Genomic DNA, 54,315 nt, shown 5'->3' with positions numbered 1-54,315 from the left:
AAGCGCCCGCACCCGTTCTCCGTCCAACAGCGTCAACTCGAATGAGCGGCGGGCCACCGGCGAGCCGGGATCGGCGATAAGGTGACCGGTCTCTTCACGGCATTCGCGCCGGGCCGCGTCCGCCAGGCTTTCGCCGGCTTCGAGTTCGCCGCCCGGCGTGAACCAGTATTCGGCCCGGTCCGCCGGCTGATAGGGAAAGAGCAGCACCCTGCCCGCCGGGTCCAGCATCAGCAGCCGCGCCGCCTGCCGGACGCGCAGCGTCATTGCTTGATCAGCCAATCCACGTAGCGATCCACGCCCTGCTCGACGTCAAACAGCTCGGCGCCGTAACCGGCGCTGCGCAGTTTGCCGATGTCGGCCTGGGTGAAACTCTGATATTTGCCCTTGAGCGCGTCTGGGAAGTCCACGTATTCGACGATGCCCTGAGCCGCCATCTCGTCCAGGCTCAGCGCCGGCTGGCCGTCATGGCGGCGGCAGGCGTTGACGGTGGCCACGGCCACGTCGTTGAACGGCTGCGAGCGGCCGGAACCCAGGTTGAAGATGCCGCTCTTTTCCGGGTGGTCCAGGAAATACAGATTGATCTTGGCCACATCCTCCACCGACACGAAGTCGCGGCTTTGCATGCCGTTGCCCCAGCCGTCCCAGCCGCCGAACAGCTTGACCTTGCCGTGTTCGCGATACTGATTGAAGTGGTGGAAGGCCACCGAGGCCATCCGGCCCTTGTGCTGCTCGCGCGGGCCGTAGACGTTGAAATAGCGGAAGCCCACCGCCTGCGCGCTCAGGCCTTCCTTCATGCGTTGGCGCAGCACTTGGTCGAACAGGAATTTGGAATAGCCGTAGACATTGAGCGGGCCTTCGTACTGGCGCTCTTCCTTGAACACGGTGCCCTTGCCGTAGGTGGCGGCGCTGGAGGCGTAGAGGAACTGAATCTCCTCGTGCTGACAGTAGTCGAACAGGGCCAGCGTGTACTGATAGTTGTTATCCATCATGTACTTGCCGTCGTGGTTCATGGTGTCGGAACACGCGCCCTGGTGCAGGATGGCGGACAGTTCGCCCTCGAACTCGCCTTCCAGCAGCAAGGCCAGGAAGTCGTGCTTGTCCATATAGTGGGCGATTTCGCAATCCACCAGATTGCGGAACTTGTCGCCGCTGGACAGATTGTCCACGGCGATGATGTCGGTGACGCCGCGCTCGTTCAGCGCCTTGACCAGGTTGGAACCGATAAAACCGGCGGCGCCGGTGACGACGATAGTCATGTTTTGCCTTTCCGCCGCCGGCCATCGCCGACGGCGCGAGAATATTGCTGCGCGTTTAAAAACCGGCGCCGGGCTCGGCCAGATAGGCCTTCTCGTCCGGCGTGTCCGTCCGGCCCAGCGCGGCGTTGCGATGCGGGAAGCGTCCGAAGCGGACGATCACGTCCCGGTGGCGGTGCGCGTAATCGATAAAACTCGCCATGGCCGCGTCCTCGGCCATGGTTTCAAACAAGCGCACGGCTTCGTCCTGATCCGCCAGCGACTCGCTGTGCTCGAACGGCAGATAGACGAAGGTGCGGGCGATATGCGGCAGTTGCCGGTCCAGGCCGCGCGTCACCATCTCGCGCGCCAGCGCCAGCGCCTGGCCGTCGGTGGCGAAGGCCTCGGCCGAGCCGCGGAACAGATTGCGCGGGAATTGATCGGTCAGAATCAGCCAGGCCAGACCGCGGCGAGCGTCGCCGGCCTCCGCCGGCAGTTCCCCGGCGCGCGCCTGTCGCCACGCGTCCAGGAAGCGTTCGCGGATAATGCCGTCGAACACTTCATCCTTCTTGAACCAGGCGCTGCGCGGCACCGACAGGAAACTGTCGTCGCCGCCGCCAAACCAGAACGCCAAGATGGCATCGGTATAGTGCTTCATGTGTTCTCCTTCAGGATCCAGCCTGACTGGACGGGATCACACGGCGAAAAGTTCGCGCTGGCTGCACACCGCGGTGCCCAGCTTGCCCACCACCACGCCGGCGGCGGCGTTGGCGAGACTCATCGCCACCGGAAGCGGCTGGCCGGCGGCCAGCCCCAGGCCTAGCGTGCCGATCACGGTGTCGCCGGCGCCGGACACGTCGTAGACTTCGCGCGCGAAGGTGGGCTGATGCACCACGCCCTCGTCGCGGAACAAGGTCATGCCCTCCTCGCTGCGCGTCACCAGCAAGGCGTCCAGCGCCAAGTCCGCGCGCAAGGCCTGCGCCTTGGCGGTCAGCTCGCTCTCCGACGCCCAGCGGCCGGCCACCTGGCGGAACTCGCTGCGATTGGGCGTCAACAGCGTGGCGCCGGCGTATTTGCTGTAGTCGTCGCCCTTAGGATCGATCAACACCGGCTTGCCGGCCTGGCGCGCCAGTTCGATCATCTTGCTGACGTGGGTCAGCCCGCCCTTGCCGTAATCGGACAGGATCACCACGTCGTGCTCGGCCAGGATCTGCTGATACTCTTCCAGCTTGCCGGCCAGGATCTCATGGCTGGGCGCGTCCTCGAAGTCGAGGCGGATCAGCTGTTGCTGCCGCGCCACCACGCGCAACTTGATGGTGGTGGCGATGCTGGGGTCGCGCTTCAGCGAGGTGGCGATGCCGTCCGCGGCCAGCAGGCGCTCCAGCGCCGAGGCGGCTTCGTCGTCGCCCACCACCGACAGCAAGGTGGCCTTGCCGCCCAGGCCGGCGATATTGCGCGCCACGTTGGCGGCGCCGCCGGCGCGCTCTTCAATGCGCTCGATCTTGGCCACCGGCACCGGCGCTTCCGGCGAAATGCGGGTGGCGTCGCCGAACCAATAACGGTCCAGCATCACATCGCCCACCACCAGGACTTTCGCTTGCGCCAGTTCGGCGGCCAGTTTGGAGCTGTCCAGCCCCAGGTCTTGCATCAGGCCCATGATTATCCTCAGCGGCCGATCGCGAAGTAATCGAAGCCCTGCTCGCGCATCCAGGCCGGATCGTACATATTGCGGCCGTCGAACACTAAGGGCTGCTTCAGCGCTTGCTTGACCGCGCTCAGGTCCGGCGCGCGGAACATCTTCCATTCGGTGACGATCAGCAAGGCGTCGGCCTGCCGCAACGCCGCCATCATGTCGTCGGCGAAGCTCAGGCCGGCGATGTCGCCCATCACCCGCTGCGCTTCATGGACGGCCACCGGATCGAAGGCCACCACTTCCGCGCCGCGGCGGCTCAGTTCTTCCGCGATCACGCGGCTGGGCGCTTCGCGCATATCGTCGGTGTTGGGCTTGAAGGCCAGGCCCCACATCGCGAAGCGGCGGCCGGACAGATCTTGGCCGAAACGCGCCAGCACCTTGTCCACCAGGCGCAGCTTTTGCAGATCGTTGGCCTCTTCCACCGCGCTCAACACGCGCAAGTCATGGCCGTTTTCCTTGGCGGTCTGCACCAGGGCCTTGACGTCCTTGGGGAAGCAGGAGCCGCCGTAGCCCACGCCCGGATACAGGAAGTGATAGCCGATGCGCGGATCCGAGCCCATGCCCAACCGCACTTGCTCGATGTCGGCGCCCAGGCTCTCGGCCAGATTGGCCAATTCGTTCATGAAGGAGATGCGCGTCGCCAGCATGGCGTTGGCCGCGTACTTGGTCAGTTCGGCGGAGCGCACGTCCATCAGCAGCACGCGCTCGTGATTGCGCTGGAACGGCGCGTACAGCCGGCGCATCATCGCGGCCGCGCGCTCGTCGTCTACGCCGATCACCACGCGGTCCGGACGCATGAAGTCGTCGATGGCCGCGCCTTCCTTCAGGAATTCCGGGTTGGACACCACGCTGAATTCCAACGCCTCGCCGCGCTCGGCCAGGGTTTCCGCCACCGCCGCCTTGACCAGGTCGGCGGTGCCCACCGGCACCGTGGACTTGTCGACGATGACCTTGTAGTCCGTCATGTGGCGGCCGATATTGCGCGCGGCGGCCAGCACGTATTGCAGGTCGGCGGAGCCGTCCTCGTCCGGCGGGGTGCCGACGGCGATGAACTGCACGTCGCCGAAGGCCACAGACTCGGCGATGTCAGTGGTGAAGCTGAGCCGGCCGGCGGCGACGTTGCGCCGCACCATGTCTTCCAGACCGGGTTCGAAAATCGGAATGCCGCCCTGTTTCAGGATGGCGATCTTATTGGGATCCACATCCAGGCAGCACACGTGATAGCCGGTTTCCGCCAGACACGTGCCGGTCACCAGACCGACATACCCCGTACCGATAACTGTGATTTTCATATTTTATTGAGCCTGATAGTGCTGAATGTCTTGATTGATCGCGCGCAACACGGCCAGCGGGTCGGCGGCGCGGGTGATGGGCCGGCCTATCACCAGATAATCGGAGCCTGCGGCCAGCGCGGTCGTCGGCGTCATCACCCGGCGCTGATCGTCGGCTACGCTGTCCGCCAGGCGGATGCCCGGCGTCACCAGTTTGAATTCGCGGCCCAGCGCGGCTTTCAGTTCGCCGGCTTCCTGGGCCGAACACACCACGCCGTCCAGCCCGCAGTCGCGGGTCAGCGCGGCCAGCCGCAGCACATGCTCTTGCGGCGAAGCGGCGATGCCGATTTCGGCCAGATCCGCCGCTTCCATGCTGGTCAGCACCGTCACCGCGATCAAGAGCGGACGCTGGCTGTACGGCGCCAGCGCCTCGCGCGCGGCCTCCATCATCCGGCGGCCGCCGGAGGCGTGCACATTGACCATCCAGACGCCGGCTTCCGCCGCCGCCTTGCAAGCATGGGCCACGGTATTGGGAATATCGTGGAACTTCAAATCCAGAAACACCTGAAACCCTCTGGCCACCAGACTCTCCACCAGGCTGCGGCCGGAGGAGGTGAACAGCTCCTTGCCCACCTTGAGGCGACACTCGCTCGGGTCCAGGCGGCTGGCGAAGCGCAAGGCGCTGTCCGCGTCGGCAAAGTCCAGGGCCACGACGACGGGCGAAGTCGGCTGCGCCGCGTCGGCTGCGATCAAAGGATTCATGCTTGCTCCATTCTTGCCGCCGACGCTCGCCGACGGCCGGTATTCAAATCAGCGCAGCCGCTCTCTGGCGGCTGCACAACTATCCCTACGCCCAAGCCGCTGACAACACCTCGCGGAGAAGCAGAGGCAAGGCGCGCAGACGTAAGCAGTACATCTAGGCGTTTTGTTCAGCGGCGCTGCTGCTTACTGCGATTCCGTCCGGTTGGCGGTGAAGCCCTCCCACTCGCCGCAGGCCGGGCAATGCCAGAAGAAGGCGCGCGAGCGGAAGTTGCAGCATTTGCAACGGTGCACGCTCAGGCGCTGCGCGTGCTTGAGCACCAAGGCGCGCGCCACTTCCGCGTCCATCCGCCCTTCCGGGCTCAATTCGTCCATCTGCGCCTCGATCAAGCGGTAGACGCCGGACAGGCTGGGACGGGCGTGCACGCCCTCGCGCGCCACTTCCAGCGCTTTTTCCTCGCCCTCGTAAGTGGCGATCTTCTGGTACAGCAGATCGGTCAGTTCCAGCTGCGGGAATGTCTTCTGATAGCCGCGCAGCAAGGCGATGCCTTCCAGCGGCTTGTCCAGCCGCTCATAGGCGTCGAACAGCCGCTCGGCGGCCATCGACAAGTATTCGTAATTCTGCTTTTCAATGTTCTGCCAGGCCGCGATCGCCGCCTCCACATGACCGCCGGCGAACTCGATATCTCCGAGGATCAAGCTGGCGCGCACGCACTTGCGGTTGGCCGTGAACGCTTCTTCCACATAGTGGCGCGCTTGTTCGCTATTGGATTTGTACAACTCGCCCTGGGCCAGTTCGCAATAGAACTGCGCCACCTCGTGCTGGAAGGAATGCGCGTCGCTGCGCAATTCCTTGGCGGTGGCGATGGCCTTGTGCCAATCGCGGTCCTGCTGGTAGATGTCCAGCAGCTGACGCCGCGCGGCCAGGCCCATATTGCCGTCCTGCAGCTTGATCAGAATCTCTTCCGCCCGGTCCACCAGACCCGCTTTACGGAAATCCTGGGCCAATTCGAAGCGCACCGCGTCGCGGTGCTCGGCCGGCAGATCCGGCGCGTCCAGCATGCGCTGATGCAACCGGATGGCGCGGTCGTTCTCCCCGCGCTTGCGGTAGAGCTTGCCCAAGGTGTGCTGCAACTCCAGCGCCGACCCTTGCTGGCGCGCCACTTCGGCCAGGGCCGAGGCGGCGATATCGGTCTTGTCCTCCACCAGCGCGTCCAGGCCGCGGAAAAATCCGGTCGGCACCGCCTTCGCCTGTTTCAGCACCGTGCGCATGTCCACGCGCGCGGCAAACCAACCCAGGCCGAAAAAGGCCGGAAACAATAGCAACCACCACAAATCCAGTTCCAACAGCAATCCTTTCCGGACAAACAACAACAGCCGCTCCCGGGCGGCATCATCAAGAACGACGGATTCCATCGCGGCGGCGCCTAGGCGCGGCGCCGGCTCGCTCCGCCGCTCGCGCTAGGCTCAATCGGCGATCGCGTCGCTGGGGTCGCTGATCACCTTGCTGGCGGGGGGACGGTTGCGCAATTCTTTTTTCAATTGGGACAGCTCTTTCCGGCTGCGCAGATAATAGCCGAGCGTGGCGAGCAGACCGACCAGCGCGCCAACCACGAAAAACAGCAGCAGAAACACAATCAGCGGCGCGGACCAGGACTGGCCGAAGAACAATTTGAATTCAACCGCATGGCTGTTTTGCACGGTGACCGCGATCAGGAATACCAACAGGGCCAATTCAACGATACGAAGCAGGTAACGCATGATCTCGCTCGATTTGTTTGCCGGAGTGCAAGTTTAAACGATAGCCCGGCGCAACCCAAGCTGGAATTTCAGCCGCGCAAAGAAAAAGCGCCGCAAAAAGCGGCGCTTCGGATTCGCTAGACAGGGCTTGAACGCCTAGGCTTCGCTCTGCTCCAACAGGGACAGATCGACGCGTTCGCGCAATTCTTTACCCGCCTTGAAATGCGGCACATATTTCTCAGGAACCGAGACGCTGGTGCCCGACTTGGGGTTGCGGCCAATCCGCGGCGGACGGTAGTTCAAATCGAAACTGCCGAAACCGCGGATTTCAATCCGGTTTCCCTGCGCCAGGTTATTGGCCATCGCATCCAAAATGGTTTTGACGGCCAACTCAGCGTCTTTGTAGACCAACTGAGAATTGCGCTCGGCGAGTCGTTCCGACAGCCTAGCGATCAGCTCAGATTTGGTCATGTCTCAATTACTCGTTAGAGCCGGACAGTTTTGCCTTCAGCAAGGCACCCAGATTGGTGGTGCCAGCGGAAGCGCTGTCAACGGACAGGCTCTTCAGAGCAACGTTGTCTTCCTGAGCGTCTTTAGCCTTGATGGACAGGCTGATGTTGCGGGACTTGCGGTCCACGGCAATGATCACGGCTTCCACTTCTTCGCCGTCCTTCAGAACGGAGCGAGCGTCTTCCACGCGGTCGCGGGACAGTTCGGAAGCGCGCAGGTAGCCTTCAACATCGGTGTCCAGAGTCACGACGGCGCCTTTGGCGTCAACGGACTTCACGGTGCCCTTAACCAGAGCGCCCTTGTCGTTCATCGCAACGAAGTTGTTGAACGGATCGCCTTCCATCTGCTTGATGCCCAGGGAAATGCGCTCTTTCTCAACGTCGATGGACAGAACAACGGCTTCAACCTCGTCGCCCTTCTTGAACTTGCGCACGGCTTCTTCGCCAGCTTCGTTCCAGGACAGGTCGGACAGGTGAACCAGGCCGTCGATGCCGCCCGGCAGGCCAACGAACACGCCGAAGTCGGTGATGGACTTGATCGCGCCCTTCAGCTTGTCGCCTTTGTGGAAGTTGTCGGCAAACTCGTTCCACGGGTTGGCCAGGCACTGCTTCATGCCCAGGGAGATGCGACGACGGTCTTCGTCGATTTCCAGGATCATCACTTCCACTTCGTCGCCAACCTGAACAACCTTGGACGGGTGTACGTTCTTGTTGGTCCAGTCCATTTCGGACACGTGCACCAGGCCTTCGATGCCCTGTTCGATTTCCACGAACGCGCCGTAGTCGGTCAGGTTGGTCACCTTGCCGAACAGACGGGTGCCGGACGGGTAGCGGCGGGACAGGCCCACCCACGGATCTTCGCCCAGTTGCTTCAGACCCAGGGATACGCGGTTCTTCTCTTGGTCGAACTTCAGTACCTTGGCTTCCACTTCGTCGCCCACGGCCAGAACTTCGGACGGGTGCTTCACGCGGCGCCATGCCAGGTCGGTGATGTGCAGCAGACCATCGATGCCGCCCAGGTCAACGAACGCACCGTAGTCGGTGATGTTCTTGACGATACCCTTGATGATGGCGCCCTCTTTCAGGGTTTCCAGCAGAGCTTTGCGCTCTTCGCCCAGGGTTTCTTCCAGCACGGAACGACGGGACACAACAACGTTGTTGCGCTTGCGATCCAGCTTGATGACCTTGAATTCGATCTGTTTGTTTTCGTACGGGGTGGTGTCTTTCACCGGACGCACGTCAACCAGGGAACCCGGCAGGAAGGCGCGGATGCCGTTGACCATAACGGTCAGGCCGCCTTTGACTTTGCCGCTGATCAGACCGGACAGGATCTTGCCGGTTTCCAGAGCCTCTTCCAGCTCCACCCAAGCGGCCAGGCGCTTGGCTTTTTCGCGGGACAGCTTGGTTTCGCCAAAGCCGTTTTCCAGCGCGTCGATGGCGACGGTAACGAAGTCGCCGATGGCCACTTCGACCACGCCTTGGTCGTTCTTGAATTCTTCAGCCGGAATCAGGGACTCGGACTTGAGGCCTGCGTTCACGGTTACAAAGTTGGAATCAACTGCCACCACTTCGGCAGTGATCACCTCGCCCACGCGCATGTCGTGAAGGGTCAGGCTTTCCTCAAACAGCTGAGCGAAGTTTTCCATGGAGAGGGTAGTCATCAAGCGTACTCTCGGTGCGCGCCTTGCGGCGTGCGGGGTTAGGGTTGCACAACGGGTTTATTGCCTTGCAGCATTTTCACCCGACAAAAAAATCATAGGCCGGAGACCTGTCTTTCCTCGAACCAACGTAGAACCTGTGCGACCGCCTGGTCGATGGTCAGCTCCGTGGTGTCGAGCAAAAAGGCGTCCGGCTCCTGGCGCAGCGGCGCTACCGGCCGGGCGGCATCGCGCGCGTCCCGATCGATAATGTCCTGCAGAATCCGTGGGAGATTAGCAGAATCTCCCTTGCCGATCAACTGCTTATAGCGGCGCTCGGCGCGTTCCTCGGCGCTGGCGGTCAAAAACACCTTCAAGGCGGCGGCGGGAAACACCACCGAACCCATGTCGCGGCCGTCCGTCACCAGGCCCGGCAACTGGCAGAAATCGCGTTGGCGCTGCAACAGCGCGGCGCGCACCGCCGGCAGCGCGCCCACCTTGGACGCGCCGATGCCGATTTCCTCGCTGCGTATCGCCGCGCTGGCGTCGTTGCTCTCCAGCCACACCGCCCCGTCGGCGAACTCCACCGGCAAGCCGGAGGCGGCCGCGGCCAGGCCCGGCTCGTCGTCCCAGCCTATATTGTGACGCTGCGCGAACAGCGCCAGCAGCCGGTAGAGCGAGCCCGAATCCAGATAATGAAAACCCAGCCGCGCGGCGACCAGGGCGGCGACGGTGCCCTTGCCCGAGGCGGACGGGCCGTCGATGGCGATGACAGGTGCGGTCATGTACAGACGATGTCCTTGCAGAAATTCGCGCCGGCCGCCGCGACGGGCAACCGGCCAAACCGTCGATTTTATCTCAAAGCCGCGGGCCGGCGCAGCAAGATTCTACGACGCGCGCCGCGCCGACGCGCCGCCACGCGGGTTTGCGCAAAGACCTTCCTGGCGGTTACATTGTCCGACGGGCGCCGCGTCGCCCTTCGCCAACCCCAAGAACACAAGATCCCGAACCGCCATGGAACAACTGCATCTCGCCCCCGTCCTCCGCCTGTCCGGCGCCATCAAGCTCCCCGGCTCGAAAAGCATCTCCAACCGCACCCTGCTGCTGGCCGCGCTGGGCAGCGGCAGCACCCTGGTGCGCGATCTGCTGGATTCGGACGACATCCGCCACATGCTGGCGGCGCTGAAGCTGCTGGGCGTGGAGATCGAACAGATAGGCGACAGCCGCGACTTCCGCGTGCAGGGCGTGGGCGGCGAATTTCCGGTTAAAAGCGCAGATCTATTCCTCGGCAACGCCGGCACCGCCTTCCGCCCGCTGACCGCCGCGCTGGCGCTGATGCAGGGCGACTACCAACTCAGCGGCGTGCCGCGCATGCACGAACGGCCGATCGGCGATCTGGTGGACGCGCTGCGCGTGGCCGGCGCCAAGATTCAGTACCAAGGCCAGCCCGGCTACCCGCCGCTGACCATCGCGCCGGCGCAACTGGAGGCCGGCCGGGTCATCCCGGTCAAGGGCAATGTGTCCAGCCAGTTCCTCACCGCCTTGCTGATGGCGCTGCCGCTGACCGGCGAAACCGCGGTCATCGAAGTCAGCGGCGAGCTGATCTCCAAGCCCTATATCGAAATCACCCTCAACCTGATGGCGCGCTTCGGCGTGCGGGTTGAGCGCGACGGCTGGCGCCGCTTCACCATCCCCGGCGGCCAGACTTATATTTCCCCGGGAGAGGTTCACGTGGAAGGCGACGCCTCCAGCGCGTCCTATTTCCTCGCCGCCGGCGCGCTGGCGGGCGGCCCGGTGCGGGTGGAAGGCGTGGGCGCGGACAGCATTCAGGGCGACGTCAAGTTCGCCGACGCGCTGCGCCTGATGGGCGCCGAAGTCAGCATGGGGCCCAATTGGATAGAAGCCCGCGCCAGCCTCCCGCTCAAGGCGATAGACGCCGACTTCAACCACATCCCGGACGCGGCGATGACCTTGGCGGTGGCGGCGCTGGCCGCCGACGGCACCAGCACGCTGCGCAATATCGAAAGCTGGCGCGTCAAGGAAACCGACCGCCTGAGCGCGATGGCCGCCGAGCTGCGCAAGGTCGGCGCCGTGGTGGAAGAAGGCCAGGACTACATCCGCATCACCCCGCCGCCGGCCTTGACGCCGAACGCCGAGATCGACACCTACGACGACCACCGCATGGCGATGTGCTTCTCCCTGATTTCGCTGCTGGGCGCCCCGGTCACCATCAACGACCCCAAATGCGTGGCCAAGACCTTCCCCGATTACTTCGACGCGCTGGCCGCGCTGAGCGCTCAGGCGTAAACCCCGCGGCGCCCTGATCCAGCCCCGCCCCGGCGGGGCTTTGTTTTGCCCGCCGCTTGCGCCCCGCCCGCCGATAAAACACAATATATGGATCACAAAAACAGAAAGACGCTAAATAATGGAAAACTTCTTCGCCCTACGCCGCCAATTCATGCAGCAGTTCGACATCCCCAGCCCGGCTCAGCCGCAATGGCAGCCGCAGCAGCTGGCGATGTGGGAGACCATGTTGGGCGAAGAGCTGGCGGAATTCCAGCAAGCGCTGGCCGACTACAAGCGCCAGGACGGCGATGAAGCGGAACGCGCGCGCCGGATGGCGGAGCTGCTGGCCGAGGGCGTGGACGTGCTCAATGTGCTCAGCGGCCTGCTGATGTCGCAAGGCCTGCCGCTGGAAGAGATGACGCGGGAGATCCACGCCGCCAATATGCGCAAATGCGTGGACGGCAAGATTGTGCGCCGCGAGGACGGCAAGGTGCTGAAGCCGGCCGGCTGGCGGCCGGCCGACAAGGAAGGAGTGATACGCCGGGCGCTGGAGTCCTGAGAACCTGTTTACGTCCTGCTGCGCGTCGTGAAACGTGACGCGGCGAGTACCGCTTCGAAATACTCATGCACCACGTGTACATTCCGCTTTCTCAGCCGCAACGCCTTGTCTCATCTTAGCTCGCGAGATCGTAAACAAGTTCTGAGAGCCCGATAAAGCCCGCCGCGCGTCGGCGGCAACGGCGCTCAGTGATCCCGCCGCGCGAACAGCCGGGCGATGCCGTGGTAATGCGGCTGGCCATGGCCGACATCCAGCGCATACTCCTCTTGATAGGCCAGCAGGCTCAGCGCCGAGAACTGACGGCGCAGCTCTCCCGGCTGGTAGTAATGCTTGACGTAGGAGGCCGTCTCGCTGGCCACCCGGCCCAGGGCGTCGCACCCCGGATCGTCGACCGTGAACACCGATACGAACAGATGGCCGCCCGGCTCCAGCGCGGCGGCCATCTGGCGCGCCAGCGCCTCGCCCTCGTCCGCACCCAAGTGATCCAGCGAAGTATTCGCGACGATCAGCCGGAAACGCCCCGGCTCCAGCTCCAGGCCGGCCAGATCCGCCACCCTGCCACTCACGTTCAGCCTGCGCTCGTCCGCCGCCTCGCCCAGACTCGCGATCGCCTCCGCCGAACCGTCCACCGCCGTCATCGCGAAGCCCCGCTGAGCCAGAAACAAGGCGTTGCGACCCTGGCCGCAGCCCAGATCCAGGCCGGCTCCGTCGCCCGCCACATGATATTTTTCCAGATACTGGACCAAGGACGGGGACGGCTTGTCCCCGTAGAAGGACGTGCTCGAACGATACACGCCGTCGAAACCCGCTGCTGTCATGATGATGCCCCCGTCTCGGCTGCCCGCCTACGGCCTACCCCGGCCCGGGTGCGTCCCAGGATACCTGTACGATAAGCCACCTACCCTTTTGGACAGCATAGACGATGTCCCCAGCAAGAACATCCTTATCGATTTAGCTATTCATCAAATCATTTGCGGCAGCGCGTGCAAGGACTGCGCCGGCAGCATTTCCAGCAACAGCCAGATCGCGGTTCCCGCCAACATCGCCGCCATGCCGCAATTGAAAACCCTCAACCGGCGCGGCGACGCCAGGAAGCGGCGCGCGGCCACGCCGGACCCCGCCCACAGCGCGATGCACGGCAGGCCGATGACGAAAGTCAGCGCCGCGAACAGCAGGCCGGCATGCCAGGCGTTCATCTTGGCCGGCAGAAACACCATCGCGATATTGAAACCCATCAGCCACACCTTGGGATTCAACCAGTTGAACAGCACCCCGCCCCAAAACCCCATAGGCGCGCCGCCGGATTCGCCCGCGGCCGGCGCCGAGCGCGCCATGCCCCAAGACAGCCACAGCAGATACAGGCAGCCGGCCATGGCCAGGTAAATCTGCACCGAAGCGATGACGGCGACCAGGCTTCCCAGAAACACCGTCAACAGGCCCACCTGCACCGACAGGCCCAGCGACATGCCCAGCAAGGCCGGCACCGTGCGGGAAAAACCGTGATTGACCCCGGACGAGGCCAATACCAGATTGTTCGGCCCCGGCGTGATCGACATCACCAACAGATAAGTCACCAACGCAACAAAGTTCATTACCGCTCCAAACCATAGCCAGCGGCCGGACAATCCGGACGCGACATGTTTTCAATGCTGGCCATGATAACGCCGCCGCAACATCGAATACAGATTCAGAAAAATTGAATTGGAACCATAACAGTTTTACAATTTCAAAACTGTTATGGTCGTTTTTGCGGAAAATTGTACCGATGGCGACCCCCACATCTGTCAGCGAGGCCCCCAGCATGAGCGACGAACCCCTCTATCAGCAGTTGGTCAACGAATGGATCACCCTGATCCAGACCGGCGTGGTGCAGCCCGGAGAACGGCTGCCCTCGGTGCGCAAGGCCTGCGAAATGCACAAGGTCAGCCCGTCCACCATCCTGATGACTTACCGCACGCTGGAGGACCGCGGCCTGATCGAGGCTCGGCCGCAATCCGGCTTCTACGTCAAATCCGCCGCCACCCTGCCGCTGCCGCGCATGCGCCGGCAAAGCGCCGCCCACCACGCCGGCGAGGTGGTGGACCAGATCGAAGCGGTGATGACGGCGCAGACGCGGGAGGATTTCATCGACCTGTCCTTGGCCAGCCCGCGCGGCAGCGACTTCTACCCCACCACCCGCTTCAAGCACATCATGGGGCGGCTGCTACGCCAGCACCCGGAGCTGACCACCGATTACCCGTTTCCGCCCGGCTCGGAACGGCTACGCCGCCAGATCGCCCAGCGCGCGGTCAGCTGGGGCTGCGTGCTGGCCGCCGAGGACCTGGTGATCACCAACGGCTGCACCGAGGCGCTGCAACTGGCCTTGCGCGCCTGCTGCAAGCCGGGCGACACCGTGGGCCTGGAATCGCCCACTTATTTCGCGCTGCTGCCCACGCTGAAGAACCTGGGCCTGAGCGTGATCGAAATTCCCACTCATCCGGCCAACGGCCTGTCGCTGGACGCGCTGGAACTCTTGCTGTCGGAGAAAAGGCTGAACGCCATCGTGGCCATGCCCACCGTGCACAATCCGCTGGGCTGCACCATGCCAGCCGAGGCCAAGCAAAGGCTGGCGGCCCTGGTCAACGAACACCAGGTGCCGCTGATCGAGGACGTGCCGCACGCCGATCTGCACTACGACGGCGCCACCCCGGACGCGGTCAAGGCCTATGACCGCGACGGCTGGGTGCTGCTGTGCTCCAGCTACAGCAAGACCTTGGCGCCGGGTTTTCGCATCGGCTGGATCGCGCCCGGGCGCTTCTTGCGGGAAGTGACGCGGCTGAAGTTCGCCAGCTCGCTGGCCCAGCCGCGCTTATTGGAGGAAACGCTGGCGGAATATCTGGAAACCGGCGGCTACGACCACCACCTGCGGCTGATCCGCCGCCACTTCATGAGCCAGATGGAAAGGCTGCGCGGCACCGTCGCCAGCTGCTTCCCGGCTCAGACGCGGGCCACCTCGCCGTCCGGCGGCTGCCTGCTGTGGGTGGAGCTGCCCAGCGGCGTGGACACCATGGCATTGTTCCAGACAGCGCTGGCCGAACGCATCACCATCGCGCCCGGCACGCTGTACTCGGCCAAGGGGCGCTACCGCAATTGCGTGCGGCTGTCCTGCTGCTATCCGTGGAACCCGGCGTACGAACGCGCCTTGCGGCGCGTGGGGGAACTGGCGGGAGAAATGGCCGACTGAATCAGGCCGGACGGCCGCTACGCGGCGGCTGGGCGCGCACCGCGGCGCGCGAAGAGGACGGCGCGGACGACGGCGCCACCGCCGGCGCGTGCTGCGGCGCGGACGCCGGCGGCGTAGCCTGCGACGGCAACGGACCACCCGGCTCGCGGCCGGCCGGTTCGCGCGCGAACTGAGTATCGTCCGCCTTGCCCGGCGACAGCCAGCGCACCGCGGACAGATCGCCGTCCACCTTGGCCTTGGCCACGTCCTTGCAGGTCAGACACACCGGCACGCCCTTGCGCGCCTTCAAAGCCTGGTCCACCCGCGCGCCGAACACCACCGCGGACTTTTGCTTCTGCCAGGCCAGCAGCGTTTCGGCCAGCATCGGGAAGGAAGGATCGTCCTGCTTGTAGTGATTGCGGTAAGCGGTCAGCCACAGTTCGCCGGCGGCGTCCTGGTTCAGCAACACGGTCTGATAAGCCACCGTGACCGCGTCGCCGCGGCCCACAGTCTTGGACAGCAGCAAGGCGTCGTCGTTTTTCATGCGCACGCAGCCATGGCTGCGGAAACCGGGCACCGAGCCGGGCGCGTTGGTGCCGTGAAAGCCCAGGCCCAGCTTGGCCTCGCCGAAACGAATGAAGACCGGCCCCAGCGGGTTCTTGGGCCCCGGCGGCACCACGGTCTGCACTTCCTTGCCGCTGCGGCGCATTTCTTCCTGGATGGAGCGCGGCACATGCCAGGCCGGCGCCTTGTAAATGCCGGTAATGTCGAAGCTGCCGATCGGCGTCTGGGTCAGCATCTTGCCCACCGCCACCGGATAGATCTTGGACAGCCTGCCGTCCTGGTACTGGAACAGCCGCGCCTGCGGCAGGTTCAGCACCAAGTGCAGGCCCGCGGGGTTGACCTGCACATCAGGCTCGGGAATCACCGCCGCGCCGACAAACGGCGCCACGCCAAGCCCAAGCCAACCCAACAGCCCAACACATCGCTTCAACATACCGCACCATATCTAAAATCACTATTGTTCGATTCTAACAGAAAGCGTGGGAAAGCAAGATTCTGACTATTACCAAGCCCCTGCCGCCTCCGGGCCGTCGCTAATATTGTCGGTTTTACGCCAGCATAGCCGGCTTGAGCTCAAAACGCAGGCCAATGCGCCAAAACCCAGGCCGCCGCGTACAGGCCCAGACCGAAACTGGCGTGCGCCGCCAGGCTGCGCCGGCGCGACAGCCATGGCCGCGGCGTTTTCGACGCGAAGAAACCCGCGCCCATCGCCGGCTGCATCAGCAGGAAAGGCGCCGCCGCGCTGGCGAGGCCGAACAAGAGCGCGGGCCCCGGCGTCGGCGCGCGCCACCAAAGCTCGCCGCACGCGGCCAGCAACAACAGCGCGAAGACGACGCCAATCAAATAATGCGCCAGCCAGCCCAGCGCCCGCTCGCCGCGCGCCGGCTCGGCGCGGGCGATGCTTGCGTGGCGGAAGCGGCCGCGCCGCCAATGCGCCATCCAGCGCCCCACCAGCGCGTAATCCAACGACGGCGTGCCAAAGCTCCGCCGCAGCCAGTACGCCCACGCATCCATCACCGCCGTGGCGCCTACGCCCACCAGCGCGCCGCGCGCCAACCATTCCGTCACCGCCTCCATGCCCTCTCCCCATCAACCATTCAATGCCCACGCCGCGCCCGACGCGACGCCGGCGCTGACAAACGCTGGCCAATAGATTATCATTAAATAGATTGATTGAATGATATTTTGAAGGCCATCCATGACCAGCACTCCCCTGCCCGCTCCGGAACGCTTCGCCGACCTGGCCGACCTGGCCCGCACGCTGAGCCACGCCCACCGACTGTTGCTGCTGGAACACATCGCCCAAAGCGAGCGCCCGGTTGAGCGGCTGGCCGAGCTGGCCGGCCTGTCCATCGCCAACGCCTCGCAACACCTGCAACACCTGAAGCGCGCCGGACTGGTCCTATCGCGCCGCGACGGCAAGCGCGTGATGTACCGGCTGGGCGACGGCCCCATTCTGGCCGTGCTGGACGCGCTGCGCCGTCAGGCCGAGCACCGCCGCGCCGCCGTCCGCGCGCTGCTGGACGACGCCGCCGCCCGGCCCGAGACGCTGGACGGCGTCACGCTGGACGAGCTGCTGCGCCGCTTGGGCGACGGCGACCTCATCCTGCTGGACGTGCGGCCGGCGGACGAGTACGCCGCTGGCCATCTGCCCGGCGCGCTCAACCTGCCGCCGGAGCGGTTGGAACACGGCCTGGAACAGCTCAGCGCCGGCGCCGAAATCATCGCCTATTGCCGCGGCCCCTTCTGCGTGCTGTCCACCCAGGCGGTGGCCGCCTTGCGCGCCCGCGGCCTGAACGCCAGGCGGCTGGACAGCGGCTTCCCGCAATGGAAGGCGGCCGGGCTGGAGGTCGAAACCGGCGCGCCGGCCGGCGCGGACAAAAAACCCCTGCGCGTTGCCGGATAATTTGAGAAAATCGCCGCTTTCCGTTTGATTTTCCAAGCAACACCATGACGCACAAACAGACTATCGCCCAGGTCGAGTCGCTGGACCACGAAGGCCGGGGAGTCGCCCACGTCGATGGCAAGACCATCTTCATCGACGGCGCGCTGCCTTATGAAACCGTGGTCTACAGCGCCTATCGCAAGAAGTCTTCCTACGAGAACGCCAACACCAGCCAGGTGCTGAAGGAAAGCTTTCTGCGCACGCAGCCGCGCTGTCCGCATTACGGCACCTGCGGCGGCTGTTCGATGCAGCATGTGGAGTTCTCCGCCCAAGTGGCGGTCAAGCAAAGGGTGCTGGAAGACAATCTGGCCCGCATCGGCCGGGTCAAGCCGCAACAGGTGCTGACGCCCATCGCCGGCCCGGCCTGGCACTACCGCCACCGCGCGCGGATGTCGGCGCGGCTGGTGGAGAAAAAGGGCGGCGTGCTGGTGGGCTTCCACGAGAAGCGCTCCACCTACATCACCGATATGAGCGAGTGCCACATCCTGCCGCGCCATATCTCGGACCTGATCGTGCCGCTGCGCGAGATGATCTACAAGCTGTCGATCAACAACCGCATGCCCCAGGTGGAGCTGGCGGTGGGCGACAGGGTGGACATCCTGGTGTTCCGCAATATGGAAGCCATCAACGACGCCGACCACGCGCTGCTGCGCGCCTTCTCCGACGCCCACGGCAGCAAGGAGCGGCCCTTGCAGATGTGGCTGCAGCCCAAGGGCCCGGACACCTGTTATCCGGTCTACCCGCTGGACGCGCCCAAGCTGACTTACAGCCTGCCGGAATACCGCGTGGAGATGCCCTACTACCCCACCGAGTTCACTCAGGTGAACCCCGAGATCAACGCGGTCATGGTGGCGCGCGCGCTGAAATTCCTGGACCCGCAGCCGGGCGAGCGCATCGCCGACATGTTCTGCGGCATCGGCAACTTCACCCTGCCCATCGCCCGCTCCGGCGCCGAGGTGCACGGCATGGAAGGCAGCCAGCCCCTGGTCAAGCGCGCGGTGGAAAACGCCACCCACAACGGCCTGCAGGACAAGGTCAGCTATGAGATGGCCAATCTGTTCGAAGTCACCGAGGAGTCCTTCGCCGCGCTCGGCCGCTTCGACAAGATGCTGGTGGACCCGCCGCGCGACGGCGCGGTGCAGCTGCTGAAGGCCATCACCGAGGACACCGCGCCCAAACGCATCGTCTACGTGTCCTGTAATCCGGCCACGCTGGCGCGCGACGCCAATGTGCTGGTGCACACCAAGGGCTACACGCTGAAGGCGGCCGGCATCATCAATATGTTCCCGCACACCGCCCATGTGGAATCCGTGGCCTGGTTCGAAAAAACCGGCCCGTGCAAGAGCCGCAGCGAAATCGCCGCGATCGAAGCCGCCGAGGAAGCCGAACGCGAAGCGGTGAAAGCGGCGCAACGCGCCGAGGCGGCGGCGGAAGCCGCCAAGAAGGAGCAGGAGCTGGCTGAAAAGGCCGCGGCCAAGCAGGCCCGCCGCGATTATTATTTCGCCGAACAAGCCCGCCGCGAAGCGGAACAGCAAGCGCAATAGTCCCGCATGCGACAAGCCTCCGGCCATGGCCGGGGGCTTTATTTTTGAGCCGGCCGCGCAGCTTGTTTGATCAAACCGGCTGGTTTGCGACAGCGGATAAGCGCACAGTGGCGGGCGAATGCGTTTTACATGGAAGCGGCAATCGCTTCATGTCAAAATTCGCCGTTCGCCAACCAACAACACAAGCACACACAGCGGGCGCGCCCGCCAACATCGCCGCTCCTGCCTGAAGGACGGCCCATCAAGGCAATAGATATGCACATACTTCAATTCGTCTTCGGACTGCTGGTTGTCTTCCTGCTGACCCAAGTGGTGGCGCGCGACCGCAAGAACATCAAGATCCGCTACGTGCTGCAACTGATCGTGGTGGAGATGGCGCTGGCCTACTTCCTGCTGCACTCCAGCTACGGCCTGACCCTGGTGGGCGGCGTGGCCGGCGTGTTCGACAAACTGATGAGCTACGCCGGCGAAGGCACCAACTTCGTGTTCGGCGGCCTGCTCAATCAGGGCGAGTTCAGCTTCTTCCTCAAGGTGCTGATGCCCATCGTCTACATCTCGGTGCTGATCGGCATCCTGCAGCACATCCGCGTGCTGCCCTGGGTGATACGCGGCATCGGCTGGGTGCTGGCCAAGATCAGCGGCATGGGCAAGATCGAGTCCTTCAACGCCGTCGGCTCCATGATCGTGGGCCAGTCCGAGAACTTCATCGCCTACAAGAACATCATCGGCAGCTTCTCGGAAAAGCGCATGTACACGCTGGCCGCCACCGCCATGTCCACGGTGTCCATGTCCATCGTCGGCTCCTATATGCAGATCATCCAGCCGCGTTTCGTGGTCACCGCGCTGATTCTCAATCTGTTCAGCACCTTCGTCATCCTGTCGCTGATCAACCCCTACGACGCCAGCCGCGACGACGATGAACTGATCAGCGCCGAAGCCGCCCACCGCATGTCCTTCTTCGAAATGCTGGGCGACTACATCATGGCCGGCTTCAAGATCGCCGTGATCGTCGGCGCGATGCTGATCGGCTTCATCGCGCTGATCACCACCGTCAACCACCTCTTCGACGCCGTCTTCGGCGTGAACTTCCAGTACGTGCTGGGCTATGTGTTCTATCCCTTCGCCTGGCTGATGGGCATTCCGGCCGCCGACATCATGCCGGCCAGCAGCATCATGGCCACCAAATTGGTGACCAATGAGTTCGTGGCGATGATGGAATTGAAAAAGCTCACCGCCCAGCTGTCGGAATACACCATAGGCGTGATCTCCATCTTTCTGGTGTCCTTCGCCAACTTCAGCTCCATCGGCATCATCGCCGGCGCGGTCAAGGGCCTGGACGAGGAGCGCGGCAATATGGTGTCCCGCTTCGGCCTGAAGTTGGTGTACGGTTCCACCCTGGTTAGCATTCTGTCGGCGCTGATCGGCGGCCTGGTGCTCTAAACCGGCCCCTCCTCCGCCAACAGGCCCGGTCTATGCCGGGCCTGTTTCATTTCCCGCCTCAAGCCACCTTGTCTAGGAAAATCAGCTTGATCGGCTCAGCCAGCAATTCATCGAAGCGCTTTTCGAAGGCCCGGAAGTAAGGCGCGGCCAAATGCTCGTCCAGCGCGGCGCGGCTGACGAAGGCTTCCCGCATGTAAAAGCTGCCCGGCTCGTCCGTGAGTTCGAACAGGGTGTAATCGAGGTTGCCCGCCTCGCGGCGAGTGGGCTCGACCAAGGCGGTCAGCGCAACGCGAAGCGCTTCGCGCTGGCCGGGCTTGGCCTTGAGCACGGCGATGCTGATCAGGGGTAATGTCGTCATGATGCGGTTCTCCGTTCTTGGGATGATGATGCGGCGGCGGCGCGCTGGCCTACGCCTCAAACCGTCAGTATGAAGACGCCGCGCAAGGCCAAACAGACCGGCCGCGCGCAGACTCTTTCAATCCGGGTTTGAAAACGCCGCGCCACCCGGTGCCGGGCAATAAAAAAACCCGGCGCCAGCCGGGTTTTCCATCCAGTGCTTCCCGCCCTCACACCTTGGGCCAGGCGATGGGCCGATAATCCGGCAATCCATCCTTGAACGGCGGAATCCGCTCGCCCTCCATCAAGGGACGCACATAGTCGAGGAAGGCCGGCGTCACGCTGAAGCCGTCGGCGCCGATGAACTCCGGCGGCAGCCGCTTCTCCTGATCGCCCACCACCGCCAACGGCACCTCCACCACGTCCCAGCAATAGGGATGGTTCTGGATGCGCTTGATGCCGGCCATCACGCCGCTCTTGCCGGCCAGCAGCCACTCCACCGCCCGCTCGCCCATGATGTAGGCCTGACGCACATCCATGCTGGACCCCAGATGGCCGCCGGCGCGCTGCAGATAATCCACCTGCGCCACGTGCGCGGAAATGCCGCGCTCGCGCAGCAGCAGCTGGGCGATCCAGTGGCCGGCGCCGCCCAGTTGCTCATGGCCGTAGACTTCGGATTTCTTGGCCTCGGCGACGAAGCGGCCGTCGGCGTCGGTAATGCCCTCCGCCACCGCGATCGCGCACTGGCCGAAGCGCGCCAGCCTGTCGTCCACCGCGGCGAGGAAACGCTCGGCGTCGAAAGCCACTTCCGGCAGCAGCAGCAAATGCGGCGCTTCGCGCTCATTGCGCGCCGCCGCGGCGCAGGCCGCCGCCAGCCAGCCGGTATGGCGGCCCATGGTTTCCATGATGAAGACCCGGCCCCAGCCCATGCTGGTCATGTCCAGCCCCACCTCGCGCATCGCGCTGGCCAGGAATTTGGCGGAGGAGCCGTAGCCGGGGCTGTTGTCGGTGCCCACCAGATCGTTGTCTATGGTCTTGGGAACGCCCACCACCTTGAGCGGGTAGCCCATGTGGCGCTCGAACTCCGCCAGACGCTCGGCGCAGCCCAGCGAGCCGTTGCCGCCGTTGACCAGCAGATAATGGATGTCGTGCCGGGCCAACACTTCGCGCAGCCGCCGCCAGTCGTCGCCGGCCTCGGCGAAGCTCCCTATCATGCGCCGGCTGACGCCGAAGCTGCCGCCGGGCATGAAGGCCAGTTGGGCGATGGCCTCGTCCGATACCGCGTCGGTATTGCACAAGCGGTCCTCCAGCAGGCCGGCCAGACCGTCGAAAGCGCCGTACATCGACAGGCCGCGCTGGCGCGCGGTTTCTATCGCGCCCTGCGCGGAAGCGTTCAACACCGCAGTCGGACCGCCCGACTGCAAATATACGGCACGGGGTTTGGACATCATCGCCACCTGGAGAAATGGAGAATCAAACGGCGCGGCGCGCGGCCGGGCCGGGAATACCACAAACATACCACTGGCCGGAAAGCCGCCTCAAGCCGGACGGCGCCGCCATTCCCCATTTCCTTGACCGGCGGCAAATCCGCGCGCAAGTTGCCGCCGCGCTACAGGCGGCCTTGGCCCTCCTAATCCCAGCGCGGGCTGAACTCCGGATCGGCCAGCCGCTCGCCGCGCTCCAGGCCGGCGATGGCGTCCATATCGGCCTCGCTCAAACTCAGCGTCTCCGCCTGCAGATTGGCGGCCAGATTGGCGCGCCGGGTAGACGACGGAATCACGGCCAGCCCCTGGCGCAACAACCAGGCCAAGGCCAGCTGCGCCGGGCTGGCCCGATGCCGAGCGGCGATTTCGCGCAATAGCGGCTCGTCCACCACCTTGCCGTAAGCCAGCGGCATATAGGCGGTGACCGGCACCCCCTGCTCTCGGCAGAAATCCAGCAGTTTGCGGTTTTGCAGGAAAGGATGCACTTCCACCTGCTGGCTGGCGATCTCCCCCGGCCCCACCGCGGCCAGCGCCCGGCGCAGATGGGCGATGGTGAAATTGGACACGCCTATCCGCCGCGTCAACCCTTGTTGCTTGGCCAGGGCCAGCGCTTCCATATATTCCGCCACCGGCAGCGCGTCGCCGGGCGACGGCCAATGGATCAGCGTCATGTCCACCTGCTCCACGCCCAGCAAGTCCAGGCTGCGGCGCAGGCTGTCCGCCAGCCGCTCGCGTCCCAGGTTCTCGGTCCAGATCTTGGTGGTCAGAAACACCTGCTCGCGCGGCAAGCCGCTCTGGCGCAGCGCCTGCCCCACCTCGGCCTCGTTGCCGTAAATCTGCGCGGTGTCGATGTGGCGGTAGCCCAGCTCCAACCCGGTCAATACCGAATCCACCACTTGTTGCCCTTCCAGACGGAAGGTGCCCAAACCTATTTTTGGCATATCCATGATGAAACGTCCTTTCAATTGCGCGCCCTATGGCGCTTTATTTCCATTGTCCTGCTCCGGCGGTCAAGCCGCCTGCGAACACATTGCCGGCGTCCGCGCCGCGCGGCGGTCCAGCGCGCCGGACCAGGTGGTCAGGGCCAAGGCGGCCAACACCACCAGCGCGCCTATCCACGGCGTGGCCAGCAGTCCCAGCTCCGCCACCACCCAGCCGCCGGCCCAGGCGCCGCCGGCGATGCCCACATTGAAGGCGGCAATGTTCAGGCCGGAAGCCACGTTCACCGCCTGCGGCGCGTCGCGTTCCGCCTGCCGCACCACATAGAGCTGCAGGCCGGCCACATTGCCGAAAGCCACCGCGCCCCAGGCCAGCACCGTGACCAGCACCCACGCCGGCGACGGCGCGGTGAAGCTCAGCGCCAGCAGCACCAGCGCCAGCAAGGCGAAGATGATCTGCAAGGCGCGCACCGGCCCCTTGCGGTCCGCCAGCCGGCCGCCCCAGATATTGCCCGCCGCCACCGACACGCCGTACACCAGCATCACCAGCCCCACCCGCGACGGCGCGAAACCGCTGACCTGCTCCAGAATGGGCGCCAGATAGGTGAAGGCGATGAAAGAACCGCCGTAGCCCAAGGCCGTCATCGCGTACACCAGCAATAGCCGCGGCCGTTTCAGCACCGCCAGCTGCGCGGCCAGCGAGGCCGGCGGCGGTTGGGGAATGTCCTTGGGCACCAGCAGCAGGCTGCCGATGAAGGCCAGCACCCCCAGCATGGACACCACCAGAAAAGTGGCTTGCCAACCCAGGGTCTGGCCGATGAAGGTGCCCAGCGGCACCCCGCTCACCAGCGCCACCGTCAGGCCGCTGAACATCAGCGCGATGGCGCTGGCCGCCTTGTCCTTGCTCACCAGGCCGGTGGCGATGGTGGAGCCGATGGAAAAGAACACCCCGTGCGCCAGGCCGGTCAGCACCCGCGCCGCCATCAGCGCCTGGTAGCCCGGCGCCTGCCAGGCCACCAGATTGCCCAGGGTGAACAAGGCCATCAGCCCCAGCAGCAAGGGCTTGCGCGGCACGCGGCCGGTCAGCACGGTCAACAGCGGCGCGCCCACCGCCACGCCCAAGGCGTAAAGACTGACCAATAGGCCGGCGGACGGCAGCGACACTCCCAGGCTGGAAGCGATGGTGGGAATCAGGCCCACGATGACGAATTCGGTGGTGCCAATGGCGAAGGCGCTCAAGGTCAGCGCCCATAAGGCAAGCGGCATGGTGTTCTCCCAAAGAAAAGCCGAGTCGGGCCCGCCGCGGCGGGCAAACGAATAAGGCCGCATTCTCCACGCTTGCCAGCCGCGGAAAAATCCGCTTCACTGACAAAAACTTTTGCTCAGGAATCAACAATGCTACCCATGGAAGCGCTGATTGCGTTTGTCTCAGTCATAGACGCCGGCTCCTTCTCCGCCGCCGCGGAGCGTCTGGGCCAAACCCCGTCCGGCATCAGCCGCAGCGTCAGCCGGCTGGAAAAACAGCTGGGCGTGGCGCTGATCACCCGCACCACCCGCCGGCTGGACCTGACCGCGGAAGGCCGCTGGCTGCTGGAACGCGCGCGCCGCATCCTGGCCGAGCTGCAGGACACCGAGGCTCAGTTGGCCGCCAGCCTGGCCCAGCCCAGCGGCCTGCTGCGCGTCAACGCCGCCACCCCCATCCTCACCCGGCTGATCGCGCCGCTGGCCGCCGGCTTTCTGGAACGCTACCCGCAGGTGCGCCTGGAGTTGACGGGCGCGGAAGGCATCGTCGATCTGATAGAAGAGCGGGCCGACGTCGCCATTCGCGTCGGCATGGGCGCGCTGGCGGACTCCAGCCTCAGCGCCCGCCGCCTGGGCGACAGCCGCATCCGCCTGGTGGCCTCGCCGGACTATCTGAGCCGCCGCGGCGCGCCGGACAGCGCCGACGCGCTGGCGCGGCACCGGCTGCTGGGCTTCACCGCGCCGGAAACCCTCAATCAATGGCCGCTGCGCCACCGCGGCGGCAACGGGCTGGCCATCCAGCCCGCGCTGACCGCCTCCAGCGGCGAAACCCTGTTGCACCTGGCCTTGCACGGCGCCGGCATTGCCTGTCTCAACGACCTGCTCACCGCCGAAGATCTGCAAAGCGGCCGCTTGTTGCCGGTGCTGGACGCCGTCAGCCTGCCGTGGAGCCAGACTATCTGGGCGGTGTTCTACAAACAGGGCGCGCTGGCGCCGCGCGTCGGCGCCTGGGTGGACTATCTGGCCGCGGAGCTGGGCCAGAGGCTGGGACAGCCGACGACGATGGAAAAAAATCAGCGTCCTTCATGAAGTTCAGGAACTGAATTAATTTTTCACTTACAAAAACAATAAGATAGATCCCTTACGGCGGCCGCCGCCCGCTTGCGCCATGACCACCCTGCCCCCCAAGCTCATCGTCGCCATCGACGGCGTCGCCATGGAGTACATCGCCGTCGGCGCCGCCGCGCCGCCCATCGTGCTGATCAACGACGCCGGCACGCCGATGGAGGGCTGGTACAAAGTGCTGCCGGCGCTGGAAACGCTCAGCGGCGTGTTCGCCTACAACCGCTGCGGCATAGGCAACAGCGGCAACGCCCGCGAGGCGCAGACCGGCGCCGCGATGATGGAAACCCTGCGCGCGCTGTTGTTCAAGGCGGACCTGGCCCCGCCCTATGTGCTGGTGGCCCACGCCTTGGGCGGCCTGATCGCCAATCTGTTCGCCCGCAGCTACGCCGGCGAAGTGGCCGCCGTGGTGCTGCTGGACGCCGCCGCGCCGGAAGACATCAGCGCGCTGGACGCGCGGCAAGGCCGGCTGGGCCAGTTGCTGCGCCGGGCGCTGGACCTGGCTCAGGACCGGGACACCCTGAACGAGACCGGCCACCTGCGCCGCAGCGCGGAACAGATCGCCGAAGCGCCGCCCTTCCCCGACATCCCTCTGTTTGTGATCAGCGGCGGCGCGCCGGGCTTGTCCTGGCTCACCTCCAAGGCGGTGCTGGACGCGCGCGCCGAGGGCCAGCGCCGGCTGGCGGCGCTGTCGCCGCGCGGCCGCCACGTCATCGCCGCCCGCAGCGGCCATTTTCCGCAATTCTCGGAACCGGAACGGGTCGTCTCCGCGGTGCGCGACGCGCTGACGGCTATCGCCTCTAGCTAAACGCCCGCCCCATGATGGCGTTGGCCGACAAGCCCCGACGCCTCACAAGCGCTTGAAGTAATAGGCGGTGGGATGCAGGCGTCCGTCCGGACGGGCGGCGTAATCCGGGATCTCCCCGCTCTTGCTCCAGCCCAGTTTGCGGTAGACCTCCTCCGCGCCGGAACCGGCCTCGGTGTCCAGCACCAGCAGGCGGATGCCCTGTTTGTGTGCATGATCTTCCAGCGCCGCCATCAATTGGCGCGCCACGCCGCGGCCGCGGCGGGCGGAATGCACCAAGAGCTTCTGCACCTCGGCGCGGTGGCGGCCGTTGCCGCGCTGGCAAGGCGCCAGTTGCACGCAGCCCAGCAGCTCCTCGCCCTCTTCCGCCAGCCATAATTGCAGGCCGGCGCCCAGCAGCGCGTCCACCTGCGCCCAGTAAGCGGCGGCCTCGGCCTCAGGCAAGGGCGCGAGGAAGCCCACCGACGCGCCGCCGGTCACGCAGTCGGCCAATAAGGCGCTCAGGCGCGAGTAATCCCGGGCCGCCAGCGCCGGCGTCATTCTGATCGTGCTCATCTTTTTTCCCCCTTGAACGCCGCGCGCGGACCGCGGCCACAAGCCGGGACAAGCAGTTTTCATGCCGGAGCGCGGCGCGGCAAACCTGCTAGTCTGGAACAAACCCTATCGGACGCTGCCATGGTTTGGTCCCCGATGCGCCTGGCGCTGATCTGCTGCGCCGTTCTCGCCCCGCCCTGCCTCGCCGCCGCGCCGCCGCCGGCGCGGGAGGTGGTGCTGGCCAGCGGGGAGTGGCCGCCCTATCTATCCGCCAAGCTGCCGCAGCAGGGCTATGCCTCCCACATTGTCAGCGAAGCCTTCCGCCTGGCCGGGATCACGGTGCGCTACCGGCATTTCCCCTGGGCCCGGGCCGAGGCCATGGTGCGCGGCGGCGAGATCGCGGGATCGGTGGTGTGGTCGATCACGCCGGAGCGCGAGCGATTCGCGCTGTTCAGCCTGCCGGTGGTGGTGGATGAGGAGGTGGCGTTTCACTTGGCCAAACGCCCGCTTTCTCCGACGGAGATGCCGGATTTGTACGGCTTGCGCATGGCCACGCCCAACGGTTCCAAACTGGGGGTATGGGGCGAGGCGGTACGCGCCGGCCATATTCGCAACGACAGCACTCAGGACATAGAAAGCGGCATGCGGCAGTTGCTGGCGGAGCGCATCGATTTTTTCCCTCTGGTCAAATCGGTGGGGCAATCCTTGCTGCGCCGGCGCTTCACGCCGGAGCAGCGCGCCGCCATCGTCTACGCGCCCAAGGTGTGGGAACGCAACGAGTACCGCCTGATGCTGAGCCGGGCGCAGCCGCAAAGCCAGTGGCTGCTGGACCGCTTCAACGAAGGCCTCGTCCGGCTTAAAAACAGCGCCCAATACCGGCGGATGGAGCGGGATTTCGAGGATGGGGCTTACGATCAGCCTGTCTCTACGGCAAAACCTTGAAGCCTCCCGGCTTACATGCGCTGGAAGAGATGGGCATAGCTGCGGCTGACTTCCAGCGGTTCCGGATAGCCGCGCAATTGCAGCATGAGGCCGCGCTGGCCGTCGTCGCGCTTGATCTGTTCGATGGCGTCCACCCGCACCAGGGTGGAGCGGTGGATCTGCCAGAATTCGTCCGGGTCCAGCGCCTGCAACAGCTCTTTGATCGGCATGCGGATCAAGGCTTCGCAGCCGACGGTCTGCACCCGGGTGTATTTTTCGTCGGATTGAAAAAACAGCACTTCGCCGGTGCTGATCATGCGCAGGCTATTGCCCACCGAGGCCTTGATCCAGCGCAGATAGTCCGGACGCGCCAGTTGACGGCTCAGCTGCTGCAAGGAGGCCTGCCAGTGCGTCGGCAGCGCCAGCTGCCGCTGCTCCCAGCGCTGGCGCGTGCGCAACAGCCGCTCGTCCTCCACCGGCTTGAGCAGATAATCCACCGCGCCTTCTTCAAAGGCCTTGATCGCGTATTGGTCGTAAGCGGTGACGAACACCACCGGGCACAGGCCGTCTATCTCCATCGCCGCGGCGATGCCGTTCTGCACCGGCATGGTGATGTCCAGAAAAGCCAGGTCCGGCCTATGCTCGCGGACCAACTCCACCGCCTCCGCGCCGTCGCGGGCCTCGGCCACTATCCTCAACTCCGGCCACACCCGTTGCAGGGCCATGCGCAGTTGCTCGCGCATCAGGCGCTCGTCATCGGCGATCACCGCGCTCAATTTGCTCATTAACGCTGTCCTCTTTACAAGCGGGCCGCTCACACCAAGGCGAACGGCAGGCCTATGGTGGCGCGGGTGCCGCCTGTCGGCAACACCTCCAGCAACAGCTGCGCGCGCTCGCCGTGCAACATGGCCAGACGCTCGCGGATATTGCTCAGGCCCAGGCCCTGCCCCGGCTGCTCCGGGAAGCCGACGCCGCTGTCGCTGACCGCCACCCTAAGCTCGCCGGCCAGCACCTTGGCGTCGATGAGGATCTCGCCGCCTTCGGCCTTGGGCTCCAGGCCGTGTTTGATCGCGTTTTCCACCAGGGTTTGCAGCATCATCACCGGAAAGCGCGCGTCCAGCAGCGACTCCGGCACCTCCAGCCGCACCCGCAGCCGGTCTTCCATCCGCAGCTGCATGATGTCCAGATAGGCGCGCGACAATTCCAGCTGCTGGCCCAGGCTGGTTTCCGCCGGGGACTCCCGCCACTCCGGCAGCGAGGAGCGCAGATAGCGGATCAGCGCCTTTTGCATCAGCAAGGCGCGCTCCGGCGCGGTTTCCATCAACTGGCACACCGAGGACAGGGTATTGAACAGGAAGTGCGGCTCGATCTGCGCCTGCAGCGCTCCCATCCGCGCTTCCGCCAGCTGGCGTTGCAGCGCCTCCACCTCGGCCAGCTCCTCCGCCTGCCGGCTGCGCACCACCGCCGCGTCGGCGCGCTGCTCCGCCCGGCGCTTGCCTCTGGCCACGATCTTGACGATGCAGACGGTCACGCCCAGGAAGAAGGCCAGCGCGGGAATCCCGATGATGCCGCCCAGGATCAGGCCCAGAAAGCAGATCAGCAGCAGCCGGCCCCAGCCGACGGCGGCCAGCCAGTCGAAAAACAGCCACCAGTAGATGGAAGCCTTGTGGCTGACGAGTTCAATGCCCGCCAGCGCCTCCGCATGTTTTTGCCTATCCATGATACGCCCCCCGGTCTTGCTTCATTTCTTCCTCGGTCCCCTGCGTCAGCGCCGCCGGCCTCGACGGCTTCGGCGCGACGCAGGCCTTGACCAGGAAGGACATCAGTATCAAAAAAACCACGGCGCCGCTCAAGGCCAGCACGCCGCTCAAAATCAAGGCCAGCAGCGAGACCAAGGCCAGCCGCCCCCAGCCGAGGCCGGCCAGCCAGTCTACATAAAGCCGCCAGTAAATGGCGATTTTGTGCTTGACGCCGTTCAGTCCGTCCAGGGCTTCCGCGTGTTTTTCCCGATCCATGTTCAGCTCCTTGCAATGCGTTGTGGTTGACGCTGCTCACTGTAACCAGCGCCAAATGCGGCCGACAGCGGCTTGCGACGAAACGCGCAAGGCGATGGATGAAGTGGCGAAACACGCGACGAACGGGCGGCGTTTTTAACGCCGCCCTTCGCGTTACAAGCCCAGTTCCCGTTCCAGCGCCCCCATCTCCCGCCGCCATTCACGCTGCAATTGCGGCTTCTGATGCTTGAGCTTGCGCGCCAGATCCGCGCTCAGCAAGGCCTCCAGTTGATACAGGCGCTCCAGCTGCCGCTCCGCGCCCTTGGGAACGGACGCGTCGCCGGACGCCGTCGGCTGATCGGCCACGGGCGCGACGGCCTGCGGGGTGAACAGCTGGGCGTAGGCGCCGGCGGCGTCCGGCCACTCGCGCAGCCGGCCCTCGCTGACCACCCAGAAGCGGTTGCACGATTGCTCGATCAACTCGCGGTCGTGCGACACCAGCAGGAAGCCGCCGGCAAAGTCCGCCAGCGCCTCCGCCAGTTCCCGCTTGCCGTCCAGATCCAGGTGGTTGGTCGGCTCGTCCAGCCACAGCAGATGGTAGCTGGCCAGCGACAGCGCCAGGAACAGCAGCCGCGCGCGCTCTCCGCCGCTGAGAGTGGCCACGGTCTGTCCGTGGCGCGCATAGGCGAAACCGGCGGAAATCAGCGCCTGCCGCCGCTCCGCCTCGCTCAGCGGCGCGAAGGGGTACAGCGCATCCGACAGCGCGGCCGCGTCGTCCAGCCGGCGCAGCGACTGATCGTAATACGCGACGCGCGCCGCCGGGTGCGGCCGCCAGCCCGCGCCGGCCTCGCCTTGCAGCCAGTCCTGCCAGCACTGGCGCAACAAGGAGGACTTGCCCGCGCCGTTGGCGCCCAGCAAGGCCACTTTGTCGCCGCTGCGCAGGCTCAGCTCGTCGGCCTCGAACAAGGCCGGCAAGCCGGGCGCGGCGCTCACCTGCAAGCCCTCGAAAGCCTGCAAGCGGTCCGCCGCCAGCGCTTGGCCTTGCAGCCGCAAGCGCCACGGACTGCCGCGGCTGACGAAGGCTTGCTCCTCCTTCAGCCGGTCCACCCGCTTCTGCATGGACTTGGCCTTGCGCACCAGCTTTTCGTTGTCGTGCTCGCGGCCCCAGATCGCCAGCCGCTTGCTGCTGGCGTTCAGGCGGTCTATCTCCTTCTGCTCGCCGGCGCGGCGCGCGCGCGCGGCGTCGTCCGCCTCCGCCAGCGCGGCCCGCGCCTGGCTGCACGGCAGTTCGAAGCGGTACAGGCGCTGGTCCCGCAGAATCCAGCTGTGCGAAGTCACCGCGTCCAATAGCCGCGCGTCGTGGGACACCAGGATGAAACCGCCCTGCCAGCGGCGCAGAAAGTCTTCCAGCCACAGCAGCGACGGCAGGTCCAGATGGTTGCTGGGCTCGTCCAGCAGCAGCAGATTGGGCTGGCGCAGCACCGCGCGCCCCAGCAGCAGCCGGGTGTGCTGACCGCCGCTGAGACTGGCCGCCGGGGTGTCGGCCGCGGCCGACAATTCCAGTTCGTCCAGCAGGCTGTCCACCCGCCAGTGCTGCTCCGGCTGACGGTCCACCGCCTCCAGCAGCGCCGAGCGCGCGCTTAAGCCCGCCAGCCTCGCCGGCAGGTGTTGCTCTACGTATTGCAGCCGGCACAGGCCGGCGTATTGCACCGCGCCGGCATTGGCTTCGCGCTGGCCGGCCAGCACGTCCAGCAAGCTGCTCTTGCCGCAGCCGTTATGGCCCAACAGGCCGATGCGGTCGCCCAGTTTTACGGTAAAGGAAAGGTCCTGGAACAGCGGGCCGTGGCCGGCGTCCAGTTGCAGGGATTGCGCGGAAATCAGGGTTGTCATGCTCTTGCTCTCGTTTTTTCGGGACGTGGCAGTCCCTGTCAACAGGAGCGCTGGCGACAACATGGGAGTCGGGAAAGACTCGGCGAGTGAAACTCGAAGTGAAGAGTGGCTTTGCTCCGACCCGGTTATCGCAGCGCGATGGAACTCGGGCAAGAGCCGGCAAATGCGCTAAACAAGCGAACCGACATTTCTGGGCGCGCAAATTGAAGCATATTTACCTCCTTTCTTTTTTATTCAAGGTGATGGAAACCCGAAGTGTAAACCAAGCGCGGCCACCTATTCCAGTCCCGTCCGCGGCCGGCGACGCCGGCGGCGCGCTCCTGCTAGACTGGAGCGCCCTTCCCTCCCCGCAATCACTCAAAGGCCCGCCATGACGCTCATCCGCCTGCAAGACTGCCCGCCCAGCCCGTGGAAAAACGGCGGCGGCAGCACCCGGCAATTGCTGATCTCCCCGGCCGGGGCCGGCCTGGACGATTTCGACTACCGCGTCAGCCTGGCCAGCGTGGCCAGCGACGGGCCGTTCTCGCGCTTCGACGGCGTGGACCGGCAGTTGCTGATCCTGCAAGGCGCGGGGCTGGAGTTGGAATTGGACGGCCGCGGCCGTCTGCGGCTGACGCCGGGCGGCGAGCCGCTGGCCTTCGCCGGCGAAACCCCGGCGCAAAGCCGGCTGCTGGACGGCCCGCTGACCGATTTCAACGTGATGACGCGGCGCGGCCGCTACCGCTCGCACTTGGACAGGCTGACGCTGGACGGCGCGCTGGAATTACGCGCCGACGCCGAGCTGACCCTGCTGCTGGCGCTGGAGGACGGCGCGCGGCTGTGGCATGACGGCCGGCCGCAGCCGCTGGCGGCCTGGGACGCCGCCGTCGCCCGGCGCGGCGAAACGCTGCGGCTGCAAGCCGCGCGACCGCTGTCGCTGTGGCGAGTGGAACTGGAAGCCGTCGATCCGGCCTGATCCGGCCTATAATCGTTTAGGCCGTTGAAATAGGCCAAAAGGCTTTTTCACCACAAAAGGAGATTCCCATGGCATCACCTGTTTCCTATATCGAGATCGGCGCCGGAGACGCGGCCCCTGTCGGCGCCTTCTTCGCCGAACTGTTCGGCTGGAGCTTCCATCCGATGGGCACGGACGGCGGCGGCTGGTTTCAGGCCGGATCGATTAAAGCCGGCCTGCACGGGGGGGATGCCGCGCCCCGGATCGATCTCTTCTTCCAGGTGCCGGACCTCACGGCCGCCGTGGAGCGCGTGCGGGCCTTGGGCGGCCAAATCGACGGCGGCATCGCGGAGGAGCCGGGCTTCGGCAAATTCGCTCAATGCCATGCGCCCGGCGGCCTGAGCTTTGGCTTGCATCAGCCCGAAGCCGCCGCGTCCGCGTCGACATAAGCAAAGACCGGCGCCACGCCAACGACGGGATCTCGGTCCGCCCCCGCCACGGAGCGCGGGCGGACCGAGCCCGCTTATTTCTGCCGCGTCACCCAGCTGCGCAGCGACACGCCGCCGGGAATGCCGCAGCACTGCGGCGCCTCGGCGGCGTGCATCAGTTCGAAGCGGCCGCCGGTCCAGGCCCAGGCGCTGCTGACGTTGCAATCGCCTATGCCCCGCCCCTTGGCGTAGCTGCTGAGCACGCCCTGATTGAATTCGGCGTTCATCAAATAGGCGGCGTCGCCGTCGGCCAGCTTGGCCAGCGCCGGCCGATACGGCGGCTTATCGTTGGCTATCCACACGCTGAAGCCGCCCTGATAAGCGCCGCGGCCGCATTCGCGCAGCACCAGCACCTTGTCGGCGCTCAAGCGGTGGACGTCTATCGTCGGGTTCTCCGCATCCGGCATATCCTCCCAGCAGCCGCGCTCGCGCACCGCTTTGAGAATGGGCGCCGCCAACGCGGCGTCGCCGGGCCGGGCCGCCGCCGCCGCCGGTTTCAGCAAAGGCGTCGGCAAGGCCGGCGGCACCGAGGCTTCCGGCTTCGCGCCCTTTTTTACCAGCGCGCCGGGCGTGCCCAGACGGCCCTGGACCTCGTCCATCTTCAGCAAGGCGGCCTTGAGGCCGGCCAGCGACAGCGTCCATTGCAGCTTGCCGTCGCCTAGGCTGATCGCGTCCGCGTTGAGCATGCGCGGCAGCAGCTGCGCCATCTGCCCGGCGCTCAAGCTCTGCTCCGTTTTCAAGCCGCTCAGTTTGAAATCGCCCAGCCGCAGCGTCAGCGGCCCCGCCTTGCCGTCGTCGGCGTCCGCCGCGATCAACTCCCCGGTCAGCGGCGCATTGGGGCCGCCGTCGCGCTTGAGCAAGAGGCTGACCGGATTGTCGCCGTCCGCGGCCTGGGTGCCGTTGGCTTCGCAATGGCGGGTGTTGTCGCAGGCCACCGCCCAGTCCTTGTACGACTCCGTCTTGGCCCATGCCGCGGCGGGCAGACTCAGCGCCGCCAAGGCGGCCATGATGTGTATTCGCATGATTACCCTTCGTTGTATTCCATGCCGGCCGCGCAGCGGCGAGGCCAGACCGCCAAAGCGCAGCAGGCATGACGCAAACGCTCAGTCCCGCTGGCACACCCGGAGCCGATGCCCGTCCGGGTCCAGCATCAGAAAGGTGCGGCCGAAGACCTCGGTGCTCGGCGGCTGCGCGACGCGCAGATCGGGATCGTTCCGCCAGGCCTGATAGAGCTGGTCCACCGCCTCGCCGGATGCCAGCATGATACCGGCTTCGACGAATCTCGGGACATCGGCATGCGGCGCGTCCCCGCCGCTCCACAGGGCGAACAGCGCCTCGCCGCCGGCGCTGAAGGCGACGTAACGCGGGCTGACGAATACCGGATCGGCGGCGAACAAACGGCGGTACAGCGCGGCGGAGCGCTGGATATCCGTCACATACAGCAATTGCAGATTGGCTTGGGGGGTCAAGGTCATGGCTTGCTCCTTTTCACTGAAATGCGGCTTGCGCCGTGGAAAAGAACCAGTCTGCCTGCCCCCTGCTGACAGCATGGCGTCAGCAGAGCGCGGCTTTTCTGCGCCCATGCGCCGACGCCAACAGCGCCAGCAGCATCAGCGCCGCCGCCAGCCCAAAAGCGGCGTGCGCGCCGGCGGCCACTTGCTGCGGCGCGGCGGCGGCGATGTCCGCGGCTCCGCTGGCCGCGGCGAACACCGCGCCCATCAAGGACGCGCCGGTGATCAAGCCCAGATTGCGCGACAGACTGAGCAGGCCGGACACCAGGCCGCGCTGCCGCGCCGCGGCGCCGGTCAGCGCCTGAGTGTTGTTGGCGGCCTGGAACAAGGCGTAGGCGGCGGTGATCAGGGTCAGCGGCAACAGATAGCCGGCCAGGCCCAGACTGGACGGCAGCAGGGCCAGCGCCAGCGCGCCAGCACCTATGCCCGCCAGGCCGGAGCGCGCCGCGATGTCCGAGCCATAGCGGTCCACCATCCGCCCGGCCGGCACGCCGCTCAAGGCCGCCACCAGCGGCCCCAGCAACATCGCCAGGCCGACGCCGGCGGCGTCCAGGCCCAGCCCCCGCGCCAGATAGAACGGCCCCACCACCAGGGTGGCCATCATCACCGTGGACACCAGGGCGTTGCCGAGCAGACCGGCGGCCAGCGCCGGGTCTCTTAGCAGGGCCAGGTTCAGCAAGGGCGAGGCGGCCTTGGACTCGGCCCGCAAGAAGGCGCGGCCGCCGACGACGGCCGCCAGCAACAAGACGGCGTTGAGCGCGCCGAAGCCCCCCTGGGCGTGATCGGGCTTCAGGGTCAAGCCCAGCGCGTAGGCGGCCAGGGTCAGCGCCAGCCAGCCGCTGCCGGCGAGGTCGAAACCGACGCGCTCGGCGGCGGGGCCGCTTGGCGCCGGCACGCTGCGCCAGACCAGGCCGAAAGCCAGCGCGCCCAGCGGCAACATCGGCCAGAACATCGCGCGCCAGCCGAAGCCCGCGATCAGCGCGCCGCCCAGCGACGGGCCCAGCGCGGTGCCGACGGCGGACATGGCCCCCAACAGCCCCATCGCCCGCCCCACTTCGCCCTGCGGGGCGATGTCCGCGACAAAAGCCATGCCCAGGGCCAGCATCAAGGCCGCGCCTACGCCCTGCAAGGCGCGTCCGGCGATCAGCGCCCAAAAGGCGTCGGCCGCGCCGCAGCCGGCCGAGGCAGCGACGAACAAGGCGATGCCGGCCAGCAAGGCGCGCCGGCGGCCGAACTGATCGCCCAGCCGGCCGGCGTTGACGCTGGCCAGCGTGATCAGCAGCAGATAGGCCAGCACCACCCATTGCGCCTGCTGGAAGCTGATCCGAAAGGCCGCGGCCAAGGCCGGCAGGCCGACGTTGGCCACGCTGGCGCCCAGCGAGGCCAGCAGGATAGACAGCGCTAGGCCGGCCAGCGCGGCGGCGGAAGAAGACGAAGAGGATGGAGAAACAGACATGAGGGCGGCTCCCGCCCGCATCCGGCCCCGAACGCCGGGGCCGTCGACACGGACCCGATACAGGCTACGCCGCCGCCACAGCAGGCGGAAGACGCATGGTTTACACTAAATAGTTGCGTTTGACGCCAGGTATCGCTGTACTAATGAGTCTGTGTACCATCTGCTGCGCTGCGGCGGGATTGTAGACAAGGGCGTTGAAAACGGCTTCGAAATGCTCATCTACCACGTGTACATTCCGCTTTCTCAGCCGTTTTCGTCTTGCCCTTGCTCGCGAGACATTGAATAGGCTCTTTAAGGCGAAGCCATGCCCATACCCGATCTCAATCTGCTGATCACCCTGGACGCGCTGCTGAACGAAGGCAGCGTGGCCCGCGCCGCGCGCCGCCTGCAGCTCAGCCCCTCGGCGATGAGCCGCGCGCTGGCGCGCTTGCGCGAGGTCACCGGCGACCCGCTGCTGGTGCGCGCCGGCCGCGGCCTGACGCCGACGCCGCGCGCGCTGGAACTGCGCGAACGGGTGCACGCGCTGGTGCTGGACGCGGAAAGCGCGCTGCGCCCGGCCGGAACGCTGCGGCTGGACCGCTTGCAACGCAGCTTCACCCTGCGCTGCAGCGACGGTTTCGTCGAAAACTTCGGCCCGCGGCTGCTGGCGCGGCTGCAAGGCGAGGCGCCGGGCGTGCGTCTGCATTTCCTGCCCAAGCGCGACAAGGACAACGCGCCGCTGCGCGACGGCGCGGTGGATCTGGACACCGGCGTGGTGGGCCACGAAGCCGGGCCGGAGTTGCGGGTGCGCATGTTGTTCCGCGACCGCTTCGTCGGCGTGGTGCGCGCCGGCCATCCGCTGACGGCCGACGCCGTCGACATCGCCCGCTACGCCGCCGGCCGCCATGTGTTGGTAGCCCGCCGCGGCGGGCTGGTCGGGCCGGTGGACGAGGCGCTGAACGCGCAGGGGCAGCGCCGCGACGTCGCGGTCACCGTGGGCGGCTTCGCCGCCGCGCTGGCGCTGGCGCGCGCCAGCGATTTGATCGCCACCGTGCCGGAACGCCACACCGGCCATCTGCGCGCCGGCCTGCACAGCTTCGCGCTGCCGCTGGCGGTGGCAGAGATCACCATCTCCATGATCTGGCATCCGCGCCTGGACGCGGACCCGGCGCAGCAATGGCTGCGCGCCTGCGTCAAGGCGGTGTGCGATGAACAATTGGCGGCGGAGGCCGCCGTTTGAAGCGCGCCGCTCTAAAAACCTGTTTACCTGCGTATCGCCGACGCGCAGCAGATCGTAAACAGGTTCTAAAGCGCTTCAGTAAGCTGGCGACTCCATGACTCGCTTCAACGCTGACTCGCTTGCCAATCCATTAGGCAGCCAATCAACTTCTGATAACTCATATTCAGTGAGGTAAAGTATGCATAGTTTTTATAAGACGCTGATTGTCACATCTTTTTGCTTAATTCCGGCAATTTGCTTTTCTTCTGAGAAAGTGGCTCAAATGAAATCAGATTCATTCGGCTATTATGATTTAAATATTGGCGATTATTCAGCGCCAGAACAACATCACGACCTGCCTAAAGAAGGGAATGGCCATATTGAAGTCAGCTTGGATCGTAATTTTTCGATTACCTTTCCTGACAATCCCTCAACAGGAGCCTCTTGGGGCTTAAGGACACTTCCTGCGGAATTGATGTTTCTGAGTTCCAGCCATAAACCATCTGACAAATGCGGCGTCGTCAACAATGAGAGCGTGCCGCCAGTTGGATGTGGCGGGTTTACAAGCTATATATTTAAAGCGTTAGAAAAAGGAACCGGGACAGTAAGATTTGAGTATGGTCAACAGTGGGGCAAGGGCGCTAAAAAAGTCATAACGGTAAAAGTTACTGTTAAATAACAGAATAGTTCCGAGCGATCATCTCGGCACTATTCTCTCAGAACCTGTTGACGATCTCGGGAGCTAAGGCGAGACAAGGCGGAAACGAGCGAAAAAGCGGAATGTACGCGTGGTATATGCGCATTTTGAGTTTGTGACCACCTGCAACGCTTCACGAAGCGCGGCAGACATTGAACCGGCTCTAAACGTAAATCTCGCCCCTCAGATACAGCCGCGCCTGCCCCAGCAAAGCCACTTCCGCGCCTTCCAGCCGGCACTCCAGGCTGCCGCGCCGCGCGCCGCCCTGGCGCGCCTGCAAGCGGGTCTTGCCCAGTACGCCGGCCCAGTACGGCGCCAGCCAGCAGTGGGCCGAGCCGGTGACCGGGTCTTCGTCGACGCCTACGCCGGGGCCGAACCAGCGGCTGACGAAATCGCAGTCCGCGCCGCGCGCGGTCACCGCCACCCCGCGCTTGGGCAAGCCGCGCAGCCGCTGGAAGTCCGGCCGCAGCGCCGCCAGCCGCGCCGCGTCGTCCAGCACCACGATGTAGTCGTCGGCGGCCAGCACCTGGCCGGCGTCCAGGCCCAGCGCCGCCAGCAGGCCGGGCGGCTCGGCGCAGGGGCGCGGCGTCACCGCGGGGAAGCGCAGTTCGATGCGCTCGCCGTCGCGCCGCGCCGTCAATTCGCCGCTGCGGGTCTGGAAGACGATGCGTTCGCTGCGCCAGCCCAGCTCATGGAACAAGACCCAGGCGCTGGCCAGCGTGGCGTGGCCGCATAAATCCACCTCGGTGGTCGGCGTGAACCAGCGCAGCGCCATTCGTTCGCCCTCCGCCACCAAAAAGGCGGTCTCGGACAGATTGTTTTCCATGGCGATGGCTTGCAGCGCGGCGTCCGGCAGCCAGGCCGGCAAGGGACACACCGCCGCCGGATTGCCGTGGAACACCGCGTCGCAGAACGCGTCCACCTGGTAGATGGGAATCTTCATGCCTTGTCCTCCCGCGCATCGCCGCGGATTTCGTCCAGATAGTTGTAGACGGTGTAGCGGCTGACGCCCAGCGCCTCCGCCGCGCGCTCCACCCCGCCTTTGACGATGAACAGGCCCTGCTCCAGCATCTGCGCCACCGCCTGTTTCTTGTCCGCCTTTTTCATCCGCGCCAGCGGCTTGCCGCCGTGCTCCAGCGCCTGGGCGATGATGTCCTGCATCGCCTCGTCCATGCCCGGCGGCTCCGGCGCGGCCGGAGGCGGCGGCGGCGCGCGGCCCACCAGCGCCTGCAGGCAGGCCAGCGCCGCTTCCAGCTGGCTGCGGTCGCTGTTCAGGCACAGCGCGGCGAAGGGTTCGCCGGCGGCGGTCTTGAAGACGGCGCTGGCGGACAGCAGCCGCCGGCCGTCGCGGCTCAGGGTGTGGTAGCCGGACACCAGCGCCGGTTCCGCGCCGCCCTGACGCATCGCCTGTTCGATGGCGGCGAAACCGCGGTCGCCGGCCGGGCCGCCCAGGATGGCGTCCCCTAGACGGCGGCCGGACACATGGCCGTTCTCGATGGCGACGATGGAGCGCTCCGGCCGGCTCAGATCATGCAGCACCACCTCGGTGTGCGCGTCCACCATGGCCCCCACCAATTTGACCGCGGCGCTCAAGGCGCGCAGCACCGCCTGTTTTTCCGCCTGGGCCGGATCGGCCGCCGGTTTCGGGTCTTCCATGCGGCCGCCCGTCAACGGTAAAGACTGAATTTGCGCGTCAGCGCGCCCAACGCCGCCTCGTCGCCGCACAAGGCCACGCCCCAGTATTCCAGCGCGGCGGCCGGGGTGGCCGCGGTGCGGCGCAGTTGTTCGGCGCTGCCGCCCTCGCCCATGGTGTCGGTGAAGTCGACGCAGACCACGCCGGCCTCGGCGGCGGCCTGGCGCAGCCGCTCCAGCTTGGCGGAGTTGTCCGCGCGCAGCACGATGAAGGGATCGGCCGAGATCGCCGGGTGCACGCCGCCGTCGGCGTCCACATAGTCCACGTGGTTTGCCGCCGCGTCCGCGCGCCGCAGCCGGCAGGCCAGGGCCAGCGCCAGATGGCCCAGCACATTCATCGCCCGGCCCGGCTCCAGCCGCTTGTGGATCACCGCCACGTATTTGCGTTCCGCCTCAGACATCGCCGCCGTCCTCCGCCTCATGCTCCGCGCGCAACAAGGCGTAATTGGCCAGCGACAGATAGCGGCCGTCCTTCCATTCGCACTCGCGGCTGACGCCCTCCAGGGTAAAGCCGACGCTCCGCAACAGTTTGCCGGAGCCCAGATTGTCCACTTCCACTTGCGCGTAGACGCGGTTGAGCGGGAAGCGGCGATAGGCCAGCCTCAGGAAACCGCGCAGGGCTTCCCGCATATAGCCGCGGCCCCAGTGTTCCGGCAGCAGCCAATAGCCCAGTTCGGCGCAATGGTGCTGTTCCGACCAGGAGCTGATGCCCACCGCGCCCAGGAAGCGCCCATCCTCCCGCGTTTCCAGCGCCAGCCACAGGCCGCTGCCGTCGGCGCGGATGTCGTCGAACCAGCGCATCTGCGCGCGGCAGTCCTCCTCGCTGGCGTAATGGATGCCGTAATGCTTGATCACTTCCGGGTGCGACAGCCCGTAAAACACATTGGGCAAATCCTCGGCGCGAAATTCGCGCAGCGTCAGCCGTTCCAATTGCAACATCGTTTCCCCTTCACGCCAGCGGCCCAAGCTCGAATCTTGCCGGGCTTGGGCCGCCACAATTCAACAATTTGTTGAAATTTACATTTTTGGTTGAATTATTGCAAGAGGGGCTCCACGCCGTAGACCGCGTCGCGCAGATCGGCGACGAAGCGCCCGGACATGCCTTCGTACAAGGTATTGGTGAAGGCCACCACGCTCAGGCCGCGCGCGCGGTCCACAAACCAGGAGTGGCCGTAAGCGCCACCCCAGCGCCAGGTGCCGGGCGATTCCGGCGAGGCGGCGGCGGCCGGATCGCGCAGCACCGAGAAGCCCAGGCCGAAACCGAAGCCGGGCATTTCCGGCAGTTCCAGCGTTCCGGTGTGATTGCGCGCCATCTCCTCCACCCACTCCGGCGGCAGCAAGGGCGCGCCGCCCTGGCGCAACGCCTCCAGCAGACGCAGGAAATCGTCGGCGCTGCCCACCATGCCCGCGCCGCCGGACGGATAGGCGCCGGCGTCCAGCGCCCGCTGCGGCGCAAAGCGTATGCCCACCGTGCCTTCGAACGGCGCCACGATCGCCGGCTGCTCCATCCGCCACGGTTCGGCCTCGCCGTTGACGTAGACCGCGGCCAGGCGGCCCGGCTCCTGCGCGTGAAAATCGGTGTCGTCCATGCCCAGCGGCGCTGTGACCCAGCGGCGCACCGCCTGCGGCAGCGGCTGGTCCGCCACCCGCTCCACCAGCGCGCCCAGCACGTCGGTGGCCAGCGAATAGCCCCAGGACTGGCCCGGCGTATACAGCAGCGGCACGCTGGCGATGCGGCGCAGGTTCTCCGTCAGGGTGAGGCCGTCGGCGTCCATGCCGTCGGACACTCCGGCGCGGGCGTAGGGTCCGTCGCCGTCTTCCTCGAAAAAGCGATAGCCCAGGCCGGCGGTATGGCTGAGCAGCTGCCGCGGCGTGATCCGCGCCGGCGCGCCGTCCGCCAGCCGCGGCCGGAATTCCGGCAGCCAACGGGCGATGTCCTCGTCCAGGTCCAGCCGCCGCCGCGCCGCCAGCGCCATCGCCGCCGTGGAAACAATGGGCTTGCTGACGGAAGCGAGCCGGAACAGCGCGTCCTCCCGCATCGGCAAGCCGGCCTCCCGGTCCGCCCAGCCGGCCGCGCGGCGGTAAGCCGGCGCGCCGTCCTTGGCCACCAGCACCACCGCCCCCACCAGCCGCCGCTCGCTCAGCGCCTGTTCCAGCACCGCGTCCACCCGCGCGTCCAGGCCCGCTTCCGGGCGGCTGGGCCGCACGCCGCATTCCACATTCGACATATCGCTTCCTTTGGCTTCAAAACAGCCACCACGATAAGCGACGGCCGCGCCGGGAAAAAGCGGGCGGCGCTCCGCGCTATCGTGAGAAATTGTCCGGAATGGGAGACCGGCGCTTCAGAGACTGGCGCGTATGATGTCCGCCGCCCGCTCCACCTGCCCGCGCGTCACCAGGCTGCTGCTGATGAAGCGCACCAGATCCGGTTTCCAGGCCAGCGCCAGCACGCCCCGCTCCGCCAGCCTGGCCACCATGGCCTTGGCGTCCGCCGCTTCGATGAACACCATATTGGTCTCCACCGGGTACTTCAGCCGCGCCGCCGCGCTCAATTTGTCGCCCAGGATGCGGGCCTTGTTATTGTCTTCCTGCGTCACCTGCTGCCAGCGCCGCATCTTGTCCAGCGCGATGCCGGCCATCAGGCCGGATTGGTGCAGGCAGCCGCCGTACCATTTGCGGAAGACCTTGGCCGCCTCTATCTTGCGGGCCGGGCCGGCCAGGATGGAGCCGAAGGGCGCGCCCACGCCCTTGGAGAAGCAGAAATTCAGCATGTCCGCCGGCCCCAAGTAACGCGCCGGCGACAGGTCCAGATGGCTGCAAGCGTTGAGCACCCGCGCGCCGTCCAGGTACAGGCTCAGCCCCATTTCGTCGCACAGCGCGCGCATGCGCAGCATTTCCGCCGCCGGATAGACGATGCCGCCGTAGGTGTTGATGCTGCTTTCTATCGCCACCGCCTTGGGCTCCGCGTACAGGCTGGACCAGCGCGCCTTGGCGTGAATGGCCCGGCGCGCGTCGTCGGCGGTGAGGATGCCGTCCGCGCTGTGGTAGGGGTTCAGCACCAGACCGCTATTGGCGCTGACGGCGGAGGATTCGAAGAAATTGATGTGGTAGCCCACCTCGGTGACGATCTCGTCGCCGGGCCCGGCCAGGCAGCGCAGCCCCACTTGATTGCTCATGGTGCCAGAGGGCATGAACAAGGCCGCTTCCTTGCCGAACAAGTCCGCGCAGTAGGCTTCCAGCTCGCGCACATAGCGGTCTTCGCCGTAGCAATCGTCGCCGATCTTGGCGAAATCCAGCGTCTCCACATCGCTCTTGCTGACCCGCGTCAGGGTGTCGCTTCTCAAATCGATGATGTCCGGCATGTCTGGCTCCGTTCGTGAACGTCGGCTGGAGGATGGCAAGCGGCGGCAAGGAAAGCGTCTGGCGAGCACGCGCGTCGGCGCCCGTCGTCCAGTCCGCGCCATTGGCGTGCCAATGAAACGCGAAGCCGATGCTAGGGGCCGGACATCAATGATTCAACACTACTTTTGATAAGGTAGCCGCCGGTCGGCGCGCTAGTTATTCGTACGGAGTGCGATTTTACGCTGGAGAACTACCATGGTAGCCACGCCGCCAATCAGCGAGGCCATCATGAAAAACCTGAAATATCACGGCTTGTGGGCAGGCCTGTTGCTGCTGGACATCGCCGCGCTGTACGGGCTGTCGCTGCTGATGGCGCAGCCTTTTTCCCGCCCGCAGCACGCCAGTCATTTCGCGCTGGGCCTGCTGACCACCGCGCTGGCGGCCGCGCCGATGATCCGCTTCCTGGTCATAGGCTGGGGCGCCCGCTACGAGGAATTCCGCAACCGGCTCAACAACGGCGCGCTGATCTATTATCTGCGCCAGTTCTGGCAGCCGCGCACCGACAAACACCCGCAACTGAACGCCTGGCCGCTGCCGGAAAACGAGGAGGTGGAGGCCGCCGCCGAGCAATTGTTCGAGCAGATCTACCGCGAGCACTACGGCCGCGCCGCCTTTCTCACGCCCATGATGCTGATGCTGATCGCCACCCTGTGCATGAGCGTGCTCTATCTGCTCGCCGTCAACGGGCAGCTGGCCCTGCCCTTCGGCACCCAGATCGTCTGCGCCGCCATCGCCGGCGCCTATCTGTTCGTGGTCAGCGATATGGTGCTGAGCGTGCGCAAGCGCAGCCTCAATGTGGCGGACGTGTACTGGTACGCGCTGCGCATGATGCTGGCCATTCCCATCGGCGCGGCCGTCAGCGCCGCCGGCGACTCCGAAACCGTCTCCGCCGCGCAGACCGTGGCCGCCTTCGCCGTCGGCGCCTTTCCGATGGACTCCCTGTTCAAGCTGCTGCGCCGGCTGGTGGCGCTGAACCTGAACGCCAAGGAACAGCCGCAGGAAAACGACCAACTGATCCAGCTGGAAGGCGTGACCGCCAATATTTCCGCCGCGCTGGCGGCCGAGGGCGTCAACTCGATAGAACAATTGGTGTGCATAGACCCGGTGCTGCTTTCCATCCGCACCGGCTTTCCGTTCAAGTTCGTGTTGCGGCTGGGCTCCCAGGCCATCGTCTGGCGGCACTTCGGCCAACACGCCGCCGCCCTGTCCGCCATGGGGCTGGCGGACGCGCCCGCCATCGTCACCCTCAACGAGATGCTGAAAAAAGAAGCGGGCTCGGCGCTGCGCCAGCAGGCGGACAATGTGGTCGCCGACATCGTCGCCCGCTTGCAGGCCAAGGACGGCGCCGCGCTCTCTGCCGACACCGTCAAATTCAACTTCCGCCAGGTGGGCAAGGAAAACTACACCCGCTTTCTGATGGCGGCGCAAAAACAGGGCGGCTACGCCCGGCCGCCCTTGCGGCCGGTGCACGGTTTCCCGCACGCGGCCTGAGAACCTGTTCAAACTCTGCTGCGTTTCGTGAGACGCCCCACGGTGAACACGGCTTCGAAATGCTCATGTGCCACGAGTACATTCCGCTTTCTCAGCCGTTTTCGCCTTGTCTCGCCTTAGCTCGCGAGATCGTAAACACGTTCTGAGAACCCCTTGACGGTCAAGCGCGTCTCAGGCCTGGGCCTCCAGCACGCATTTGGCGATCTGCGCGTCCTGCACCGCCAGTCCGGTCAGGTCCGCCAGCGTGATCTCGTCCTCGCTTTGCCGGCCCGCCTGCTCGCCGGCCAGCACCCGCCCCAGCTCCGTCAAGCGTTCGCGCTCCAGCAGACCGGCGGCCAGCGCGTGCGACACCTCGCCGTAAGCCGCGCACTGGGCGACGGAGTCCACCACGATGCGGTCCGCGGCGGCCACCCATTCCGTCTCCAGTTCCTGCTTGCCGGCGGCGTCCGCGCCCACCGCGGTGACATGGCTGCCGGGCCGCAGCCAGCCGGCCCGCAGAATGGGCCGGGCGGACGGCGTGCAGGTGACGATCAGCCGGCAGGCGCGCGCCAGCGGCTCCGCGTCCAGCGTGGTCCGCACACGGTAGCCCTCGGCTTCGAACTCGGCGGCGAAAGCCGCCAGCTCGGTCTCCGAACGCCCCCACACCCACGTCTCCCGGCACGGCGTCACCGCCTGCAAGGCGCGCAATTGCAAGCGCGCCTGCAAGCCGGTGCCGACAATGCCTATCGCCTCCACCCGGCGCGGGGCCAAGACCCGCGCCGCCAGCCTGCCGGCCAGCGCGGTGCGCCAGGCGGTGAGCCAGCCCTCGTCCCGCAGCAGCGCCAACGGCGCGCCGGTACGGGCGCAGAAGCACAGCACCAGGCCCTGATTGCTGGGCAGGCCGCGCTTGGGATTGTCGTAGAAACCGGACGACACCTTGACCGCGAACAGGCTCTCGCCCTCCACATAGCCGGATTTCACGCAGCAATCGCCGTTGGCCGCGGCAAAGGCGAAATGCTGCACCGGCGGCAGTTGCGCGCGGCCGGCGGAATAGGCGATGAAACCCTGGCGCAGCAGCGCTTCCGCCCGCTCCAGATCCAGCCGCGCCAGGATTTCATCCTTGTTGAAGGTTTTCATGACACCGCCTTCAAAAACTTATCCAGCACGATGTTGCGGCCGCACAGCACCACCGCCACCTTTTTGCCCTGGTAGCGCGGCGCCTGCCGCAACAGGCCGGCCAGCGCCACGCCCGCCGCGCCCTCCGTCATCCAGCGCTCGCTCTGCGCCAGCAAGCGCAGCGCCGCGCGGATCTCCGCCTCGCTGACCAGCGCGCAGTGGCGGATCAAGGCCTGGCACAGCTCGAAAGTCACCGCGCCCGGCTCCACCCCGCCGGCGGTGCCGTCGGACAGGGTGTCGCCCTCGTCCACCTCGACGATGCGGCCGGCTTGCAGGCTGGCGTGCATAGTGGCCGCCGCCTCCGGCCAGCAGCCCACCAGTTCCGCGCCGGGCGCCAGGCGCCGCAAGGCCGCGCCGATGCCGGAAATCAGGCCGCCGCCGCCCACGGAGACAAAGACCGCGTCCAGCTCCGGGCACTGCTCGGCCAGCTCCATGCCCACCGTGCCCTGGCCGGCCACCACGTCCAGATCGTTGTACGGCGACACAAAGGGCAGACCCGCCCGCCGCGCCGCCTCGCCGGCGCTCAGTTCCGCCTCCAGCGCGCCGCCGTCCACCAGCTTGAGCTCCGCCCCCAGCGCGCGGATGGCGTCCAGCTTCACCGCGGCGGCGGACGCCGGCGCGTACACCGTCACCGGCACTTGCAACAGCCCGCCGGCCAAGGCCACCGCCTGGCCGTGGTTGCCGGTGGACGCGGCGATCACCCCTTCCCGCCGCGCCGCCGGGTCCAGCAGCCGCAGCTTGTTGCTGGCGCCGCGGAATTTGAAGGAGCCGGTGCGCTGCAGATGCTCGCACTTCAGATACACCTCGCAGCCGGTCAGGGCGGACAAGGCCGGGCTGTGCTCCAGCGGCGTGACCCGCGCCTGCGGGCGGATGGCCTGGTGGGCGGCGGCGATGGCGTCGAACAGGGAATCCAGTGTCATGCTTGCTCCTTCAGCTCTTTCAAATGCTTGAAAACCGTGGCGCGGCCCATGCCCAGCACATTGGCCACGTAGTTGGCGGCGTTCTTGCCGCGAAACGCGCCCTCGTGCAGCAGCGCCTCCACCAGCTCGCGCTTGTGCTCGCGGTTGAGAATGGACAGGCTGAGCTGGCGCTGTTGCAGCCAGCCGTGGATGAAACGGTTGATGCGCTCCTGCCAGTCGTCCTCGAACAACAAGGCCGGCTGCGCCACCAGCTTGCTGCCGGACAGGAACAGGTCCAGCGCCGCCCGCGCGCCCTCGAACACCGAGATGTCCAGGTTCACGCACATCATGCCGAGCACGACTCCGGCGTCGTCGCGCAGCACCACGCTGATGGAACGCAGCTTGCGGCCGTCCCAGTTCAGTTTTTCGTAAGGACCGATCACCGTCGCGTCCGGCGTGTTTTCCAGTTCGTCCAGGCCGGAATCGTCGCCCAGCTCGCGCTTGGAGAAATTGTTGGCGATATAGGCCACGGACTGGGTGGCCAGGTCGTGCAGCACCACTTCGGCATAGGGATAGAACAAGGTGGCGATGGCGTCGGCGATGGACTGGTAACGGGACAGCATGGCAGCACTCGCAATTGGATCAATGAATCCAGAGTAGACTTTGAAATCCAAAATGTAAACAAAAAAATCCAGGTTGGACTAAAAAATACAAAACATGAGAAAAATAAAAGCCGGCTCAGCCGGCTTCGAGATCTGGCGCAGGCGGCCAAACCGCCCGCCCAAGCGCGATCAGCGCCCCAGTTGCAAACGCGGCGCGCCAAACGGCACCGGCTCGCCGTTGGGATAGGCGTGCGGCCACACCAAGGGCGGCGTGCTCCAGGCGAAATCCTGGCCCTCGAACTCGATGAAATAAGCCTGCCAGCCCGGCAGCGAAGCGTCCGGCTTGAACTCGAAACGGCAGTTGCCGCGGCGGCACTGGCCTTCAATCGCCTTGGGCTGATAACGGATGCCGGAATTGAAGCGGAAATCCCGGCTCGCGGGGTTATGCGCCAGCCACAGCGTCGCCTTGCCCGCCTCGCGCTCCGCCACGCTGACGCGCAGCCGGCCGCTGGCCGGGTCCGCGTCCACCTGCGCCCGCGGCATCGGCTTGCCGGCCAGCCAGCGGCGCATGAACTGCCGCAAGGCCTTGCCGATCTGATCGCCCTTCACATAGTGCGACTGATTGGGCAGATAGCGCAGCTGGGTGGGGCCGGCGAAGTCCGGCAGATAGCTCCAGGCGGAATCCGGCACCGCGAAGTCGTCGCCGGAAGCGGAAATCATATACTTGCTCAAACGCGCCATCCCGGCGCGGTAATTGACCACGTCCTCGAAGCGCAACAAGGCGTCCAGACCCGGCCCTCCTTGCAGCACATCCTCGGTGATGCCGTTGCGCTGATAATCGCGCAGTGCCGCCGGCCACTGCTGGCCGTAGCTGTTGTAGACATGGGTGAAGTTGACGCGCACGTTCCAGAAATCCGCCACCACCGGCACGATGGCGCTCACCCGCTTATCGTTCAGACCAGCCAGCCAAGCGGCCCAGCCGCGCTTGGACGCGCCGGCCACCACGAAACGCTCGCTGCCCGGCAGGCTGCGCTGCAAGGCGTCCATCGTCGCGCTCACCGCCTGCGTCATCGGCAGATGCAGGGAGCTGAAACGCTCCGCCTGCGGCTGATCCACCGTTTTGCGCCAGGTATAGGCCACCAGCGCGTCCTCGCGGCCGGCCGGCTGCTCGTCCAATTGCAAATCCTGGTTCGGCACGAAATACAGCTCGGCCACCGGCACGCCCAGATCGCGCGCCAGCGCTTCCGCCGGCAAGCGGTCCGGCAGCTTGGGCGGCTGCGCGTGATTGCTGCCGCCGTTGACGTACAGCAGCACTGGCGCGCCCGGCTTGCGCGTCAAGGGCAGGACCAGCTTGTACTGCTGCTCCCACAGCGGCGCATTGCTCCCAATGCCGCTGCCGGCTCCCGGCCATTGCTGCGACACCATCCGGTACATGCGCACCTCCACCCCGTCCTCCACCACCGAGCTGAGCAGCTCGGCCGGCTGCTGACTGGCCTTGGCCTGTTGCAGATAGTCAGCGACCACGGTGGAGACGGGCTGAACCGGCAAGGACTTGGCCGGCGCGACGGCGGGCCATGACAAGCACAACGCGGCGCAGGCGCGCAGCGCGAGGGGGAGAGAAATGTTCATCGGCGGAATGTATTAATTGTTAGAGAGTAGGTGCTAGATTTTGCAGGGATTAGGGTAAACACTCAAGCGCCACTCCACACGTCCCCGCCAAGCGTCCTCTACGGCCATGTTTCCATAACAGCCGCCGCTGCGGCAGCAGCTTGGCCTGCCCCCATCATGACGACGCCCATCGATGACGAGAGTGAGGCCAAACCCCTCAAACGCATGGATAGTCCGCTCCTGCCGCCCTCCCCGCTGTGCTCTATAAAGAAGCCATATCCTTGAGCCTGGCCGCGCGGCCGGGCCTGGCCGCCGGCTTGCCGGCGCATTCATTCGACAGGCGGGGGAGCTCCATGCGGCGGCGCGCGTTTTTACTGGCATCTCTGGGCCTGCTGGCCTGGCCCCGGCTGGCGGCGGCCGCGACGAAGCCCGCGGTGACCCTGGTGCTCAAATCACTGAGAAACCCCTTCTTCAGCGTGATGACGGCCGGCGCGCGCAGGCACCACGCGCAGCACAGCGGCGACTATCAGCTGACGATAGACGGGGTGCAGGGGGAGACCGACCTGGCCGGGCAGATCAAGATCGTTGAGGCCTGCATCGCCCGCCGCGAGCAGATCCTGCTGATCACGCCGGCGGACTCCCGCGCCATCATCCCGGCGCTGATCAAGGCGGTGCAAAGCGGCCTGTTGGTGATCAATCTGGACAACAAGCTGGACGACCGGGCGCTGGCCAGCCACGGCGTCAACATTCCCTTTGTCGGCCCCAGCAATTTCAGCGGCGCGCGCGCGGTGGGTGACTATGTGCTGCGGGCCTTGAAGCCGCGCAGCAAGGCGGCCATCATCGAGGGCCTGCCCGGCTCCATCAACGCCAAGGCGCGCAGCGACGGTTACCGGGAGGCGATAGCCAGCGCCAATATGACGCTGGCCGCCCTCGCCTGGGGCGATTGGGAGCGGGACGCCGGGCGGGCGGCGGCGCTGAAGCTGATGAAACAGACGCCGGACCTGGCCGCGCTCTTGTGCGGCAACGACAATATGGCGATTGGCGCGGCGCAGGCGGTGACGGAATTGAAGCGGGACGGCAAGGTCTTGATCGGCGGCTACGACAATATCCCGGAGATGGCCGCGCTGCTGGCGTCCAAGCGCATTTACGCCACCGCGGACCAGCACCCGGCCTTGCAGGCGGAGTACGCCATCCGCCTGGGGCTGGAATCCTTCAATAAGCGGCTGACGCAAAGCGAGATGCAGAGCATTGTGCGCACGCCGGTGGACCTGGTGAAGTCTTGAGCCCGCCGCCCGCGTTCAGACGGCTGGCGGCGGCGCTGGCCGGCGCCGCCTGCCTGGCTCAGGCCCAGCCGCTGCTGACCGTGGTGGCGGACGCGCATCCGCCCTATCTGACGCCGGCCCGAGACGGCCTCGGCGGCCCCTACGCCGACGCTTTCCGCTACCTGACGGCCAAGGCTGGGCTGGAGGTGGCGCTGAAAGGCGTGCCGGCCAAGCGCGCGTATTTCCTGGCCGCCGCGGAGAAGAACACCTGCGCGCTGGATGTGAACTTCGACCAGGGCAAGGCGGAAACCGTCAGCTATGTGGCCGCCATCTCGCCGGTGGTCTTGCAGGCCTACGTGGCCCGCGGCAACGCGGCGCCGTTCAAGAATCTGCGCGATATGCAGGGCATGACCCTGGGCACGGTGGACATTGCGGAAGCGCGCGATCTGCTCAGTTCCGCCCAGCTGAGCTACATCCCCATCGCCAAACCGGCGCTGGGTTTCAAAATGCTGGCGGCCAAGCGGCTGGAGGTCTTCGTCAGCGACACCCCGCCCGCGCCGGAGGACGGACCGCCGCCGCGCAAGGCGCTGGCGCTGACGCCGGCCGAGCGCTGGCTGATCTGCCATCCGGACACGCCGCCGACGATTCTGGCCAAGCTCAGGCAGGCTTTGCGCGCCGGCTTGTTCGCCAAGGAAACGGCCTTCATCTGGGACAAATACCGGCTGCACGGCTTGTTCCTGGAAACCCAGGCCGCCTGGGAGCGGAGCCGCCAGTAGGACGCCCTTCCCGGCAAGCCGGGCCGAGGCGGGGCCTTGCGGTTGAGACGGCGGCTTGGCGCATGGCCGGCCTCAGCCGCAGCCGCCCCGGAATATCGCCCAAGCGCTCCTCTCTCTCACCGCCCCGCGCGGAAGTCGTTCTCAAGGCCGCGCCGCCGACGCCGGAGGCCTCCTCGGCCAGGCTTCGGCGCACGGCGCTCGCCCGCCACCTGTCCCAAAGCGCAGGCATCATTAATGCCTTTTGCATTAATCTTCAACGATAAATCGCGTCATGCCCTGTTGGCGCAATAACTTACAGCCGCCCGCTTTTTAAAAACCCCATCTGGCCTGCGCGCCCGACGTTTTCAGGATTCCCTCATGTCCAATCGCCTCCTCCCAATCTGTTCCGGCGCCGCGCTGACGGCGCTGACCCTATGCCTGTTGTCCGCTGCGCCGGTTCAGGCGGCGGATTGCCGCGTCACCCCGGATGTGAACGCCAGCGTCAAATCCATGGCGGACAACACCGCGATGGAAGGCCATGTCAGCATCCATATCCACGGCCAGCCCACCCAGGCGGGCAAATCGCAGTTCGACAGCTGGGACCAGTTCAAGGCCGCCTTCACCACCTGGCAGGGTTATCCCGGGCCCAAAGGCCCCAAACCGGCCATATGCGGCACCCGGGCGGCGGAGTCCGATTGCGTGCCGGAGGGCACCCTCTATCCCAAGGGCTGGCCCGGCGCGCTGCCCAGCACTTGCAAGGAGGTGAACGCGGCCGGAGTCTGCACCCTGTCCACCCCGTTTCCCGCAGGGCAGCCCATTTTCCTGTCATTCCGCTACGCCAAGAACAGCAAGGGCAAGTGGATCCTGAATACCGCCTATCCCAGCCTGAACTCGAATTGCTCCTAAGAACCTGTTCACGATCTACTGCGCTGCGGCGATACCGCGTTAAAAACAAGCTCAAAATGCTCATGTACCACGTGTACATTCCGCTTTTTCGCTCGTTTTTGCCTTGTCTCGCTCTTGCTCGCGAGATCGTGAACAGGCTCTAAGACCCGCTAACAAAACCCCTGATCCCGCGTTGCGCCTCCTTGTCGTACCACTTGTACTGCCTGCGTCGGCGCGCCTTGGCTCAGGTTCTCTGCGAGCTTTTGTTAGCGGCTCTAAGCAGCGGTTCAATGTCTGCCGCGCTTCAGCGATACGGCGTTGAACAGGCTCTAAGCCGCGGGTCTGGCCGCGCTTGGTAAAACTGCCAAGCGCGGCCGCGCTGCGCCGCTCTCGCTTCCGGCTATGCTGGACGCTCGACAAACTCGCGCGAGATGAGCGATGAAAAGCAAGATGGCGGCAGCCGCCGCGATTACGGCGCTGCTGAGCGGCGGCGCAGCCGCGGCCAATTGGCAATTGGCGTGGCAGGACGAATTCAACGGCGCGGCGCTGGACGGCGCCAAATGGCGGCTGGAATCCGGCCCCGGCCCGTGGGGCCTGCATGAGCTGCAGTACTACACCGCCGGGGACAATGTGGCCGTGCGCGACGGCGCGCTGCATATCGCCGCGCGGCGGCAGGCTTACGGCGGCCGCGACTATACCTCGGCGCGCCTGCGCAGCCAGGCCGCCTGGCGCTACGGCCGGATCGAGGCGCGCATCAAGCTGCCTTACGGCCAGGGCATGTTTCCGGCGTTCTGGATGCTGAACCAGCGCTGGGATCAGCCCGCGCATTACGGCGAGATCGACATCCTGGAAATGGTGGGCAGCGAGGCCGGCGCGGAAAACGCCACCGTCTGGGGCAGCGCGCACCGGCCCAAGCCCGGCGCGCCGGCCGGGACGGTGCAAACGGCGTCGGCCTCCTATGTCACGCCGGATCTGGGCTGGTTCAACGACCGTTTCCACGATTTCGCCGTGGAGTGGTCGCCGGCGGCGATCCGCTACTTCGTCGATGGCCAGCTCTATCAGACCGTGACCATGAAAACCGACGGCGGCGACGGCTGGAGCGCCTTGCAAGAACCGGCCTTCATCGTGCTGAATCTGGCGGTGGGCGGGGATTGGGCCGGCGCGCCGGACGCGTCCACGCGCTGGCCGCAGGAGATGGTGGTGGACTATGTGCGGGTGTACCGGGACGCCGCCGAACCCGCCGCGCGCCGTCGGGCGCCGGCGTCGGCCGCCTCGCCGCTGCGTTGAGCCGTCATCCCGCTGTCACGGGCGGCGGATATATTGGCCGGAGGGTTCAGGAACAAGTCCTCCCCTCCTTTGTATCTATCGATGTCCTCTTGCCGCCCCCAGGGGCGGCTTTTTGTCGCGCCCGGCGATAGGCCCACATAAAAAAACCCGCCGGATTCGGCGGGTTTTCCGTGGCGGCAAAGCGGCGCGCTCAGCTCATATCGCTGCGGCGGTACAGGCTGAGGCCGATGGCCAGCACCGCCAGCATGCCGGCGCAGCTGCGGTTGATCCAACCCATCACGCGGGCGGAGAAGGTGCGCATCGCGTGGCGGCCGCCGTAGGCGTAGATGAACATCATCACGCAGTCCACGCTGGCGGTGACCACGGCCAGAATCATGTATTGCGGCACCGCCGGCTGGTCCTGGCGGATGAACTGCGGCAGGAAGGCGGTGAAGAACAGCAGGCCCTTGGGATTGGACAGGCCCACCACCAGGGAACGCAAAAACGTGCCGCGGCCGCTGGCCTCGCCGCTCTGGGCGCTGGCGGCCAGCGCCTGGGTGGGCGCGCGCCACATCATCCAGGCCAGGTAGACCAGATAGGCGGCGCCGCCCCATTTGACGATGGAAAACAGTTGTTCCGACGCTTGCAGCAAGGCGCCCAGGCCGAAGCCCACGGCGGCGATCAGCAGCAGATCGGACAGCACCGCGCCGGCGAAACCGTAGCTGGCGATGCGCATACCGTGGCTGGCGCCGTTGTTGAGCGCCAGCAGCATGGACGGACCGGGGGTGATCATCACGGCGCTGACGGCGACGATGTACAGCAATAAGGTGGCGAAACTCATTCAAAACTCCAGGACGGCTATCATCTATGACTTGGCGCGGCCACCCGGAAACAGTCGACGACGACGGCGCGCGAAACGCGGCGTCTTGGCATGAAGCAGGGAACTGGGTAATGCGGACAGGGGCGGCAAACAACGCAGAGCCGGCATCATAATATAAAAGCCGGCGCGGCTGTAGTGGCATATTGGCTTATGCTTATGCGCTTAAAGAAGAAGCGCTCCCTCTTTACCTGCCCGCCACGCGCCTTCGGACGCCCGGGAACGCGCGTATCCGGCACGCCCCCGGCCTCTTCAGACTCGTTGCCGGAGGCGCGCCTCGCTCAGCCCTCGCGCCGCTTTTCGTACAACAGGTCCCCGCCCTCGGCCGGGCCGGCCTGCCGCCAGCCCTGACGCTGATAAAAACCGTTGGCGCGGATGGCCTCGTCGCCGTCGGTCGTCAGCCGGATCACCGAGTGACGCTGAAACAGCGCGGCCTCGGCCTGGCTCAGCAGTTGCCGGCCCAGGCCCAGGCCCTCGAACGCCGGCTTGA

Annotated in this window: 57 protein-coding genes (2 of these 57 only partly in view); 18 read left to right on the top strand and 39 right to left on the bottom strand. The window is 65.9% G+C overall.

Going from position 1 to position 54,315, the window contains the following annotated elements; translation table 11 throughout:
* The 11 genes from QUG03_RS11975 to cmk form a co-directional block, all read right to left on the bottom strand.
* A protein-coding gene (locus tag QUG03_RS11975) for an NUDIX hydrolase (protein ID WP_227103999.1) crosses the window boundary here: on the bottom strand, positions 1-264 show its 5' portion. 180 nt of this gene lie to the left of the window's left edge; the window shows 264 of its 444 coding nt (coding positions 1-264); it begins with the start codon at positions 262-264; the stop codon falls past the left edge of the window.
* Positions 261-1,256, bottom strand: coding sequence for an ADP-glyceromanno-heptose 6-epimerase (gene rfaD, locus QUG03_RS11970; RefSeq protein ID WP_107799726.1), 996 nt, complete (start codon positions 1,254-1,256; stop codon positions 261-263). Before rfaD ends, QUG03_RS11975 begins: the two co-directional genes overlap by 4 nt.
* A 55-nt stretch (positions 1,257-1,311) precedes the next feature.
* Positions 1,312-1,890 (bottom strand): DUF924 family protein, encoded by a 579-nt coding sequence (locus tag QUG03_RS11965; RefSeq protein ID WP_500820075.1) that lies wholly within the window; start codon positions 1,888-1,890, stop codon positions 1,312-1,314.
* Positions 1,891-1,926: 36 nt separating this feature from the next.
* Positions 1,927-2,889, bottom strand: coding sequence for a D-glycero-beta-D-manno-heptose-7-phosphate kinase (gene rfaE1, locus QUG03_RS11960; protein ID WP_304502833.1), 963 nt, complete (start codon positions 2,887-2,889; stop codon positions 1,927-1,929).
* An 8-nt stretch (positions 2,890-2,897) separates the two neighbouring features.
* Complete coding sequence (locus QUG03_RS11955; RefSeq protein WP_227104003.1) at positions 2,898-4,217, bottom strand: UDP-glucose dehydrogenase family protein; 1,320 nt, start codon at positions 4,215-4,217, stop codon at positions 2,898-2,900.
* A 3-nt stretch (positions 4,218-4,220) separates the two neighbouring features.
* Positions 4,221-4,958 carry an orotidine-5'-phosphate decarboxylase gene (gene pyrF / locus QUG03_RS11950; RefSeq protein WP_107799730.1) on the bottom strand — a complete coding sequence of 246 codons (738 nt, stop codon included), beginning with the start codon at positions 4,956-4,958 and terminating at the stop codon, positions 4,221-4,223.
* Between the two features lie 183 nt (positions 4,959-5,141).
* Positions 5,142-6,302 carry a lipopolysaccharide assembly protein LapB gene (gene lapB / locus QUG03_RS11945; RefSeq protein ID WP_199225882.1) on the bottom strand — a complete coding sequence of 387 codons (1,161 nt, stop codon included), beginning with the start codon at positions 6,300-6,302 and terminating at the stop codon, positions 5,142-5,144.
* 120 nt (positions 6,303-6,422) lie between these two features.
* Positions 6,423-6,716, bottom strand: a complete 294-nt coding sequence (locus QUG03_RS11940) for a LapA family protein (protein ID WP_019104285.1) — start codon at positions 6,714-6,716, stop codon at positions 6,423-6,425.
* Between the two features lie 135 nt (positions 6,717-6,851).
* Positions 6,852-7,166 carry an integration host factor subunit beta gene (locus QUG03_RS11935; RefSeq protein WP_019104286.1) on the bottom strand — a complete coding sequence of 105 codons (315 nt, stop codon included), beginning with the start codon at positions 7,164-7,166 and terminating at the stop codon, positions 6,852-6,854.
* Between the two features lie 7 nt (positions 7,167-7,173).
* Positions 7,174-8,865, bottom strand: a complete 1,692-nt coding sequence (rpsA, locus tag QUG03_RS11930) for a 30S ribosomal protein S1 (protein WP_085951937.1) — start codon at positions 8,863-8,865, stop codon at positions 7,174-7,176.
* A 92-nt stretch (positions 8,866-8,957) separates the two neighbouring features.
* Complete coding sequence (gene cmk, locus QUG03_RS11925) at positions 8,958-9,626, bottom strand: (d)CMP kinase (RefSeq protein WP_107799732.1); 669 nt, start codon at positions 9,624-9,626, stop codon at positions 8,958-8,960.
* 229 nt (positions 9,627-9,855) lie between these two features.
* Between cmk and aroA the strand changes: the two genes are divergently transcribed.
* On the top strand, positions 9,856-11,148 hold the full coding sequence (aroA, locus tag QUG03_RS11920; RefSeq protein WP_107799733.1) for a 3-phosphoshikimate 1-carboxyvinyltransferase: 1,293 nt from the start codon (positions 9,856-9,858) through the stop codon (positions 11,146-11,148).
* A gap of 118 nt (positions 11,149-11,266) precedes the next feature.
* Positions 11,267-11,686 (top strand): pyrophosphohydrolase domain-containing protein, encoded by a 420-nt coding sequence (locus QUG03_RS11915; RefSeq protein ID WP_107799734.1) that lies wholly within the window; start codon positions 11,267-11,269, stop codon positions 11,684-11,686.
* A gap of 185 nt (positions 11,687-11,871) precedes the next feature.
* Here QUG03_RS11915 and QUG03_RS11910 read toward each other — a convergent pair whose 3' ends face one another.
* On the bottom strand, positions 11,872-12,504 hold the full coding sequence (locus QUG03_RS11910; protein WP_107799735.1) for a class I SAM-dependent methyltransferase: 633 nt from the start codon (positions 12,502-12,504) through the stop codon (positions 11,872-11,874).
* A 144-nt stretch (positions 12,505-12,648) separates the two neighbouring features.
* Entirely contained in the window at positions 12,649-13,278 is a 630-nt protein-coding gene (locus QUG03_RS11905; protein WP_107799736.1) for a LysE family translocator, read from the bottom strand.
* 209 nt (positions 13,279-13,487) lie between these two features.
* On the opposite strand from QUG03_RS11905, the gene QUG03_RS11900 reads away from it, so the two are divergent.
* Positions 13,488-14,909, top strand: a complete 1,422-nt coding sequence (locus QUG03_RS11900) for an aminotransferase-like domain-containing protein (RefSeq protein ID WP_235087745.1) — start codon at positions 13,488-13,490, stop codon at positions 14,907-14,909.
* Between the two features lies 1 nt (position 14,910).
* On the opposite strand, the gene QUG03_RS11895 is transcribed toward QUG03_RS11900, so the two are convergent.
* Together QUG03_RS11895 and QUG03_RS11890 are read right to left on the bottom strand one after the other, a co-directional pair.
* Positions 14,911-15,885: a L,D-transpeptidase gene (locus QUG03_RS11895; RefSeq protein ID WP_107799738.1), complete on the bottom strand. Its 975-nt coding sequence runs from the start codon at positions 15,883-15,885 to the stop codon at positions 14,911-14,913.
* Positions 15,886-16,025: 140 nt separating this feature from the next.
* Positions 16,026-16,529 carry a DUF2938 domain-containing protein gene (locus QUG03_RS11890; RefSeq protein WP_235087743.1) on the bottom strand — a complete coding sequence of 168 codons (504 nt, stop codon included), beginning with the start codon at positions 16,527-16,529 and terminating at the stop codon, positions 16,026-16,028.
* Between the two features lie 121 nt (positions 16,530-16,650).
* On the opposite strand from QUG03_RS11890, the gene QUG03_RS11885 reads away from it, so the two are divergent.
* The 3 genes from QUG03_RS11885 (at position 16,651) to QUG03_RS11875 (ending at position 20,381) form a co-directional block, all read left to right on the top strand.
* Positions 16,651-17,358 carry an ArsR/SmtB family transcription factor gene (locus tag QUG03_RS11885; RefSeq protein ID WP_500820074.1) on the top strand — a complete coding sequence of 236 codons (708 nt, stop codon included), beginning with the start codon at positions 16,651-16,653 and terminating at the stop codon, positions 17,356-17,358.
* Positions 17,359-17,402: 44 nt separating this feature from the next.
* Positions 17,403-18,941 carry a 23S rRNA (uracil(1939)-C(5))-methyltransferase RlmD gene (rlmD, locus tag QUG03_RS11880; RefSeq protein ID WP_500820073.1) on the top strand — a complete coding sequence of 513 codons (1,539 nt, stop codon included), beginning with the start codon at positions 17,403-17,405 and terminating at the stop codon, positions 18,939-18,941.
* Between the two features lie 255 nt (positions 18,942-19,196).
* On the top strand, positions 19,197-20,381 hold the full coding sequence (locus tag QUG03_RS11875; RefSeq protein ID WP_107799742.1) for a NupC/NupG family nucleoside CNT transporter: 1,185 nt from the start codon (positions 19,197-19,199) through the stop codon (positions 20,379-20,381).
* Positions 20,382-20,439: 58 nt separating this feature from the next.
* Here the strand turns inward: QUG03_RS11875 and QUG03_RS11870 are convergent, their stop codons facing one another.
* The 4 genes from QUG03_RS11870 to QUG03_RS11855 all read right to left on the bottom strand — a co-directional run bounded on the left by QUG03_RS11870 (position 20,440) and on the right by QUG03_RS11855 (position 24,405).
* Complete coding sequence (locus QUG03_RS11870; RefSeq protein ID WP_500820072.1) at positions 20,440-20,739, bottom strand: putative quinol monooxygenase; 300 nt, start codon at positions 20,737-20,739, stop codon at positions 20,440-20,442.
* 208 nt (positions 20,740-20,947) lie between these two features.
* Positions 20,948-22,165, bottom strand: a complete 1,218-nt coding sequence (locus tag QUG03_RS11865) for a 6-phosphofructokinase (RefSeq protein ID WP_227104020.1) — start codon at positions 22,163-22,165, stop codon at positions 20,948-20,950.
* Positions 22,166-22,347: 182 nt separating this feature from the next.
* The gene (dkgB, locus tag QUG03_RS11860) at positions 22,348-23,148 is read right to left on the bottom strand and encodes a 2,5-didehydrogluconate reductase DkgB (protein WP_500820070.1); all 801 of its coding nucleotides are present in this window, start codon (positions 23,146-23,148) and stop codon (positions 22,348-22,350) included.
* A gap of 63 nt (positions 23,149-23,211) precedes the next feature.
* A complete protein-coding gene (locus QUG03_RS11855) occupies positions 23,212-24,405 on the bottom strand; it encodes an MFS transporter (protein WP_500820069.1) in 1,194 nt (397 codons plus the stop codon).
* A gap of 129 nt (positions 24,406-24,534) precedes the next feature.
* Between QUG03_RS11855 and QUG03_RS11850 the strand changes: the two genes are divergently transcribed.
* Positions 24,535-25,470 (top strand): LysR substrate-binding domain-containing protein, encoded by a 936-nt coding sequence (locus QUG03_RS11850; protein WP_500820068.1) that lies wholly within the window; start codon positions 24,535-24,537, stop codon positions 25,468-25,470.
* Between the two features lie 79 nt (positions 25,471-25,549).
* On the top strand, positions 25,550-26,311 hold the full coding sequence (locus QUG03_RS11845) for an alpha/beta fold hydrolase (protein WP_107799747.1): 762 nt from the start codon (positions 25,550-25,552) through the stop codon (positions 26,309-26,311).
* Positions 26,312-26,353: 42 nt separating this feature from the next.
* On the opposite strand, the gene QUG03_RS11840 is transcribed toward QUG03_RS11845, so the two are convergent.
* On the bottom strand, positions 26,354-26,863 hold the full coding sequence (locus tag QUG03_RS11840) for a GNAT family N-acetyltransferase (protein ID WP_235087726.1): 510 nt from the start codon (positions 26,861-26,863) through the stop codon (positions 26,354-26,356).
* Positions 26,864-26,983: 120 nt separating this feature from the next.
* Here QUG03_RS11840 and QUG03_RS11835 point away from each other — a divergent pair, with 120 nt between their 5' ends.
* On the top strand, positions 26,984-27,784 hold the full coding sequence (locus tag QUG03_RS11835; RefSeq protein ID WP_488877661.1) for a substrate-binding periplasmic protein: 801 nt from the start codon (positions 26,984-26,986) through the stop codon (positions 27,782-27,784).
* 11 nt (positions 27,785-27,795) lie between these two features.
* Here the strand turns inward: QUG03_RS11835 and QUG03_RS11830 are convergent, their stop codons facing one another.
* From QUG03_RS11830 to QUG03_RS11815, 4 genes are all read right to left on the bottom strand, one after another.
* Positions 27,796-28,548: a LytR/AlgR family response regulator transcription factor gene (locus QUG03_RS11830; protein ID WP_227104034.1), complete on the bottom strand. Its 753-nt coding sequence runs from the start codon at positions 28,546-28,548 to the stop codon at positions 27,796-27,798.
* Positions 28,549-28,577: 29 nt separating this feature from the next.
* Positions 28,578-29,483 (bottom strand): sensor histidine kinase, encoded by a 906-nt coding sequence (locus tag QUG03_RS11825; RefSeq protein WP_107799751.1) that lies wholly within the window; start codon positions 29,481-29,483, stop codon positions 28,578-28,580.
* Positions 29,476-29,778, bottom strand: coding sequence for a hypothetical protein (locus tag QUG03_RS11820; RefSeq protein WP_107799752.1), 303 nt, complete (start codon positions 29,776-29,778; stop codon positions 29,476-29,478). Before QUG03_RS11820 ends, QUG03_RS11825 begins: the two co-directional genes overlap by 8 nt.
* A 153-nt stretch (positions 29,779-29,931) precedes the next feature.
* Positions 29,932-31,647 (bottom strand): ABC-F family ATP-binding cassette domain-containing protein, encoded by a 1,716-nt coding sequence (locus QUG03_RS11815; protein ID WP_500820067.1) that lies wholly within the window; start codon positions 31,645-31,647, stop codon positions 29,932-29,934.
* 370 nt (positions 31,648-32,017) lie between these two features.
* On the opposite strand from QUG03_RS11815, the gene QUG03_RS11810 reads away from it, so the two are divergent.
* Complete coding sequence (locus tag QUG03_RS11810) at positions 32,018-32,602, top strand: HutD/Ves family protein (RefSeq protein ID WP_500820066.1); 585 nt, start codon at positions 32,018-32,020, stop codon at positions 32,600-32,602.
* Positions 32,603-32,670: 68 nt separating this feature from the next.
* A complete protein-coding gene (locus QUG03_RS11805) occupies positions 32,671-33,030 on the top strand; it encodes a VOC family protein (protein WP_107799755.1) in 360 nt (119 codons plus the stop codon).
* 74 nt (positions 33,031-33,104) lie between these two features.
* Here QUG03_RS11805 and QUG03_RS11800 read toward each other — a convergent pair whose 3' ends face one another.
* The 3 genes from QUG03_RS11800 to QUG03_RS11790 form a co-directional block, all read right to left on the bottom strand.
* The gene (locus QUG03_RS11800; protein WP_500820065.1) at positions 33,105-34,091 is read right to left on the bottom strand and encodes a DUF1176 domain-containing protein; all 987 of its coding nucleotides are present in this window, start codon (positions 34,089-34,091) and stop codon (positions 33,105-33,107) included.
* A gap of 81 nt (positions 34,092-34,172) precedes the next feature.
* Entirely contained in the window at positions 34,173-34,544 is a 372-nt protein-coding gene (locus tag QUG03_RS11795; RefSeq protein ID WP_500820064.1) for a VOC family protein, read from the bottom strand.
* 79 nt (positions 34,545-34,623) lie between these two features.
* Positions 34,624-36,036, bottom strand: coding sequence for an MFS transporter (locus tag QUG03_RS11790; RefSeq protein WP_500820063.1), 1,413 nt, complete (start codon positions 36,034-36,036; stop codon positions 34,624-34,626).
* A gap of 304 nt (positions 36,037-36,340) precedes the next feature.
* Here QUG03_RS11790 and QUG03_RS11785 point away from each other — a divergent pair, with 304 nt between their 5' ends.
* Positions 36,341-37,255 carry a LysR family transcriptional regulator gene (locus QUG03_RS11785; RefSeq protein ID WP_500820062.1) on the top strand — a complete coding sequence of 305 codons (915 nt, stop codon included), beginning with the start codon at positions 36,341-36,343 and terminating at the stop codon, positions 37,253-37,255.
* Between the two features lie 178 nt (positions 37,256-37,433).
* Complete coding sequence (locus tag QUG03_RS11780) at positions 37,434-37,913, top strand: protease inhibitor I42 family protein (RefSeq protein WP_500820061.1); 480 nt, start codon at positions 37,434-37,436, stop codon at positions 37,911-37,913.
* A gap of 181 nt (positions 37,914-38,094) precedes the next feature.
* On the opposite strand, the gene QUG03_RS11775 is transcribed toward QUG03_RS11780, so the two are convergent.
* The 6 genes from QUG03_RS11775 to QUG03_RS11750 all read right to left on the bottom strand — a co-directional run bounded on the left by QUG03_RS11775 (position 38,095) and on the right by QUG03_RS11750 (position 42,985).
* Positions 38,095-38,874, bottom strand: a complete 780-nt coding sequence (locus tag QUG03_RS11775; RefSeq protein ID WP_500820060.1) for a PhzF family phenazine biosynthesis protein — start codon at positions 38,872-38,874, stop codon at positions 38,095-38,097.
* Positions 38,871-39,587 carry a helix-turn-helix transcriptional regulator gene (locus QUG03_RS11770; protein WP_500820059.1) on the bottom strand — a complete coding sequence of 239 codons (717 nt, stop codon included), beginning with the start codon at positions 39,585-39,587 and terminating at the stop codon, positions 38,871-38,873. The genes QUG03_RS11775 and QUG03_RS11770 overlap by 4 nt, the downstream gene beginning before the upstream one ends.
* Before the next feature lie 11 nt (positions 39,588-39,598).
* Positions 39,599-40,024 (bottom strand): DUF2000 domain-containing protein, encoded by a 426-nt coding sequence (locus tag QUG03_RS11765; RefSeq protein WP_107799763.1) that lies wholly within the window; start codon positions 40,022-40,024, stop codon positions 39,599-39,601.
* On the bottom strand, positions 40,017-40,562 hold the full coding sequence (locus QUG03_RS11760) for a GNAT family N-acetyltransferase (protein WP_500820058.1): 546 nt from the start codon (positions 40,560-40,562) through the stop codon (positions 40,017-40,019). The genes QUG03_RS11765 and QUG03_RS11760 overlap by 8 nt, the downstream gene beginning before the upstream one ends.
* Positions 40,563-40,657: 95 nt before the next feature.
* Positions 40,658-41,851 carry a serine hydrolase domain-containing protein gene (locus QUG03_RS11755; RefSeq protein WP_500820057.1) on the bottom strand — a complete coding sequence of 398 codons (1,194 nt, stop codon included), beginning with the start codon at positions 41,849-41,851 and terminating at the stop codon, positions 40,658-40,660.
* 114 nt (positions 41,852-41,965) lie between these two features.
* On the bottom strand, positions 41,966-42,985 hold the full coding sequence (locus QUG03_RS11750; protein ID WP_500820056.1) for a threonine aldolase family protein: 1,020 nt from the start codon (positions 42,983-42,985) through the stop codon (positions 41,966-41,968).
* 268 nt (positions 42,986-43,253) lie between these two features.
* Here QUG03_RS11750 and QUG03_RS11745 point away from each other — a divergent pair, with 268 nt between their 5' ends.
* Complete coding sequence (locus QUG03_RS11745; protein WP_488877647.1) at positions 43,254-44,516, top strand: hypothetical protein; 1,263 nt, start codon at positions 43,254-43,256, stop codon at positions 44,514-44,516.
* A gap of 171 nt (positions 44,517-44,687) precedes the next feature.
* Here QUG03_RS11745 and QUG03_RS11740 read toward each other — a convergent pair whose 3' ends face one another.
* From QUG03_RS11740 to QUG03_RS11725, 4 genes are all read right to left on the bottom strand, one after another.
* The gene (locus QUG03_RS11740; RefSeq protein WP_486635488.1) at positions 44,688-45,632 is read right to left on the bottom strand and encodes an ornithine cyclodeaminase family protein; all 945 of its coding nucleotides are present in this window, start codon (positions 45,630-45,632) and stop codon (positions 44,688-44,690) included.
* Positions 45,629-46,591 carry a threonine/serine dehydratase gene (locus tag QUG03_RS11735; protein ID WP_233246696.1) on the bottom strand — a complete coding sequence of 321 codons (963 nt, stop codon included), beginning with the start codon at positions 46,589-46,591 and terminating at the stop codon, positions 45,629-45,631. Before QUG03_RS11735 ends, QUG03_RS11740 begins: the two co-directional genes overlap by 4 nt.
* On the bottom strand, positions 46,588-47,193 hold the full coding sequence (locus QUG03_RS11730) for a helix-turn-helix transcriptional regulator (RefSeq protein ID WP_486635489.1): 606 nt from the start codon (positions 47,191-47,193) through the stop codon (positions 46,588-46,590). The genes QUG03_RS11735 and QUG03_RS11730 overlap by 4 nt, the downstream gene beginning before the upstream one ends.
* Before the next feature lie 168 nt (positions 47,194-47,361).
* Positions 47,362-48,801, bottom strand: a complete 1,440-nt coding sequence (locus QUG03_RS11725; RefSeq protein WP_488877646.1) for a PhoPQ-activated protein PqaA family protein — start codon at positions 48,799-48,801, stop codon at positions 47,362-47,364.
* A gap of 260 nt (positions 48,802-49,061) precedes the next feature.
* On the opposite strand from QUG03_RS11725, the gene QUG03_RS11720 reads away from it, so the two are divergent.
* The 4 genes from QUG03_RS11720 (at position 49,062) to QUG03_RS11705 (ending at position 52,969) form a co-directional block, all read left to right on the top strand.
* Positions 49,062-50,063: a substrate-binding domain-containing protein gene (locus QUG03_RS11720; RefSeq protein ID WP_488877645.1), complete on the top strand. Its 1,002-nt coding sequence runs from the start codon at positions 49,062-49,064 to the stop codon at positions 50,061-50,063.
* On the top strand, positions 50,060-50,818 hold the full coding sequence (locus QUG03_RS11715) for a transporter substrate-binding domain-containing protein (protein WP_500820055.1): 759 nt from the start codon (positions 50,060-50,062) through the stop codon (positions 50,816-50,818). Before QUG03_RS11720 ends, QUG03_RS11715 begins: the two co-directional genes overlap by 4 nt.
* A 357-nt stretch (positions 50,819-51,175) precedes the next feature.
* Entirely contained in the window at positions 51,176-51,703 is a 528-nt protein-coding gene (locus QUG03_RS11710) for a hypothetical protein (RefSeq protein WP_486635493.1), read from the top strand.
* Positions 51,704-52,132: 429 nt separating this feature from the next.
* Positions 52,133-52,969, top strand: coding sequence for a glycoside hydrolase family 16 protein (locus QUG03_RS11705; RefSeq protein ID WP_253315482.1), 837 nt, complete (start codon positions 52,133-52,135; stop codon positions 52,967-52,969).
* Positions 52,970-53,159: 190 nt separating this feature from the next.
* Here QUG03_RS11705 and QUG03_RS11700 read toward each other — a convergent pair whose 3' ends face one another.
* Both QUG03_RS11700 and QUG03_RS11695 read right to left on the bottom strand, forming a co-directional pair.
* Complete coding sequence (locus QUG03_RS11700; RefSeq protein ID WP_500820054.1) at positions 53,160-53,789, bottom strand: LysE family translocator; 630 nt, start codon at positions 53,787-53,789, stop codon at positions 53,160-53,162.
* A gap of 317 nt (positions 53,790-54,106) precedes the next feature.
* Positions 54,107-54,315: the 3' end of a GNAT family N-acetyltransferase gene (locus tag QUG03_RS11695; protein ID WP_500820053.1), read on the bottom strand. The gene runs 238 nt beyond the window's last position; 209 of the gene's 447 nt are visible here — the last part of the coding sequence; its start codon lies beyond the right edge, outside the window; its stop codon occupies positions 54,107-54,109.

The sequence above is a fragment of the Chromobacterium sp. CCUG 30098 genome, assembly GCF_059916605.1.
This window is presented reverse-complemented; position numbering and strand designations above follow the sequence as displayed.

Excerpts from the sequence above, each read along its gene's own strand:
- rpsA (WP_085951937.1), bottom strand. The coding sequence starts at position 8,865 with ATGACTACCCTCTCCATGGAAAACTTCGCTCAGCTGTTTGAGGAAAGC.
- QUG03_RS11795 (WP_500820064.1), bottom strand. The coding sequence starts at position 34,544 with ATGACCTTGACCCCCCAAGCCAATCTGCAATTGCTGTATGTGACGGAT.
- QUG03_RS11770 (WP_500820059.1), bottom strand. The coding sequence starts at position 39,587 with ATGGAAGACCCGAAACCGGCGGCCGATCCGGCCCAGGCGGAAAAACAG.
- QUG03_RS11780 (WP_500820061.1), top strand. The coding sequence starts at position 37,434 with ATGCATAGTTTTTATAAGACGCTGATTGTCACATCTTTTTGCTTAATT.
- QUG03_RS11775 (WP_500820060.1), bottom strand. The coding sequence starts at position 38,874 with ATGAAGATTCCCATCTACCAGGTGGACGCGTTCTGCGACGCGGTGTTC.
- pyrF (WP_107799730.1), bottom strand. The coding sequence starts at position 4,958 with ATGAATCCTTTGATCGCAGCCGACGCGGCGCAGCCGACTTCGCCCGTC.
- QUG03_RS11965 (WP_500820075.1), bottom strand. The coding sequence starts at position 1,890 with ATGAAGCACTATACCGATGCCATCTTGGCGTTCTGGTTTGGCGGCGGC.
- QUG03_RS11870 (WP_500820072.1), bottom strand. The coding sequence starts at position 20,739 with ATGACGACATTACCCCTGATCAGCATCGCCGTGCTCAAGGCCAAGCCC.
- QUG03_RS11840 (WP_235087726.1), bottom strand. The coding sequence starts at position 26,863 with ATGAGCACGATCAGAATGACGCCGGCGCTGGCGGCCCGGGATTACTCG.
- QUG03_RS11835 (WP_488877661.1), top strand. The coding sequence starts at position 26,984 with ATGGTTTGGTCCCCGATGCGCCTGGCGCTGATCTGCTGCGCCGTTCTC.
- cmk (WP_107799732.1), bottom strand. The coding sequence starts at position 9,626 with ATGACCGCACCTGTCATCGCCATCGACGGCCCGTCCGCCTCGGGCAAG.
- rfaD (WP_107799726.1), bottom strand. The coding sequence starts at position 1,256 with ATGACTATCGTCGTCACCGGCGCCGCCGGTTTTATCGGTTCCAACCTG.
- QUG03_RS11705 (WP_253315482.1), top strand. The coding sequence starts at position 52,133 with ATGGCGGCAGCCGCCGCGATTACGGCGCTGCTGAGCGGCGGCGCAGCC.
- QUG03_RS11805 (WP_107799755.1), top strand. The coding sequence starts at position 32,671 with ATGGCATCACCTGTTTCCTATATCGAGATCGGCGCCGGAGACGCGGCC.
- QUG03_RS11730 (WP_486635489.1), bottom strand. The coding sequence starts at position 47,193 with ATGCTGTCCCGTTACCAGTCCATCGCCGACGCCATCGCCACCTTGTTC.
- QUG03_RS11955 (WP_227104003.1), bottom strand. The coding sequence starts at position 4,217 with ATGAAAATCACAGTTATCGGTACGGGGTATGTCGGTCTGGTGACCGGC.
- QUG03_RS11915 (WP_107799734.1), top strand. The coding sequence starts at position 11,267 with ATGGAAAACTTCTTCGCCCTACGCCGCCAATTCATGCAGCAGTTCGAC.
- QUG03_RS11810 (WP_500820066.1), top strand. The coding sequence starts at position 32,018 with ATGACGCTCATCCGCCTGCAAGACTGCCCGCCCAGCCCGTGGAAAAAC.
- QUG03_RS11760 (WP_500820058.1), bottom strand. The coding sequence starts at position 40,562 with ATGTTGCAATTGGAACGGCTGACGCTGCGCGAATTTCGCGCCGAGGAT.
- QUG03_RS11740 (WP_486635488.1), bottom strand. The coding sequence starts at position 45,632 with ATGAAAACCTTCAACAAGGATGAAATCCTGGCGCGGCTGGATCTGGAG.
- rlmD (WP_500820073.1), top strand. The coding sequence starts at position 17,403 with ATGACGCACAAACAGACTATCGCCCAGGTCGAGTCGCTGGACCACGAA.
- QUG03_RS11830 (WP_227104034.1), bottom strand. The coding sequence starts at position 28,548 with ATGAGCAAATTGAGCGCGGTGATCGCCGATGACGAGCGCCTGATGCGC.
- QUG03_RS11745 (WP_488877647.1), top strand. The coding sequence starts at position 43,254 with ATGAAAAACCTGAAATATCACGGCTTGTGGGCAGGCCTGTTGCTGCTG.
- dkgB (WP_500820070.1), bottom strand. The coding sequence starts at position 23,148 with ATGGATATGCCAAAAATAGGTTTGGGCACCTTCCGTCTGGAAGGGCAA.
- QUG03_RS11940 (WP_019104285.1), bottom strand. The coding sequence starts at position 6,716 with ATGCGTTACCTGCTTCGTATCGTTGAATTGGCCCTGTTGGTATTCCTG.
- QUG03_RS11845 (WP_107799747.1), top strand. The coding sequence starts at position 25,550 with ATGACCACCCTGCCCCCCAAGCTCATCGTCGCCATCGACGGCGTCGCC.
- QUG03_RS11910 (WP_107799735.1), bottom strand. The coding sequence starts at position 12,504 with ATGACAGCAGCGGGTTTCGACGGCGTGTATCGTTCGAGCACGTCCTTC.
- QUG03_RS11790 (WP_500820063.1), bottom strand. The coding sequence starts at position 36,036 with ATGTCTGTTTCTCCATCCTCTTCGTCTTCTTCCGCCGCCGCGCTGGCC.
- QUG03_RS11850 (WP_500820068.1), top strand. The coding sequence starts at position 24,535 with ATGCTACCCATGGAAGCGCTGATTGCGTTTGTCTCAGTCATAGACGCC.
- QUG03_RS11700 (WP_500820054.1), bottom strand. The coding sequence starts at position 53,789 with ATGAGTTTCGCCACCTTATTGCTGTACATCGTCGCCGTCAGCGCCGTG.
- QUG03_RS11935 (WP_019104286.1), bottom strand. The coding sequence starts at position 7,166 with ATGACCAAATCTGAGCTGATCGCTAGGCTGTCGGAACGACTCGCCGAG.
- QUG03_RS11885 (WP_500820074.1), top strand. The coding sequence starts at position 16,651 with ATGACCAGCACTCCCCTGCCCGCTCCGGAACGCTTCGCCGACCTGGCC.
- QUG03_RS11825 (WP_107799751.1), bottom strand. The coding sequence starts at position 29,483 with ATGGATAGGCAAAAACATGCGGAGGCGCTGGCGGGCATTGAACTCGTC.
- QUG03_RS11855 (WP_500820069.1), bottom strand. The coding sequence starts at position 24,405 with ATGCCGCTTGCCTTATGGGCGCTGACCTTGAGCGCCTTCGCCATTGGC.
- QUG03_RS11735 (WP_233246696.1), bottom strand. The coding sequence starts at position 46,591 with ATGACACTGGATTCCCTGTTCGACGCCATCGCCGCCGCCCACCAGGCC.
- QUG03_RS11765 (WP_107799763.1), bottom strand. The coding sequence starts at position 40,024 with ATGTCTGAGGCGGAACGCAAATACGTGGCGGTGATCCACAAGCGGCTG.
- QUG03_RS11820 (WP_107799752.1), bottom strand. The coding sequence starts at position 29,778 with ATGGATCGGGAAAAACACGCGGAAGCCCTGGACGGACTGAACGGCGTC.
- QUG03_RS11710 (WP_486635493.1), top strand. The coding sequence starts at position 51,176 with ATGTCCAATCGCCTCCTCCCAATCTGTTCCGGCGCCGCGCTGACGGCG.
- QUG03_RS11890 (WP_235087743.1), bottom strand. The coding sequence starts at position 16,529 with ATGGAGGCGGTGACGGAATGGTTGGCGCGCGGCGCGCTGGTGGGCGTA.
- rfaE1 (WP_304502833.1), bottom strand. The coding sequence starts at position 2,889 with ATGGGCCTGATGCAAGACCTGGGGCTGGACAGCTCCAAACTGGCCGCC.
- aroA (WP_107799733.1), top strand. The coding sequence starts at position 9,856 with ATGGAACAACTGCATCTCGCCCCCGTCCTCCGCCTGTCCGGCGCCATC.
- QUG03_RS11750 (WP_500820056.1), bottom strand. The coding sequence starts at position 42,985 with ATGCCGGACATCATCGATTTGAGAAGCGACACCCTGACGCGGGTCAGC.
- QUG03_RS11725 (WP_488877646.1), bottom strand. The coding sequence starts at position 48,801 with ATGAACATTTCTCTCCCCCTCGCGCTGCGCGCCTGCGCCGCGTTGTGC.
- QUG03_RS11875 (WP_107799742.1), top strand. The coding sequence starts at position 19,197 with ATGCACATACTTCAATTCGTCTTCGGACTGCTGGTTGTCTTCCTGCTG.
- QUG03_RS11900 (WP_235087745.1), top strand. The coding sequence starts at position 13,488 with ATGAGCGACGAACCCCTCTATCAGCAGTTGGTCAACGAATGGATCACC.
- QUG03_RS11865 (WP_227104020.1), bottom strand. The coding sequence starts at position 22,165 with ATGTCCAAACCCCGTGCCGTATATTTGCAGTCGGGCGGTCCGACTGCG.
- QUG03_RS11755 (WP_500820057.1), bottom strand. The coding sequence starts at position 41,851 with ATGTCGAATGTGGAATGCGGCGTGCGGCCCAGCCGCCCGGAAGCGGGC.
- QUG03_RS11785 (WP_500820062.1), top strand. The coding sequence starts at position 36,341 with ATGCCCATACCCGATCTCAATCTGCTGATCACCCTGGACGCGCTGCTG.
- QUG03_RS11895 (WP_107799738.1), bottom strand. The coding sequence starts at position 15,885 with ATGTTGAAGCGATGTGTTGGGCTGTTGGGTTGGCTTGGGCTTGGCGTG.
- QUG03_RS11800 (WP_500820065.1), bottom strand. The coding sequence starts at position 34,091 with ATGCGAATACACATCATGGCCGCCTTGGCGGCGCTGAGTCTGCCCGCC.
- QUG03_RS11905 (WP_107799736.1), bottom strand. The coding sequence starts at position 13,278 with ATGAACTTTGTTGCGTTGGTGACTTATCTGTTGGTGATGTCGATCACG.
- QUG03_RS11815 (WP_500820067.1), bottom strand. The coding sequence starts at position 31,647 with ATGACAACCCTGATTTCCGCGCAATCCCTGCAACTGGACGCCGGCCAC.